This window comes from Xenorhabdus szentirmaii DSM 16338, assembly GCF_002632585.1.
In the GTDB taxonomy this organism is placed as follows: domain Bacteria; phylum Pseudomonadota; class Gammaproteobacteria; order Enterobacterales; family Enterobacteriaceae; genus Xenorhabdus; species Xenorhabdus szentirmaii.
Genome location: NZ_NIBV01000005.1, coordinates 30,872 through 82,876, shown reverse-complemented (window position 1 = coordinate 82,876; position 52,005 = coordinate 30,872). Strand labels below are relative to the sequence as shown.

Annotated in this window: 52 protein-coding genes and 9 pseudogenes; 42 read left to right on the top strand and 19 right to left on the bottom strand. The window is 42.8% G+C overall.

The genetic code is table 11. The annotated features are described in order from the left end of the window. Positions 1-35: 35 nt before the first annotated feature. Positions 36-917 carry an SAM-dependent methyltransferase gene (locus tag Xsze_RS21150; protein ID WP_169924462.1) on the bottom strand — a complete coding sequence of 294 codons (882 nt, stop codon included), beginning with the start codon at positions 915-917 and terminating at the stop codon, positions 36-38. Between the two features lie 697 nt (positions 918-1,614). Between Xsze_RS21150 and Xsze_RS21145 the strand changes: the two genes are divergently transcribed. The 6 genes from Xsze_RS21145 (at position 1,615) to Xsze_RS23025 (ending at position 6,995) form a co-directional block, all read left to right on the top strand. After that, on the top strand, positions 1,615-2,817 hold the full coding sequence (locus Xsze_RS21145; RefSeq protein WP_038239143.1) for an AAA family ATPase: 1,203 nt from the start codon (positions 1,615-1,617) through the stop codon (positions 2,815-2,817). Then, entirely contained in the window at positions 2,814-3,818 is a 1,005-nt protein-coding gene (locus tag Xsze_RS21140) for a ParB family protein (protein ID WP_244431809.1), read from the top strand. The genes Xsze_RS21145 and Xsze_RS21140 overlap by 4 nt, the downstream gene beginning before the upstream one ends. Positions 3,819-4,517: 699 nt before the next feature. Continuing rightward, a complete protein-coding gene (locus Xsze_RS21135) occupies positions 4,518-4,856 on the top strand; it encodes a hypothetical protein (protein WP_143707612.1) in 339 nt (112 codons plus the stop codon). After that, positions 4,856-5,527 carry a hypothetical protein gene (locus Xsze_RS21130; protein WP_038239137.1) on the top strand — a complete coding sequence of 224 codons (672 nt, stop codon included), beginning with the start codon at positions 4,856-4,858 and terminating at the stop codon, positions 5,525-5,527. The genes Xsze_RS21135 and Xsze_RS21130 overlap by 1 nt, the downstream gene beginning before the upstream one ends. A 56-nt stretch (positions 5,528-5,583) precedes the next feature. Next, entirely contained in the window at positions 5,584-6,483 is a 900-nt protein-coding gene (locus tag Xsze_RS23030; RefSeq protein ID WP_244590093.1) for a hypothetical protein, read from the top strand. Continuing rightward, complete coding sequence (locus tag Xsze_RS23025; protein ID WP_244590092.1) at positions 6,405-6,995, top strand: hypothetical protein; 591 nt, start codon at positions 6,405-6,407, stop codon at positions 6,993-6,995. The genes Xsze_RS23030 and Xsze_RS23025 overlap by 79 nt, the downstream gene beginning before the upstream one ends. Before the next feature lie 67 nt (positions 6,996-7,062). Here Xsze_RS23025 and Xsze_RS21120 read toward each other — a convergent pair whose 3' ends face one another. Further along, positions 7,063-7,980 (bottom strand): hypothetical protein, encoded by a 918-nt coding sequence (locus Xsze_RS21120; protein WP_038239134.1) that lies wholly within the window; start codon positions 7,978-7,980, stop codon positions 7,063-7,065. Positions 7,981-8,628: 648 nt separating this feature from the next. On the opposite strand from Xsze_RS21120, the gene Xsze_RS21110 reads away from it, so the two are divergent. From Xsze_RS21110 to Xsze_RS21085, 7 genes and pseudogenes are all read left to right on the top strand, one after another. Then, positions 8,629-9,687 carry a tyrosine-type recombinase/integrase gene (locus tag Xsze_RS21110; protein WP_051462434.1) on the top strand — a complete coding sequence of 353 codons (1,059 nt, stop codon included), beginning with the start codon at positions 8,629-8,631 and terminating at the stop codon, positions 9,685-9,687. A gap of 164 nt (positions 9,688-9,851) precedes the next feature. After that, a pseudogene (locus Xsze_RS23445) lies at positions 9,852-10,028 on the top strand (transposase); the annotation flags it as partial. A gap of 368 nt (positions 10,029-10,396) precedes the next feature. Further along, positions 10,397-12,509: pseudogene (locus Xsze_RS21105) on the top strand (type I secretion system permease/ATPase). A 17-nt stretch (positions 12,510-12,526) separates the two neighbouring features. Then, a complete protein-coding gene (locus Xsze_RS21100; protein ID WP_038239130.1) occupies positions 12,527-13,198 on the top strand; it encodes a putative HlyD family type I secretion protein in 672 nt (223 codons plus the stop codon). Then, positions 13,101-13,997, top strand: a complete 897-nt coding sequence (locus tag Xsze_RS21095) for an HlyD family type I secretion periplasmic adaptor subunit (RefSeq protein WP_071991793.1) — start codon at positions 13,101-13,103, stop codon at positions 13,995-13,997. The genes Xsze_RS21100 and Xsze_RS21095 overlap by 98 nt, the downstream gene beginning before the upstream one ends. Positions 13,998-14,022: 25 nt before the next feature. After that, positions 14,023-14,490: a tetratricopeptide repeat protein gene (locus Xsze_RS21090; RefSeq protein WP_051462433.1), complete on the top strand. Its 468-nt coding sequence runs from the start codon at positions 14,023-14,025 to the stop codon at positions 14,488-14,490. Positions 14,491-14,500: 10 nt separating this feature from the next. Further along, positions 14,501-15,733 carry a hypothetical protein gene (locus Xsze_RS21085; RefSeq protein ID WP_143707610.1) on the top strand — a complete coding sequence of 411 codons (1,233 nt, stop codon included), beginning with the start codon at positions 14,501-14,503 and terminating at the stop codon, positions 15,731-15,733. A 277-nt stretch (positions 15,734-16,010) separates the two neighbouring features. On the opposite strand, the gene Xsze_RS21080 is transcribed toward Xsze_RS21085, so the two are convergent. Next, complete coding sequence (locus Xsze_RS21080; protein ID WP_038239126.1) at positions 16,011-16,235, bottom strand: hypothetical protein; 225 nt, start codon at positions 16,233-16,235, stop codon at positions 16,011-16,013. Between the two features lie 31 nt (positions 16,236-16,266). After that, positions 16,267-19,232 (bottom strand): annotated as a pseudogene (locus Xsze_RS21075) (Tn3 family transposase). 167 nt (positions 19,233-19,399) lie between these two features. Here Xsze_RS21075 and Xsze_RS21070 point away from each other — a divergent pair. Further along, a complete protein-coding gene (locus Xsze_RS21070) occupies positions 19,400-19,993 on the top strand; it encodes a recombinase family protein (RefSeq protein WP_038239124.1) in 594 nt (197 codons plus the stop codon). 35 nt (positions 19,994-20,028) lie between these two features. Beyond that, positions 20,029-20,187, top strand: a pseudogene (locus Xsze_RS21065) (IS256 family transposase); the annotation flags it as partial. Positions 20,188-20,561: 374 nt separating this feature from the next. Here Xsze_RS21065 and Xsze_RS21060 read toward each other — a convergent pair. Continuing rightward, positions 20,562-21,719, bottom strand: coding sequence for an MFS transporter (locus Xsze_RS21060; protein WP_038239121.1), 1,158 nt, complete (start codon positions 21,717-21,719; stop codon positions 20,562-20,564). A 465-nt stretch (positions 21,720-22,184) separates the two neighbouring features. On the opposite strand from Xsze_RS21060, the gene Xsze_RS21055 reads away from it, so the two are divergent. The 8 genes and pseudogenes from Xsze_RS21055 (at position 22,185) to Xsze_RS21020 (ending at position 28,344) form a co-directional block, all read left to right on the top strand. Next, a complete protein-coding gene (locus Xsze_RS21055; RefSeq protein ID WP_051462431.1) occupies positions 22,185-22,577 on the top strand; it encodes a chorismate mutase in 393 nt (130 codons plus the stop codon). Beyond that, positions 22,574-24,100 carry an FAD-binding oxidoreductase gene (locus Xsze_RS21050; protein ID WP_071991792.1) on the top strand — a complete coding sequence of 509 codons (1,527 nt, stop codon included), beginning with the start codon at positions 22,574-22,576 and terminating at the stop codon, positions 24,098-24,100. Before Xsze_RS21055 ends, Xsze_RS21050 begins: the two co-directional genes overlap by 4 nt. A 22-nt stretch (positions 24,101-24,122) precedes the next feature. Continuing rightward, on the top strand, positions 24,123-25,322 hold the full coding sequence (locus Xsze_RS21045) for an acyl-CoA dehydrogenase family protein (protein WP_051462430.1): 1,200 nt from the start codon (positions 24,123-24,125) through the stop codon (positions 25,320-25,322). A 21-nt stretch (positions 25,323-25,343) separates the two neighbouring features. Beyond that, complete coding sequence (locus tag Xsze_RS21040; RefSeq protein ID WP_051462429.1) at positions 25,344-26,315, top strand: methionyl-tRNA formyltransferase; 972 nt, start codon at positions 25,344-25,346, stop codon at positions 26,313-26,315. Positions 26,316-26,377: 62 nt separating this feature from the next. Continuing rightward, a pseudogene (locus tag Xsze_RS21035) lies at positions 26,378-26,518 on the top strand (IS1595 family transposase); the annotation flags it as partial. A 54-nt stretch (positions 26,519-26,572) separates the two neighbouring features. Beyond that, positions 26,573-27,106: a 4-hydroxyphenylacetate 3-monooxygenase, reductase component gene (gene hpaC / locus Xsze_RS21030; protein WP_038239118.1), complete on the top strand. Its 534-nt coding sequence runs from the start codon at positions 26,573-26,575 to the stop codon at positions 27,104-27,106. A 326-nt stretch (positions 27,107-27,432) separates the two neighbouring features. After that, positions 27,433-27,771: pseudogene (locus tag Xsze_RS21025) on the top strand (RepB family plasmid replication initiator protein); the annotation flags it as partial. A gap of 93 nt (positions 27,772-27,864) precedes the next feature. Beyond that, on the top strand, positions 27,865-28,344 hold the full coding sequence (locus Xsze_RS21020) for an Hcp family type VI secretion system effector (protein WP_038239115.1): 480 nt from the start codon (positions 27,865-27,867) through the stop codon (positions 28,342-28,344). Positions 28,345-28,372: 28 nt separating this feature from the next. Here Xsze_RS21020 and Xsze_RS21015 read toward each other — a convergent pair whose 3' ends face one another. From Xsze_RS21015 to Xsze_RS20975, 9 genes are all read right to left on the bottom strand, one after another. Continuing rightward, the gene (locus Xsze_RS21015) at positions 28,373-28,681 is read right to left on the bottom strand and encodes a YjeO family protein (RefSeq protein ID WP_038239113.1); all 309 of its coding nucleotides are present in this window, start codon (positions 28,679-28,681) and stop codon (positions 28,373-28,375) included. Next, entirely contained in the window at positions 28,671-29,399 is a 729-nt protein-coding gene (locus Xsze_RS21010; protein WP_167331011.1) for a hypothetical protein, read from the bottom strand. Before Xsze_RS21010 ends, Xsze_RS21015 begins: the two co-directional genes overlap by 11 nt. A 168-nt stretch (positions 29,400-29,567) precedes the next feature. Then, positions 29,568-30,041 carry a hypothetical protein gene (locus Xsze_RS21005; protein ID WP_143707609.1) on the bottom strand — a complete coding sequence of 158 codons (474 nt, stop codon included), beginning with the start codon at positions 30,039-30,041 and terminating at the stop codon, positions 29,568-29,570. A gap of 88 nt (positions 30,042-30,129) precedes the next feature. After that, entirely contained in the window at positions 30,130-30,855 is a 726-nt protein-coding gene (gene qatD, locus Xsze_RS21000) for a Qat anti-phage system TatD family nuclease QatD (RefSeq protein WP_099139187.1), read from the bottom strand. Beyond that, entirely contained in the window at positions 30,852-32,165 is a 1,314-nt protein-coding gene (gene qatC / locus Xsze_RS20995) for a Qat anti-phage system QueC-like protein QatC (RefSeq protein ID WP_209435288.1), read from the bottom strand. Before qatC ends, qatD begins: the two co-directional genes overlap by 4 nt. Then, a complete protein-coding gene (locus Xsze_RS20990; RefSeq protein ID WP_242672432.1) occupies positions 32,147-32,638 on the bottom strand; it encodes a hypothetical protein in 492 nt (163 codons plus the stop codon). Before Xsze_RS20990 ends, qatC begins: the two co-directional genes overlap by 19 nt. Before the next feature lie 260 nt (positions 32,639-32,898). Then, positions 32,899-34,683 carry a KAP family P-loop NTPase fold protein gene (locus tag Xsze_RS20985; RefSeq protein ID WP_038239102.1) on the bottom strand — a complete coding sequence of 595 codons (1,785 nt, stop codon included), beginning with the start codon at positions 34,681-34,683 and terminating at the stop codon, positions 32,899-32,901. A 147-nt stretch (positions 34,684-34,830) separates the two neighbouring features. Further along, on the bottom strand, positions 34,831-35,103 hold the full coding sequence (locus tag Xsze_RS20980; protein WP_013141629.1) for a hypothetical protein: 273 nt from the start codon (positions 35,101-35,103) through the stop codon (positions 34,831-34,833). Further along, on the bottom strand, positions 35,100-35,675 hold the full coding sequence (locus Xsze_RS20975; protein WP_013141628.1) for a recombinase family protein: 576 nt from the start codon (positions 35,673-35,675) through the stop codon (positions 35,100-35,102). The genes Xsze_RS20980 and Xsze_RS20975 overlap by 4 nt, the downstream gene beginning before the upstream one ends. A gap of 148 nt (positions 35,676-35,823) precedes the next feature. On the opposite strand from Xsze_RS20975, the gene Xsze_RS20970 reads away from it, so the two are divergent. The 12 genes from Xsze_RS20970 to Xsze_RS20925 all read left to right on the top strand — a co-directional run bounded on the left by Xsze_RS20970 (position 35,824) and on the right by Xsze_RS20925 (position 44,348). Next, complete coding sequence (locus Xsze_RS20970) at positions 35,824-38,865, top strand: Tn3 family transposase (RefSeq protein ID WP_038239100.1); 3,042 nt, start codon at positions 35,824-35,826, stop codon at positions 38,863-38,865. Positions 38,866-38,881: 16 nt separating this feature from the next. Further along, positions 38,882-39,769 carry a hypothetical protein gene (locus Xsze_RS20965; protein ID WP_051462428.1) on the top strand — a complete coding sequence of 296 codons (888 nt, stop codon included), beginning with the start codon at positions 38,882-38,884 and terminating at the stop codon, positions 39,767-39,769. Further along, positions 39,766-40,098, top strand: coding sequence for a hypothetical protein (locus Xsze_RS20960; protein WP_038239098.1), 333 nt, complete (start codon positions 39,766-39,768; stop codon positions 40,096-40,098). Before Xsze_RS20965 ends, Xsze_RS20960 begins: the two co-directional genes overlap by 4 nt. Next, the gene (locus Xsze_RS20955; RefSeq protein ID WP_244431805.1) at positions 40,091-40,894 is read left to right on the top strand and encodes a phage tail protein; all 804 of its coding nucleotides are present in this window, start codon (positions 40,091-40,093) and stop codon (positions 40,892-40,894) included. Before Xsze_RS20960 ends, Xsze_RS20955 begins: the two co-directional genes overlap by 8 nt. A 166-nt stretch (positions 40,895-41,060) precedes the next feature. Continuing rightward, positions 41,061-41,306, top strand: coding sequence for a hypothetical protein (locus Xsze_RS23020; protein WP_244431804.1), 246 nt, complete (start codon positions 41,061-41,063; stop codon positions 41,304-41,306). Further along, positions 41,303-41,695, top strand: a complete 393-nt coding sequence (locus Xsze_RS20950) for a hypothetical protein (RefSeq protein ID WP_051462427.1) — start codon at positions 41,303-41,305, stop codon at positions 41,693-41,695. The genes Xsze_RS23020 and Xsze_RS20950 overlap by 4 nt, the downstream gene beginning before the upstream one ends. Positions 41,696-41,742: 47 nt before the next feature. Further along, on the top strand, positions 41,743-42,030 hold the full coding sequence (locus tag Xsze_RS20945; RefSeq protein WP_051462426.1) for a hypothetical protein: 288 nt from the start codon (positions 41,743-41,745) through the stop codon (positions 42,028-42,030). Further along, positions 42,017-42,787 carry a hypothetical protein gene (locus Xsze_RS20940; RefSeq protein ID WP_038239096.1) on the top strand — a complete coding sequence of 257 codons (771 nt, stop codon included), beginning with the start codon at positions 42,017-42,019 and terminating at the stop codon, positions 42,785-42,787. The genes Xsze_RS20945 and Xsze_RS20940 overlap by 14 nt, the downstream gene beginning before the upstream one ends. A gap of 41 nt (positions 42,788-42,828) precedes the next feature. Further along, positions 42,829-43,209 carry a hypothetical protein gene (locus Xsze_RS20935; protein WP_143707608.1) on the top strand — a complete coding sequence of 127 codons (381 nt, stop codon included), beginning with the start codon at positions 42,829-42,831 and terminating at the stop codon, positions 43,207-43,209. A 2-nt stretch (positions 43,210-43,211) separates the two neighbouring features. Beyond that, positions 43,212-43,670 (top strand): hypothetical protein, encoded by a 459-nt coding sequence (locus Xsze_RS20930; protein ID WP_038239091.1) that lies wholly within the window; start codon positions 43,212-43,214, stop codon positions 43,668-43,670. 70 nt (positions 43,671-43,740) lie between these two features. Beyond that, positions 43,741-43,914, top strand: coding sequence for a hypothetical protein (locus Xsze_RS23015; protein WP_244431803.1), 174 nt, complete (start codon positions 43,741-43,743; stop codon positions 43,912-43,914). A gap of 17 nt (positions 43,915-43,931) precedes the next feature. Beyond that, positions 43,932-44,348, top strand: a complete 417-nt coding sequence (locus Xsze_RS20925) for a hypothetical protein (RefSeq protein ID WP_244590091.1) — start codon at positions 43,932-43,934, stop codon at positions 44,346-44,348. Between the two features lie 400 nt (positions 44,349-44,748). On the opposite strand, the gene Xsze_RS23010 is transcribed toward Xsze_RS20925, so the two are convergent. Genes Xsze_RS23010 through Xsze_RS20915 form a run of 3 tightly spaced genes read right to left on the bottom strand, consistent with a single transcriptional unit; the run spans position 44,749 to position 45,685 of the window. After that, positions 44,749-44,937: a hypothetical protein gene (locus tag Xsze_RS23010; RefSeq protein WP_038239088.1), complete on the bottom strand. Its 189-nt coding sequence runs from the start codon at positions 44,935-44,937 to the stop codon at positions 44,749-44,751. Positions 44,938-44,961: 24 nt separating this feature from the next. Then, complete coding sequence (locus Xsze_RS23005) at positions 44,962-45,084, bottom strand: IS1096 element passenger TnpR family protein (protein WP_244431810.1); 123 nt, start codon at positions 45,082-45,084, stop codon at positions 44,962-44,964. A 37-nt stretch (positions 45,085-45,121) separates the two neighbouring features. Then, positions 45,122-45,685 carry an AidA/PixA family protein gene (locus Xsze_RS20915; protein ID WP_038239086.1) on the bottom strand — a complete coding sequence of 188 codons (564 nt, stop codon included), beginning with the start codon at positions 45,683-45,685 and terminating at the stop codon, positions 45,122-45,124. Positions 45,686-46,428: 743 nt separating this feature from the next. Here Xsze_RS20915 and Xsze_RS20910 point away from each other — a divergent pair. Both Xsze_RS20910 and tnpA read left to right on the top strand, forming a co-directional pair. Further along, positions 46,429-46,577, top strand: a pseudogene (locus Xsze_RS20910) (transposase); the annotation flags it as partial. A gap of 109 nt (positions 46,578-46,686) precedes the next feature. After that, positions 46,687-47,115, top strand: coding sequence for an IS200/IS605 family transposase (gene tnpA, locus Xsze_RS20905; RefSeq protein WP_099139186.1), 429 nt, complete (start codon positions 46,687-46,689; stop codon positions 47,113-47,115). 568 nt (positions 47,116-47,683) lie between these two features. Here tnpA and Xsze_RS23440 read toward each other — a convergent pair. After that, positions 47,684-47,755, bottom strand: a pseudogene (locus tag Xsze_RS23440) (IS1 family transposase); the annotation flags it as partial. Positions 47,756-47,823: 68 nt separating this feature from the next. Here Xsze_RS23440 and Xsze_RS20895 point away from each other — a divergent pair. The 5 genes and pseudogenes from Xsze_RS20895 (at position 47,824) to Xsze_RS20865 (ending at position 51,048) form a co-directional block, all read left to right on the top strand. After that, a complete protein-coding gene (locus Xsze_RS20895) occupies positions 47,824-48,459 on the top strand; it encodes a hypothetical protein (RefSeq protein WP_038242162.1) in 636 nt (211 codons plus the stop codon). 611 nt (positions 48,460-49,070) lie between these two features. Continuing rightward, positions 49,071-49,994, top strand: a pseudogene (gene rdgC / locus Xsze_RS23000) (recombination-associated protein RdgC). Positions 49,995-50,015: 21 nt separating this feature from the next. Further along, positions 50,016-50,300, top strand: a complete 285-nt coding sequence (locus Xsze_RS20875) for a PAAR domain-containing protein (RefSeq protein WP_038242156.1) — start codon at positions 50,016-50,018, stop codon at positions 50,298-50,300. After that, positions 50,301-50,657, top strand: coding sequence for a hypothetical protein (locus Xsze_RS20870; RefSeq protein ID WP_038242154.1), 357 nt, complete (start codon positions 50,301-50,303; stop codon positions 50,655-50,657). Continuing rightward, entirely contained in the window at positions 50,626-51,048 is a 423-nt protein-coding gene (locus tag Xsze_RS20865; protein ID WP_143707607.1) for a hypothetical protein, read from the top strand. The genes Xsze_RS20870 and Xsze_RS20865 overlap by 32 nt, the downstream gene beginning before the upstream one ends. 388 nt (positions 51,049-51,436) lie before the next feature. Here the strand turns inward: Xsze_RS20865 and Xsze_RS22995 are convergent. After that, positions 51,437-52,005: transposase (locus tag Xsze_RS22995; RefSeq protein WP_244590059.1), on the bottom strand; the 569-nt coding region annotated here is incomplete at its 5' end.

Sequence of the window (52,005 nt, the reverse complement as noted above, 5' to 3'; positions counted from 1 at the left end):
AAGGCCGAATATAGAGCTGCAATCTACCTTCAATGTCACAATAACTTTTGTCTTGCAAACGGGATGCGTTCATATAGATGACCATAGAAAACGCCTACCACATATTTCCCCTGGCGCAAGGCGCGCAACATGACCTCTGCCATCTGGATATACGTCTGATCGCGCGGTTTGCCATCATCGTAAAGGATATACATATCATAGGCTTTTTTGGCGTTCTTCTCGATAAAAACTTCAGTCAAGGGATCCGCCACAGCATAGAACACTTCATCAGCTGCTTTAATATGGCCCACGGCCTCCATCGTCAGTTGCGCCAAGCTTTTGATCCCTGAACCAACAATCACAAGCTGACCGCCATGAGAAACTCGGCTTGGTTTGGTGCTGGTAACCCCTGCAATATCGGTCGACAAAGGGCTAAGTCTGGCCCCACTAAGCGGCTGGGGACGGAAGGGCAGTAATCGTTTTGTGGTGTTGCTCTCGACTGAACCCACCACTAAGACCCCCAATTCTATGGTTGCGCTTACCACTAACCACTGAGAATTGTCGCTCAGTTCCTGTTCTGAGGCTACCGCCAATTCGGAGGGATTTTCGCTTTCAACTGGGAAATCTGTGTTAAACGCATCGTTGCTCAGTTCCCGCAGGTGATTACCAATGATATTAGCAGCGGGGTTTTCATGTTGGTTCACACTGACATTTTCCACGCCGTTGAGCCAGACACTGCCGAATACTCCAGTATGATGGAGAGTTCCACACAGGCGATACAGTTGCCCATCGAAATACATTCCACCATTAAATGTAAAAAGGAAGGTATCGCGGGTTCGTGTCGGTTCATATTGTAACTTCCCCTTAACAACATTACGAACTTCATCAGGATTATTAAGGAGCCAGTCAATTAAGTCTTGTTTCGTTGGTAATGACATATATGTATCCTCACTAAGGATCCTACTGTTCATTTCCGATCACCAGCCTCGATAGCAACTATGCCATTTTTCCCACATCGGCCTTATCATTGCGTTTGACCGTGATCATATACATACTCCCCTTCTCACCGATCACCGACGACTTTAAACAGGTATTTTCCAGCGCGAAGGTTTACAACTTCACAAAATCACTAATTTACTAATAACGATATTGTTTCGCATAACTTCGCTGGCGTTCGCCAGTTTACTTCGCGGCTTGTTTACCGCTGGATTGGCGACTTTATACACCGACCGTAACTCATCAACTGCAGACAAAAACAGGGTATTAAATGACAATTGAGATCCACGACCGGGCTACTGATATACATGTTTATGATTACTTCATGAAATTGTATAAAATTAAATAATGCTACTGCATTTACATTGCCTTTAGGATAACCATGAATAAACACGGTTTTATCGCATTAAGAACAGATTGCCTAATCTACGCTTTTTGCAGAATGAGTGACCCGTGTCTTTAATCCGAAAAACTTTCAAACGTCTACTCGATTGATATTATCGCGGAATTTGTCACAAGTGATATCAATAAAAAATTATATGGGTGATATTTCTTCTATGTGTACATTGTTTTTTTGAAAAAACACTAAAAGAATGTACAATCATAATTATCTTACACCTTTCTATGAGAGTTGTGCATATGCAAAAAAATTACGGCGGGATTCCAGATATAGCGAGAAGAGCTGAGTTAATGCTGCAAGGGCTAAGTGATCAAATTGAACAACAACGAATAGAACTTGATCAGACCGAGTATTATCAGACATTTACAAAAAATTCTGTTGCCAAAATGCCTATGCTAAATCGGCGAGCGGTAGATCAAGCTATAATCGAGATGGAAGAACATGGTTATGAATTTAGTAGACGTCAAACAGGTTCTACTTCCCAGTATGCACTGACACTTCAGAATGTTATCGATATTTATAAACACCGTAATATTCCTACCTATCGAGACAAGTGGGGAGATGCTTTCACTATTTTCGTGGTTAACCTTAAAGGTGGAGTATCAAAAACTGTGTCAACAGTGACACTTGCTCATGGTTTGCGTTCTCATCCATCTTTAATTCATAACGATTTACGTATATTAGTTATTGATATGGATCCCCAGGCATCCAGTACAATGTTCCTGAGTCATCACAATAGCATTGGTTCTGTTTTGGAGACAGCAGCTCAGGCTATGCTTAATAACGTAAGCCGTGAACAACTTATTGAGCAATTTGTCCATCCTACCGTTATGCCAGGCGTGGATGTGATGCCAGCTTCTATTGATGATGCCTTTGTAGCAAGTGAGTGGAATCAGTTGGTACAACAATACTTACCTGGTATCTCTCCTTCTGACGTGTTACGAAAAACGGTTATTGATCGCCTTTCCAAAGATTATGATTTTATCTTCATTGATACAGGGCCACATCTGGATGCATTTATGCTTAATGCTATTGCAGCCAGTAATCTCTTGCTGACTCCAACTCCTCCTGCTCAAGTTGATTTCCATTCAACAATGAAATATCTCACTCGGTTGCCTGAAATGATCGAACGCATTGAAGCGGAAGGAATAGAACTGCATTTGCAAGGTAATATTGGCTTCATGTCGAAAATGGGCACAAAGTATGATCATCAAACTTCACAAAGTTATGCTCGTGAAGTTTTCACTGCTTCAATGCTTGATGCGTCACTTCCCCGATTGGATGGGTTTGAACGCTGTGGTGAAACTTTTGATACGGTGATTAGTGCTAATCCGGCATCATATCCGGGAAGTCCTGAAGCATTAAGGAATGCTAAAAACCAGGCGGATATTTTTGTCCGTGCTGTATTTGACAGAATTGAGTATATAAGGAGCCAACAGTGAGTAAAAACAAAACTATTCGGAGGCTCGGGCGAACAATGGGGAACTCTCCACTAAATCATATGGTGAATTCTCAAGAAGCTGAAAAACGAACCTTCACTCTTTCCTCTGGGAAAAAGGTGGTTTTTACGCGCCAACATATTTCAGCAAATGAGCTGGAAGAGAAAACATTTGTTGATCCTACTATTAATGGTCGTGACCAAAGTACGCTAACTAGAGAATCCTTACAGGACATTATTAGGACGATATTCCTACAACAATTTTTCCCAGCTATTGGTCGTGTCATTGATGGAAAGATTGAAATACTGGATGGTTCACGTCGTCGGGCCGCCTGTATTTTTTTGAATATCGGATTGGATGTTTTACTCACTGATGAAGATATTGATGTACATGATGCCCGTCAATTGGCTGCGGATTTGCAAACAGCCAAAGAACATAATTTACGGGAATTGGGATTGCGTTTTCAGTTCATGTTGGATAGTGGAATGAAACAGCGTGATATTGCTGAAGTTGAGGGTATTTCAACTGCAAAAGTTACGCGCGCACTTCAAGCTGCATCAGTTCCAGCAGAAATGATTGCTTTTTTCCCGGTTGTTTCCGAATTATCTCTATCAGACTATAAGTTTTTGCTGAGTATGATGGAAGAGATTAAGAAGTTAAATCTTTCATTAGAAGAAATACTGGACGAAATTCGTGACAAAATGGATAAGGCTGAAATAAAAGAAGAAACACCAGATTCCATTAAAAATGCGATTATAAGCCATTTTCGTAGTGTAAAACTAGCACGTAAATCCCGTCATTCAGATCCTGTTACTGTAAGTCAGCTGAGAATATTTGAAGATAAACGTACTTATGCTCGACGCAAAGAGCATCAGAAAAACAGAACCGTTGTTTATGAATTTTCACGTCTCGACAAAAAACTTCAGTCTCGTATTGATTTAGCTTTAAATGAAATTTTTGCATCGTTAGAAAATGAAGAAGCATCCTCGGTTGAGAGTCGTTGATGTTCTCTCCTCCATGAAGGTATAGGTATCTACACATCTCCAAACTGACCTAATGTATGCGTAGCAAGTTGGGTCAGTTCTTCTACTGACCATAATCGAAGTGTAGGGAGTTATCAGCCTGCTAAATATAGGTACCATTTATGACGAAAAATGCGTAAGCAACTTGGACTGTTGAGGCATATTCCATAATCGAGCAAACATTTTTTTATTCATCATATAGAATAAAAAAGCGGTGAAATTTAGGTAAACTATTGGGAATTTCACCTTGAAATTTTTCAAAAAAATACTATTAAATCATAATGATAATAATGAAAAAAGTTGCGGGGAAATTTAACTTTTTTCCTTCGTCACCCGTAGCTTTTATATTTAAGTAATCGCACCCATTTTACCGGATTGCACATATATATTGTGCCAAATATAATTATGTTCATATCGCAATCAATTTTCAAAATACAAGGGCTCGTGGTTTTTTGCTGAAGAAGATAGGAAGTAATAAATCGATCATTGAAGGAAGGTTACGCTAATGAAACATATTAATGCTTATGTATCATCACAGGCATTGAGGGGTGACTTGGATCGATAGGGATGAATTGGCAGAAACACGTATCTAATTTCAATAGGCTATGCGCTGAAAAGGGGATCAGCATCCGTGAATATGCCGAATATTACCACCTCAACCCCAACACGGCGCGCCGCTATTTGAGGTCGGCCCATTCTGCCCCCTCCGATGATCATGGTGCAAAGCGTGATCAAACCCATCCCCCCAAAAAGCACAGGCCAGAAGCCGGACAATCCGCGGAAAGCCATGCCCGCCCTAGCCCCAGGCCGAGCACCAAAAGGAGGCAAACAGACACCGATGCGCCGTCTTCACCGGTAAAAAGTGCCGACAGCCGGAACGCGAAACTGATCATGCCGCCTGAAGTGATCATGACCCATCAAAAATTACCCCGGGGGGAAGGCCGTCGTTTGCCGGTGGGCAATGAAACCGCCATGAAACACGGCCGGTACGCCACGCCAAGGCAGGCCGATGTCGATTAATGGCCGCGGGTTATCTGGATGGCCTGGAAATGGATTTGATGCGGCGGGCATTGGCCCACGTCGCATTGGTGGAGCGGGTGCGTGACCGATCCATCGCCGAGCTGGAAAAGCAGGAAGCGGAATTTGCACTGAATCCTGAAGCAGGCGCGCTGCATCCGGCCTTTAAGCAGCTCAAAATGCTGAATGACTGTGCGTATGCCATGACCGATGTGATGCGTACCCTGACGGCCCTGAAACAGGGGCTACTGAAAACCCACCGTGATGAGGAAAAACACGCGGTTAAAATGGGTGAAACCACGCTCATCGCCAATGCCTATCAATACCAGCAAGAGCAAGCATGGGGGGCGCTGCAAACGGCCGATTACATTGAATCCCAGGGCGGTAAGGTGCCTCCGGCTTTGTTGGAAAGGGTGCGCCATGCCCTGAAGCAGGGATCGGAAGAGGACGTCGAGAATACCGTGATTGACCCGGAGGAACTGGACCGGCAGGTCTGCGCCTACCGGGCGACAAAACGTCAGCAGGTGCATGAGCTGGTCGATCAGGGCGGTTATGGCGACCGGGATCACTGGGGTGAGACACGGGAAGGCGAGTTACTGGCGTCGTTAGACGACGTACCGGATTATGACTATGCGGCTACGGAGGATATTTATGACGCGGAGGACAACCGGTAGTGGCTGCCCGACCCAAGAAACCCCGCAGTGTGGTCAGTGATCCCCGCTGGCGGGAGATGGTTATCCGCTACCGGTACGACTGGAGACTGGCCGCCGTTCAGTTGTTTGGCAAAACCCCCACCTGGCAGCAGGATTTGATCCTGGCGGCCGTGCAGGAATGTGGCAGTAAAACCAGCGTCACCTCGGGGCATGGCACGGGCAAATCGGACATGACCAGCATCATGATCCTGTACTTTATGCTGTTTCACCCCGATGCCCGGGTGATCATCGTGGCCAACAAAATTCAACAGGTCATGACCGGAATTTTCAAATACCTGAAGGTGAACTGGCAGGAATGTATCCGGCGTTTTCCGTGGCTGCAACGTTACTTTGTTCTGACAGAGACGACATTTTACGCGGTGGGTGGAAAAGGCGTCTGGACCGTCATGCCTAAGGGGTTCCGGCTGGGGAATGAAGAGGCGCTGGCCGGGGAACATGCCGAATACCTGTTTTACATTGTGGACGAGGCCTCCGGGGTGTCGGATAAAGCCTTCGGGATTATCACGGGGGCCCTGACCCAGCGAGATAACCACATTCTGCTGCTTTCCCAGCCCACCCGCCCCGGCGGGTATTTTTACGATACCCACCATAGCCTCGCCCGCCACCCTGACAACCCCCATGGGCTGTATACGGCGATCACGCTCAATGCGGAAGAATCGCCGCTGGTGGTGCCGGCATTCATTAAAATGAAACTGGCGGAATACGGCGGGCGTGACAGCGTGGAATACCAGATTAAGGTGTTGGGCCAGTTTCCTAAATCGGTGACTGGGTATCTATTAGGGCGGCACGGCGTCAGGTCTATCTGGAAAAAGGCTGGGGCTGGGTGGCCCTGTGTGACGTGGGGAACGGGCGGGATAAGTCTATCATTAACCTGTGCAAAATCTCCGGGGCGCGCGGTGATACCCGCCGGCTGGTGAACTACAACATCATCGAAATGGACGGGGCTTGTGATCCGGTTGAATTTGGGGAATTTATTCATCTGACGTGCGATCCCGTCCTTTACCCCAATATCAGCCTGGTCGTTGACAGTGACGAGGTTGGCTCAGATACAACCAGCATCCTGGAGCGGAGCGGCCGTGAGGTGCAGCGTATCCGGTGGGGGAAACCGATGTTCAGCCACTATGACCGTAGCCGCTATCTCAACCAGCGCGCTTACGCCAATGTAGCGGCCCAGCGGGCCATTCGCAGCGGACGAATGCGGCCGGACAACAGCAGCAAGAGCGCCGAACAGGCCGCCAAGATACCGGTCAGGATTGATGAGAACGGGCGCTGGGTAATAATGAAAAAAGCGCTGATGAGAGCGAAACTCAATATTCGCTCTCCGGATCGCTGGGATACCTACTGTTTTGGGATGCTCTGTGATTTCGTCCCGGCGGCGGAACCAGCGAAAGTCCGGGCCGAATTGACGCTGAACGCGATGTCAGGTTAGGCCCTGACGGGTCCGCCATTCATGGCGGCTGAGGCCGGGGATTCCGTGCCGCCCCTGCCGGGCGGGATCAGTAGAACTGTTGTTGCTGTGCATAGGACTGGGCTTTTTGTTTTTCTGCGGCAATTTTGTGGCGGCGTTTTTCTTCCCGCTGGGTGTGCTGCTGGGCCAGCCAGTTTTGATCCTTGCGGCGGGTGGCCTCCTGCTTGCGGCTTTCACTGGCCCGTTTCTGGGACACCACCGTCCGCGCGGCTTTGGCCCTTTCGATGTCGTCAATGAGATACAGGCTTGAACCGGCAAACAGCGAGCACCGGACCGGGGATATCAGGTCATAGCAGCTGTTGTAGTCGGTGTATTTATCCCCGGTGTTGATATCGTAAGCGTCAGGTTGGCTTAAACGGCGGCCGTCAATGATCACCCCATGGGTGCCGACACGGTAACGGGTTTCATTGGTGTCATGTTCGCAGGTATCGACTATCACATCCTTATAACCGGTTGTGCGGCGGCGAAAACGGGTGCCGGCCGGGTAATGGCCAATCAGAATTTTGTCCTGTTCCAGATTGGTGATCGCAAACAGGTCGGTGTGTTTGGATTTGTACAATTGGTTGAGTTTCTTATCGATTTTTCTGAGGATTTCCTCCCGGACAAAATTGAGGGTGGTGGTGGATTCAAATGCTCCAATCGTAAAGCTGTTCATCTGGCTCAGGATGGCGGGCATCGGTAGATAGAGTTGTGACGAGGCCGGGGACAGGCCGGCGGCCCGCTTGTGTTCAGCCAACTCGGCAAACTGGTGCCAGGCCAGCAGCAGGGCATCGGCCTGCGCCAGTTCGGTGCTGTCTGTCAATAACGCGACAGGGCGGCACGCGGCGCCCTGCGTATTGATATCGGTATACACCGCGTGTTTGAAGACCAGCTTTAACCATTCCCGGCGGACTGTCAGAAAGTCTTTGTACTTCTCTTCAAAAATGCTGTCATTGAACGCATCCATTAACGACCCCTCCTAACGGGTGATATCTTGAATAGGTTTATTTATAACTTTATCAGGTTTGATAAAAGTAATAAAAAAATAGTTAGACTTTACCGGTTAAAAGTAGCCGAAGGGCACATTACGCCAACTTTTCCAGCACATGATGCAGAATGGTCGGATAGTCACAGGGGGGATCCCGTCAAGGGTCATACAGCGCAGGGTGTAAAAATGGCCGGCGAGCGTGTACGGCAGGGCACAGCCATGCGGATCCAATTTCAGCTCGTGAGCAATGGTGAGGAGATGGGTGGTTGTGTAGTGTGTGATATTTCCCAAAGTAAAAGAAATCACTGGCATAGTTACCAATGTAAATAAAGTTATATTTAATTATATATTTTGTAAATTAAATTTCTGCATTACCCGTAACATTTTGCCTTTCTTTCTGGTCTTTTTCTGCTAGGCTGGTTTCATTGCCTCTAACATAGGATAATGGGAATTATCCCATGTTAGAAACCGAAAAGCCGGGAAGAGGGCATCGGTGGCTTGATGTCAGTCACTGATTGCGGGTGATTTTCATTACTAAGAAATGGTGCGCCTACGTGAAATCTGAACCTCTTTGTGGGGTGTAATGCGCCACTTTTTACGTAGCGCAACCAAAACGGAGAGATTTTCATGGCGGGGGAATTATCGTTGATTGACCAAGAAGTGGTATTTATTCCGGATAACCCGGCGCTGAATGAGGACGTCCTGCGCAACCTCCATGCCTTTATGAAAGACAAGGAAGCCTTTGCGGACAACACCTGGCAGCAATTGATGAAAGCCAGCCGGTTGTGGTGTCAGTGGTGTCTGGCCAAAGGCCGTCCCTATCTGCCGGTGGACGCGAATTATTTGCGGGATTACCTGTGGGAACTGCATGAAAGCGGGCTGGCGCCGGCCACGATCAGTAACTATGCCGCCATGCTGAACCTGTTACACCGGCAGGCGGGGTTAATCCCCGCGGGGGACAGCCAGAAAGTGAAGCGGATCCTGAAGAAAATTCATCGGGTGGCGATTGTTCACGGCGAAAAAGCCGGCCAGGCGATCCCGTTCCGGATTGCCGATCTAAACCGGATTGATACGGTGTGGAACACGTCGGCCAGCCTGAAAGACCGCCGTAACCTGGCGTTTTTGTTTGTGGCCTACAATACCTTATTGCGCATCTCCAACCTGGCCCGCCTGAAAGTCGGGGATGTGACCTTTAACCCGGATGGCACTGTGCTGCTGTATATCGGTTACACCAAAACCCAGGCAGACGGGCAGGGCAGTATGAAGGCACTCAGCCCCCGGGCCGCCGCCTGCCTGCGACATTGGCTTCAGGTCTCCGGCCTGATTGAACACAGCGACGCGTATATTTTTTGTCGGGTGCATCGTTCTAACCAAGCGGTCGTGACCACCGAAGAACCGATGGACGAATTTAACCTGGCCCGGATTTTTTCGGCGGCGTGGGCGGTCGTCCATGGCGACAAAAAAGAAGCGGTAAACAAAGGCCGTTATGCCACCTGGACCGGCCACAGTGCGCGGGTGGGCGCGGCGCAGGACCTGACTGAATCGGGCTACAGTCTCGCCCAGATCATGCACGAAGGGAACTGGAAAAAACCGGAAACCGTACTGGGCTATATCCGCAATATTGAGGCGCAAAAGAGTGTGATGATTGAGTTGGTCGAGGGGCGTTCTGCCGCAGAAACACGTTAAATGGCGTAACGCCTTGGCCCGAAGTATAAGAAGGCTGTTTGTCTTTATCATTTTGGATGGTCAACAACGGCCATCCGACAACAAAAGAAAAATAACAGGGTAGAGAAAATAAGATGAAACGGTTAAAGACAGGAAATAGGCACAGTTGGCAGTAAAGTGGGAGTGACCTTTCCATGTTCTTTGTCTATCCTGCAAAAATCAGATAAGTGATTTATACTACGAATGTTATTGAATCGCCGAATAGTACTATTTGGTATAGTATTAAGAAACACAACATATTTCCGTCGGATGGCTCAGTGAAAAAAATTCACTGGCTGGTAATTCAAAAATCAGTTTACAAAAATAAACGAGATTAAGGAAGCTCAGAGTAAGAATATAATTCTTTACCATTGTTTCATCAGAGTACACAGAATGAGCCCATTACATTTATGTGTCAATACAAAACAATCCCCAACCATACACATTTTTAATACGCTCTCTCCAAGAACCTGCTTGGAAACAACTTTCTTGACTAAAAAAGAATATTTTCGCCAGAATATTCTTAAAAAATAACGAAAAAATCATTCATTCATTAAATGTTATATATATCTAATTATTGTAAATTATATATTTATGTGAAAAAACAAAAAAATTACATTTCACATTGATAATTAATTTTTTTAGTATAAAAATAAATCCATACAACGATTATTAATTTAAATAAATTATAATAGTAGGTGTCATCTTGTCTCAATCATTAGTAACTGGGTTGGTTTTGATTGCCGGATATCATGGAATTAATTTAGATAAGTCTGTAATAAAGTATAAGTTTTCCGACAAAAAAGGAAGCTTTGGCGTTACTCAGTGGATATTAGCAGCTAAAGAATACTCACTTCATGCTAGGTTAGTGAGTAAATCTATTGATAGGCTTAAATTCATTTCGTTTCCTGCTTTAGTTTTGGGAGAAGAAGGAACAATATTTATTTTATTACAGGCAAAAGATAATAAATATCTTATCTATGATATAAATGAAAAAAATAACAAAAATCTTGATGAAAATGAATTTAATGCCATTTATTCCGGTCGGATTATTCTTGTTTATTCAAAAAAATCAATATCTGATAAATTGCAAATATTTGATTTTACATGATTTATTCCTTATGTTGTTAAATACCGCCACATTTTCATTGAAATTTTAGTATTATCTATTTTTATCCAGATTTTTTCTTTAGTAACACCCCTGTTTTTCCAGGTGGTGATGGACAAGGTTCTTATTCATCAAAGTTATAATACTCTAGATGTCATTGCTTTTTCTTTTATCGTCGTTGTTATTTTCGATGTTATTCTCACTGGACTAAGAACTTATCTTTTCTCTCATACTACAAATAGAATAGATATTGAATTAGGTTCAAATTTATTGAATCATATAATAAATCTTTCAATACGATATTTTGAAGTTAGGAGAGTAGGAGATACAATTGCCCGAGTTAAAGAGCAAGAAAACATCCGTCAGTTTTTAACAGGGCAGGCATTCACATCGATTTTAGATGTTATGTTTTCTTTTCTCTTTATCATAGTTATGTGGTGCTATTGTGCTCCTTTAACCTTGGTTGTTTTAGTATCTATTCCACTTTACATCGTCTTATCTTTAGTTGTTAGCCCTATATTAAGAAAGCGTTTAGACAATCAATTTGCCAGAAATGCTGATAATCAAGCTTTCTTGGTTGAAACAATAAGCACAATTTCGACATTAAAATCATTAGCTGCTGAACGACAAATCATAAATCGCTGGAATGAATTACTACCAGCATATATTAGTTCAGCGATGAAAGTGACCTGCATAGCAATACTAGGGCAACAAAGTGTTCAATTAATACAAAAAATTGTCTCTGTTTTTATCCTGTGGTTTGGTGCTCATTTAGTGATTAGTAATAAAATAACTGTTGGGCAACTCATTGCATTTAATATGCTAGCCTCTCAGGTTACCTCACCTATTATTCGTTTGGCTCAATTATGGCAAGATTTTCAGCAAGCAGGGATTTCTGTTGCACGTTTAGGCGATATTTTAAACTCGCCTATAGAGCAGTCCGAAAATAATTTAAATTTACCTTCATTACGTGGTCAAAATAACATTTGAAAATGTTTTTTTTCGTTATAAATCAGATGATAAATGGAGTATAAATGATTTATCTTTGAATATTAAAGCTGGAGAAGTTATCGGTATAGTTGGTCGTTCGGGATCAGGAAAAAATACATTAACTAAGCTTATTCAGCGTTTCTATGCTCCTGAAAAAGGAAGAATCATTCTTGACGATCTGTATATTGCATTAGCCGAACCCATTTGGCTACGGCGTCATATTGGCATTGTTCAACAAGAAAATGTATTACTGAATCGAACAATAAAATAAAATATTGCGTTAACCCAACCCTCTGCATCTTTAGAACTGATTATTCAAGCGTGTAAACAGGCGGGAGCTCATGATTTTATTACTAAGTTGCCTAAAGGATATGATACTCAAATTGGAGAGCAAGGAATTGGATTATCTGGTGGACAAAGGCAGCGTATTGCATTAGCCCGCGTTTTATTAAACAACCCAAAGATACTCATTCTTGATGAAGCAACGAGTGCGCTTGATTATGAATCAGAAAGAGCCATCATGATGAACATGCCATTAATTTGTAAAAATAGAACAGTGATTGTTATTGCTCATAGGTTATCCACTGTAAGAAATGCAAACCGCATCATTGTTATGGATGAAGGGGAAGTTGTAGAACAAGGGGAACATATTCAGTTAATGAATATAGAAGGTGGTATTTATCGAAAAATGTCAGAATTAATGTAATTTTTAATGAGGCTCTTGTGTGTATATTTGTTTGGCTTAAAGGTTTTAGTGAGTTTTTTCAACGTTATAAATCAATTTTATTTATTGCATGGAAAGATCGTCATGAATTGACTCCAATAAAACGTTTGAAGGATGAATATGCTTTTTTACCTGATAATTTGATCTTAACTGAAACACCCGTATCTCCTGTAGCAAGGTGGACTGCCCGTTGTATCATCATATTATCGGTATTGGTGATCTCTTGGTCTTACTTTGGTCAGATTGATATAGATGTGATTAGTCAAGGTAAAATAATAAGTCATGGACGAAATAAAATTATTCAGCCATTAGAAACAGGGCAGATAAAAAACATCTGGGTTAAAGAAGGGCAATACGTTCACCAAGGAGATGCTTTGGTAGAAATAGATGTTTTAGGGGCAGAAGAACAATATCAGCAAAACGTTTTAGCTTTTAATGCTGCATTGTTGAATTATCAGATAGGTAATTCAGTATTATCATCAGTTTATGAGAAAAGAATAGAATTAGAATGGGATATTTCATTGCCTATTAGTAATAAAGAAGATGTGCGTAATATTATTGATTCAGTGAAGAATGAAAAAAAACAGCAGGCTTGGGATATGGCATATTCTCTACACCAAACGTGGAGAAATAAAAATAAACAACTCATGGAGAAAAAAAAGTCAATATAAATTAGAGTCCAAATCTAGACAAGAAGAAACCGCATCTTTGGGATCTTCTATTAAAGTTGAATTACAACGGATGGAATCTTATGAAAATTTATACAAAAATAATTATTTGTCACACCATGAATTGTTGAATCAGAAAGATAAAATCTCCAGGTTAAAACATCAGCGTGAAATTAGCCAAAATAAATATATGGAACTGAGGCATAAAATAAATGAAGTAGATCGAGAGAGAGAAATAAATACTCAAATGATATTAAAAGAATCTATGGAAATGAAAAGAAATGCGAATAATGATATTGAACGGTTACTTATTGAAATTAATAAAACAAAAAAAAGAACCCAAACAACTATATTATATAGCCCCGTAGATGGAAGAGTACAGCAGTTAGCTTTTCATACTATAAGTGGTATAGTTTCAACTGCTCAAACTATGATGGTTATTGTTCCCGATGAATTACCACAGGAAATTGAAGTAAAAATCAATAATAAAAATATGGGGTTTATTCATGAAGGGCAAGCCGTTATTATTAAAATAGATTCATTTCCTTATACTAGATACGGTTATTTAACAGGTAAAGTTAAAAGTGTTAGTTATGACTCAATAGAAGATAAAGATAAAGGATTTGTTTTTCCTGCTATCATTAAGCTTGATAACAATAAAATTAAAATTGGTGGGGATTTAGTTGCATTAAAAGCAGGAATGACTGTTAATGTTGAAATAAAAACAGGAAGACGTAGAGTGATCGACTATATCATCAGTCCCTTGAAAACAAAAGTAGACGAGAGTTTTTGGGAAAGATGAGTTACCCATAATCCGAGAGAATAATATGAAAAAAATACTGAATATAATGGCCGCCTCTATAGTTATATTATTAAGTGGCTGTATTTCCGATGAAAATGACACCATCATGAGTGAAGAGGATTTAATTAAGCTGGCCGTTAAGTTAGATCGAGAAGAAAAAAATTATAAAGAAGCTGCTAAGTATTATTTTCTAGCGGCTGAAAAAGGAAATACTACTGCCTTAAATAATCTTGGAATTCTATATGAATTTGGTCAGGGCGTTGAGCAAGATTATGCAAAATCTTTCATGTATTATAATAAAGCAGTTGAATTAGATAATAACCACACATCCTTACACAATTTGGCTGGATTATACTTATATGGGTGGGGAGTAAAGAAAAACAAAGAAAAAGCATTGGAGTTACTAAAAAAATCTGCGGATTTAGGAAATAAATATGCAATGAGTGATTTGTATTGGTTAACACATTCTGAATCAAAACATGAATATGAATAAGGACAAAAATATGGACAAAATAATCCCGGCTTCTTTTAACAGCTCTGATGGTGGTTGGGTCACTATCAATGTGGCCAAGTCAGGAAAAAAGTTAAATAATCCAGATGGCAGTGTAGATATTTCACGTACTGGTCATGTTTGGATGACGATAGATAATGGCGAACAGAAAATTGATGTTGGGTGGTCAACAGGAAATTCTTTAAAAACTGGAGGGTATGATAATATCAGTCTGAACGATAGTGAAGTATACGATAAAAGCACCGTAAAAAGTTTTACTGCATCGGTATCCGAAGTAAAATTCCCGTACTTAGTCGAATGTATTAATGATGCACCACTCGGAAAATTACCTGGGTTTTCTTCAAACTATAATCTCCTTACGAATAATTGTATTGATTTTTTCAGAACTTGCTTAGATACCCTTGATTTAGGTGGGAAAAGCATGTTACCTCATTTTACACCAAATGGAAATTTTAATAGTCTGGCCAAGCTGATAGATAAAAACTTTGATACGGCAGATAATTGGGGTAATGATTGGTCTACTGAAACCAGTTATAGTGAAGGATTACTTTCTCCATTAGTCATTGATTTAAATGGTGATGGTGTTAAAACCATTCCAGACGGAAGTATTTATTTTGATATGAGTAATGATGGAGTAAATGAATCTGTTGGTTGGGTTGACAAAAGTGATGGTTTTTTAGTTTATGATAAAAATAACGATGGAAATATCAATTCAGGAGGCAAGCTTTTTGGAAATTATAGCGATATTAATGGAATAAGTCATTTTAAAAATGGCTTTGAAGCATTATCAGAACTTGATGCCAACAATGATTCCATTATATCAAGAGATGATGATGAATGGAGTAAGGTAAAAATATGGAAAGATGGAAACAGCAATGGTATTGTTGATAAAAATGAATTAATGAGTTTATCTGACGCGGGAATTAAGGAAATTAATTTAAAATACACAGAAGAACCTTATATTGATAAATATGGAAATCGACATAAAGAAATTTCCACAGTCACTTGGAGCAATGATGAAACAACAAGTATTGTTGATGTGTGGTTCAAATATAACTCCAAACTAACAAAAGGAAATATTAATGCATCTACTCAACAAGAGATTCATAAAATGATTAACTCCATATCTGAATTTGGCGCTGAAAATATTATTTCTTCTCACAATCAAATGATTCCACGACAAGATAACCCGGTTGCTATATTAGCAACATCTCTTGACGTCTAGGAATCTCAAAGTTTTTGAAGTGTACTAGTCTGATAAGATGGACGTCCCACATGGCGTCAATTGTACCAAAATGAAATGGCATACTCATTTTACGGGAGCGTCCATCATGCGTAATAAAATTATTGGTATTGATTTAGCTTCAGCTCTGCCTGCTTAAATTTTCAAAGAAGTCCATGTGTTGTTTACCTTTTTGGTTAGTCGGGTCAATAAATGTAATTTTGACTGGAGGGAATGGGCCACCTTAAGTGACCCGAATAATGAATAATCAGAAAGGTGTTTACTGTTCTTTTGGCACGTAAACACTGCCACCATCATCCCGCTCTAATAATGTCCAGCGTACCTGATGTACTTTGCCATTTTTGTCTGTCCATTCAGGCATAATTTGTTCTTGTTGCAACTGGGCATATTGCAGGCTGCCATCAATAAAGGCAGACCACCGTCCCGTGTGGGGGCAAGTTTCACCACTGATGCCTGTTATGCGCACAGGCTCGGGGCTGTTCATAATACGTGCAAAATGTTGGCATAGTCTGTTTTCATACGCCAATTGGAATAGGCTTGGGATTTAATTCTGGGGGAAAAATTGTCATATCCACATCATATCGACCAAATCGGCGTATATGATCACGTATATAAGGACTGAGTGCCGCTACCTGTTCTGGCGTTATTTTATGACCATCATCGGATACTTTTGTCAGTATCTCTGTTAAATCTGAAACATTACGAAGCATAATGGCATTGGCTATAATATCCGAGTATTTCACCTGCTTTGCCTGCTCTACAGGATCACCGCTTTTGATTATCTGTCCACCAAAGGTAATCCAATCCAGAAAATCATTATAGGATTCAATTTTTGTTGTTTCTGCCCGTATTGTTTGTCGAAAATCAGATTCAGACAGATATCGTAATAAAAATAAAGTGCGAACAACCCGGCCCAGTTCCCGAAAGGCGCGATAAAGTTTGTTCTGTCGATTGTTACTGTTCAGTTTTCTCAGTAACATTGAGGGTAATACCCTACCCGCCTGAATGGATAAGACGACTTGTATCAAATCCTGCCAGTGCGTCTGAATCAATCCCCAATCAACCGTTTTCGTAAACAGCTTATCGATATGTTTATATTTTGCATCATTTGATGGACGATAAAACACCACATCGTTCCAGTTTCTCATTCGGGGGAAAAGTTTGATTCCCAGTAAATAGGCCAGCGCAAAAACGGGTTCACTCTGTCCCTGAGTATCTGCATGTAATGTATCGGGTTGATAGACAGACTTGTTAAGCAGTAAAGCATCAAGGATATACACCGCTTCCCAGACGCCACAGGCGATAAAATGACTGAATAATGCGATATATTCACTGGATATATGGTGATAAGCAATCCCCCCATAACCCCGTAACGGATATGTTGTTCACCAAGGAGATTATTTTTTCGTAACTCCATGTGTGTTCCGTCTGCAATGGCAACATTACGCTTACCCCAAAACGAAGGTAAATCAAATCGGGCATAATTCTCAATGATCTCTTCCAGAGCAGACTGAAGTTTGGCTGCATTAGTATGCTGGGTATTAATTCTTCTGAGCGTTTGTCGATTGATATTGCCGGGAGCATGGCTGGCTGTCTGTGACGTACCGAGGTTGCAACCAAAACCGAATACGGTAAATAAATAACCCCGGGCGGGATCTGAGAGCTTCGGACTTGCTCCTGAGGCAGGACCGAAGTGTTTATGATATCGTGTCCAATGTTGTACATCTCTCAGAATATCCAGTAAATGACGCTCTGGCATTCGGTCATATATGGCTTTTTTAAATTGTTCCAGCTCTTCTGGCGTTGATGATGTTCCAGCGCGTTTCAGATGAGGAATACCTTCATCATCAATACTGAATTCGCTGTTATCAGGAAAATCGTTGTCGGTTTTTTCTGCTGCCAGTACCAGTTGTTTCTGCAAAGCAGTAATAAAAGCAGGACCGGAATCAGGTAGTGACAGCGACTGACAATACGCAGATAAACGTTCCTGACAGGCCTCCCACGGCAGTAACTGAGCACGATAATCCGCATACTCATTCGAATATTCAACATAGATGTCCCCACACTGGAGAGCTTCGGCGAGATGAAGGAATACACAAACCTCCAGTGCCCTGCGATTGAAGAATGGATGTCCATTTTCTTTGATACATACAAAGGCGTGCCAGCGTTGAGAAGCAAAATGAATATCAACATCCGCCGGAATCTTGGGTTTTCGTGTTTTTTGGTGCTGGCAGACGTATGCCAGTGCGTTAATCAAGCTGCAATCCTGAGTGGAGGAATGCAGTTGTATTACATTCAGTAATTGAAAGATCACCGAGCGATTAACAGTATGGAATTTCCATAAGAAGGGCAGATAATTATTGTTATGACAGGCGGTCACTTCGTTGACCAGAGAGCTCAGTGCCGCCAAACCACCCTGTGCGGTCATGATTTTTCTGACATGTTTTCCCAATGCTTCATCTGTATCGGTTTCTGGGGAATACTGCAAAACTGCGCCTAACAACATTATCAAGTGTTCTTCCGTTTCACGGTGTTTTTCCTGCATGATGCGTAATTTTTCTTGCGCTGAATGAACCACGCGTTTCATTCGCCGTAAAAACGTCGTAATAACTTCATCGCGTGTGGTTGACTGGGTAAGAAAAAGTAAACTTAGCAACAAGGTATAAAGTTTAGGTTTGTTGCGTATCCCTCGCATATCACCAATAGCATAAGCAGTCGCTTCGGCTGCAAACTGACGAATTTTTGTATAAGCAACACCGTGAAAAAATGAACGGGGATCAATGATGTTATCCAATAAAGCCAACCGATCAGCCCATAGACGAAAATGCTGAAGTGTTGCAGGCCCCGGCGTCTGTTTTACCCAGGTAAAGCGTGTTGTCAGTTCACCTTCCTTGATCAAAAGCAGGGCATCAAGCGTATTTTGCTGTGGTATCGTGAGTGACTGGGTAATTTGCAAATACAGTTCGTTATGAACCAGTTGACGTTCATGGCTGGCCAGGCGTTTCAGCGTACTGAACGCGGGTAATTCAATATTCTTTTTGCTGAGATATTCAAGTGCAACATTAATTAAATCAGCAGGATCACTCATAGTGTAAGCTGATTGATGGATCAAACTAACGATATTCTGACGTGCTTGCTGGGTAAAAAGGTGACTGTCCAGATACTGACGGGAAAGGATCTTGTAACGGTATGTAGCTTTTCTGTCACGTCGTTCCGGTATCAAACGAAAGTTCTCTGGCAAATTCAACTGAGTAGCAATAAATTGAACAACTGAAAATGGGATCTGAGAGAAAGTAATAAAATAACCGAGATGTTGGCGGGTTTTGAGTCTGATGGCCAAGTTTAATTGGCTGTGTTGGCTGCGGGTATTTTGCCGGATGAAAGTCAGTTCATTGTCGCTGAGAGCATAACAGGACGCCAGCTCTTTTTGCGATAGGGATTTATTGAAGTGCGGATAAGCCGTGCGGTCAACCGAGGTCATAGTGGTATACTCGTCACGCTGAACGGTTCATTAATACGAAGGTTTTTGTAAACCAGATGATGACAAAATGCAACCGCCTTCTTAAAGGAGAATTCAGGTATCAAAAACAGGTTTACAAAATCAAAGTTTACCTTATTAAAAACTAATGAGTTTATGAAACTTATCGCATGAAATTTGGTTACGCGCGCATCTCCACACATGAGCAACACGCTAACATGCAGCTCGATCAACTACGGCAGGCGGGTTGTGATGAAATTTTTTGTGAAACAGCGAGTGGGATAAAAGTAGCCCGTCCGGTTCTTGAACAGCTCCTGAGTAAAATCCGTCCGGGTGATGTCATTGTTATCTGTAAACTTGACCGATTAGGCCGTTCTCTCCGGCATCTGATTGAGTTAGTGAATCAGTTACTGGAAAAAGGCGTTGGTCTTAAAAGCCTTCAAGACCCTATAGATACCACCAATGCGCAAGGTCGGCTGGTATTTAATTTATTTGCCTCATTAGCTGAGTTTGAACGCGATCTGATTGTTGAGCGAACACAGGCAGGTTTGGCTTCAGCCAGAGCACGGGGACGTTCAGGCGGTCGACCACAAGGTCTAAATGAAGTGGCAAAAAAGAAAGCGATTGCTGCTGAGGCGCTGTATACACAAAGTGAGTTGAGTGTAAAAGAAATAGCGGAAAATTTGGGGATAAGCAAAGTAACCCTTTACCGCTATCTCCGATACCGAGGTGTGCAGATAGGGTGTAAAAATGTTCGGCCATAAGGCGCTTTCATAACTACTCACACCTATGCCAATATCTTACATGTGTTATTCGTCATGCGGTTAAGAAACGTAAAGTGATTTATCTAGCGCTCGAATCGGCCTCTAAAAAATGGAGTATGCCTATTCAAAACTGGAAACAGGCAATGAGTCGTTTTATTACTGAGTTTGGTGACCGTTTAAACGATCACCTTTAATAAATGGGCAAATACACAGAATTATTTACAGGATCCATTTAAACCCTATTTTACCACATCGTTGTTTCCTTAACCGAATGCTATTTTCCGGCTTAGAACCCCAATATTATTTTTTAATTTCTTGGTTAACGATAAAAACCTAATTAGTTGTTTGTATGGTTAAGTTTAATTCGACACAAACACTATTAAATTCTTTTTAAGAAGTAATTATCATTTAAAGTGAGGCTGAAATAATGTGCTTATTTCCTGATTTTACTCGAATATTTTCTGTAATATTTTTAATGGAGTTATCATTTATCTTAATAAAGTAGGATGAGGTGCTACCCTACTCTATTAGTTGAACATTATCCGCATGCCTTACCATCATTCGGAGTCTAACCAATATTACTGTCTATTTTATTCTTAAGATAGATACTTAAAAATGCTGTAACTGTAAATATGATACTAATAAGAACAACGGAATGAACACCTAAATAAGTTACACCCCACCCTCCGACCATAGCACCTATGGTGATTCCTAAATTTGAAAACGATATATACAGGCTATTGGCAAACTCAGGTGCTTCATTGGCCTCCCTCATAAGCCATGTTTGGCTGATAACGAGTCCTGCCGAATGTAACACTCCCCAAAAAAAAATTAATATCAATATAGCTATTGGAGAAAAACCTAGAATCCAAATAAAAATATACAACAAAGTCAGTAAAACTGGATATAATTTTGTTGTTTTTATAGTGTTTTTTTGTAGAAAGATGCTGAAGATATAATTACCAAGTACTCCGCTAATACCAAAAAAGACTAGAAATATACTAATAGTATCATTATCAAGACGTGTGATTTTAGCAAGATAGTCTGCTATATAACTAAAATTTGCAAACATCGCAGAAAATACGGCTGTTACTGTAACAATTGTTAACCATAATTTTCCATTGCGTAATACAATTAATTGGCTGGAAAAGTTAACTTTTTCTACAGGAATAGAAGAAGGAACGAAAAATAAAATACCTATAAGAGCGAGCAAACAGGATATTGAACCAAAATAAAATGCAGCACTTAATGATAAATGTTCTGCAATAAAAGAGCTTACCGGCATGCCTAATACTAATCCTACAGCAACTCCAGCGAAAACTTGTGCTACGGCTCTTGGGCTTTTCTCTTTAACTACTGAATTGGCTGCAATGACGAGTGCCACAGCAAAGAAAGTAGCATGAAACAGTGCTGGCAATATCCTGAAGAAGAGGATTAAATTAAAACTGCTTGTGGTGGCATAGATAAGATTAGATATAACAAATATAAAAAGAATTGTAAGAAGGATGTGTTTTTTATTATATCGCGATAGTAGTAATGTAATAAATGGCCCTGTTATGGCAACAATGACAGCATAAATACTAACAAGAAAACCGACTTGTGTAGGTGTCACGTTAAGTTGTGACCCTAATTGTGGTAACAAGCCGATTACTGCTACTTCAGTGGTAATAACCCCAAAGACAGCAATGGCTAAGACAAGTAGTAACATAACATTATTATGTTTCATAAATATTCCTAAATAGATTCATATAAAATATGAAACGTTAAACTACTTTGACTACTCTTTCAATACTATGAATGACAATAGGAACCATTTTGGAAATGTTATCATTTCTTTTAGTTACCATTTTATTCTCATTTAAATTAATTTGCTCATGAAAATAATTTTTCGTGTAAATAAAAACAATTTAATATGAAAATGGTTTGTTTTCTATTAATTATAGATGTCATATATATTTATAACTCACAAAATATAAAATCTAACAATAGATTGACTTGAAGTTAGGACATAGTATACATTTGTATCAAAATGTAAAATACATAAATTAAATAATGTTTAATCCGGTGGCGATTGCGATTTTCTTTAAATTAAGTGATTTTGCCGCCTTAGGAGCTTGTGAGCAGAAATAAATAGCTACCGAATTAATAATTATAATGTCATTTGATAAATTCTAAGTTGGTAGAGTGAAATATGTCTTATACACAAATAAAAGCCACACATTCAGCAATCAAATTAGTTGCTATTCGTGGTGCGGTTCAGGTTGACTTTGATACAACTGAAAGCATTGCTTCAAGTACATTACTAATGATTGATGAAATTATATCTAATAATCATTTATCAATTACTGATTTTGTAAGTTTATTTTTTACTGTTACACCTGATCTTACTACTGAATTACCGCCTTTAGTTCTCTATGAATCTGGAATAAAAATTCCATCTTTGTGTGCTGTAGAAAATAATACTAGTATGATGATACCTCGTGTTATTAGGGTAATGGCTCATGTACAATGGCCTTATGGTGAACAACCTCATAAACATATTTATCTTCCTGGTACAATTTCTTCAAGGCCATTTTCTGAATGAAAAAAATGGTTTCCAATTTCACATTAATGGATCTAAAAATTATGGATATAACAGAAGAAAAAAGTGATGTTTGCTCTTTGAATAATATTATTTTTGAACTAAAAAAAATAGTCGGTGAGAAATATATTCAAATTAAATCTGGTGAAATATCAACTCTTACCTTGGGGAGAAATGTAAGTTTATTTACTCCAAAAAAGGTTAGTACCATTGTTAGACCTGGTTCTATCAATGAAATAATCCAGATTGTAGATATAATGAATAAAAATAATTCGAAATTAGGATTACATATCGTTAGTTCTGGATATAATTGGGGATTAGGTTCTAAAGAGCCTGTCAATGAAGATGCTATTATCGTAATTCTAGATAGATTAACAAATATTCGAGACATAAATATTGAAGATGGGTGGGCCATAATAGAACCTGGTGTAACACAGCTAAATTTAGCTAATTTATTAAAAGATAGTTCACGCATGCTGAACGTGACCGCTTCTTCTGGACACACAAGTGTAATAGGTAATATTCTGGAGCGCGGTGTTGGATTACGTCACCAAAGAACTAATGATTTGCTAGGATTGGAGGTGATAACACCTGATGGTGAAAAAATCACAGTAGGATGGTGGCCACATACAGAAAGAAAGACTGCATTTAATACATTTGGACATGGTCCTTCATTATTGCACCTTTATACCCAATCTAACCTTGGAATAGTAACTGGAGCCGTAGTTCGATTATTACCCAGACCGCAAACACAAACTGTCTTACATTTACATTTTCCCAGGAAAAAATTATTAGACGCTGTTAATTTATTCAGAGATTGGTATGCACAGGAGATGGTTTCTGGCGTATTAAAAATCTATGACACAGTTTCTACTGAATCTTACGGTGGCTCAGGAGACGAGCATCTCACTTTGATATGTGTGTCTGGTAACCCTAAAAAAGTAGAAGCAATTGTATCTATATTGTTTGAAGAAGCCAAAAATAGTGGAATATTTACAAAATTAATTCACTCAAATGAGATTAGTTCAGACAGAAATGACTTTGTTTTACAAGTTGTAGAACATGCTTATGCTGGTGATCCTTCATGGAATGAGCATATGCTTCGTGCGGCTACTGGGCAAAATGCTAAGGAGGTAGATAGTAAAGGTGGTGGCTGGATTTTCTTTTTGGCCTTCATACCATTTAAAGGAGAAACTATTACCGAAGCTTTATCTATTATTGATGATATCTCTAAAAAAATGGGTGTCAAAATTGGTACAACTGTAAATGCGTTATCTTCTGATGTTATAGATTTAGTTATTTCAATAAAATTTCCACCCGTCAAAGATCAGATCAGCAAGTCACATGAAACTCTGGATTTAATCTATGAGCACTTTACTTATAAAGGATTTTATCCTTACCGTTTAGACATTAATCACACTAATTTTATTGAGCACTATTACTCACAAACTGAACGTGCAGTTAATAAGAAGCTGAAAAACATGCTAGATCCTAATGGAATTATTTCCACTGGGCGTTATTTTTAATTAATAAAATAAGGGAAAGAAAATGGAAAGCACAGATTTTAGCTCTAATAATAATGAAATCATTCCAAATAATGCAGAGGATATTATTAATAAGGCTAAAAATATTATTCCAATATTAAAGGAGAATTCAGAAAAAATTGAAAACAATAGAAGGCTCACTTCAAATGTCATTGACCTTTTAAGAAATACAGGTGTTTTTCGTGCTGCAATGCCTAAAGAATGGGGTGGGCCTGAGTTAACATCTATTCAACAGACACAGCTCATAGAGATTCTGGCTACAGGTGACATTTCCGCTGCTTGGTGTAGTATGATTGGTATGGATTCGGGAATATATTCTGGTTTCTTACCTCCCGATATTTCACGTTCCTTATATCCTAATCTTGATATTGCTAATTCAGGATGGATTCATCCGCAGGGACGTGCTGACCGTGTTGATGGGGGATATATTGTCAGTGGCAATTGGAGATTTGGTAGTGGCATAACTCACTGTGATGTACTGATATGTGGTGTATTAGTCTACTGTAATGGGGTACTAGAAAAAGATCCGATTACTGGAGAAGAAAAACACTGGCGTATTATGGTAGCAAAGCCAGAGCAATTTAATATTATAGACACCTGGAATACAACTGGACTAGCTGGTAGCGGTAGTTTAGATTATTCGGTTGAAGGGCTTTTTGTGCCTGAGAAACACAGTTTTTCGTTTTCACAGCCATATCGCCCGGGTCCTCTCTATAATTCACCTGATACCATCCTCCGAAAGATGGCAGGAGTTCCTTTAGGAATGGCTCGTTCTTGCTTGGATTATGTTCGGGAGCAAGTAAAAAATCGTATTGATCGTGCAACTAACACCCCTTGGATTGCAGATTTTCGTGTTCAATCTGCAATAGCTCGTGCCGAAATGGAGCTTGCCGCTGCTAGAGCATCAGTATATACCAGCCTTGAAAAACAATGGCAAAATATTTTGGAAGGTAGCACTGAATCTGCTTCAGATGATCGTATTACAACGGCTTTGGCTCGTTATAATGCCTTTCAGACAGCTCGTAATATCGTACAATCGATGTATAACTTGCTCGGCGGTAGTTCAGTCTATCGGAAATCTCCTCTTGATCGTTGGCTTCGTGACGCACAGACAATGTGCCAACATGCAGTAGCGCAAGACTCTATTTTACAGTTAGCGGGAAATGTTTTAGTCGGCGGCAAATCAAAAAATATTTTCTTTTGATTTTTAAATATGAGTATTTTTATGTTAAAAAAAACTAAAATAGTGCTATTCACTGAAATTAATTCAAAATTGGGTTCTCCGTTTTTAAGAATATTGTCAGCTCATCCTATGATTGAGCTGCTAATGGTTGTAACTTCTCCACCAAATAATAAATGTGATTATTTTATTAATGATAAATATCCTGTAAATATAGAAGAGGAAGCTATATCTTTGGGTATTAAAATTAAACGACCAGAAAAAGTAAGTTCGTTAGAAACGATAACATCAATAAAAGAAGCTAATCCAGATTATTTTATTGTGGCTAATTTTCAACAATTATTAACCAGAGAGTTATTAGATATTCCCAATGTTATTCCCATTAACTTCCATCCAAGTCCTTTGCCTCGTTATGCAGGATTAGCACCATTTTATTGGATGATAAAAAATGGTGAAACCAAAACATCTATTAGTGCTATTAAAATGGATGAAGGGATTGATACGGGTGATATAATTATGCAACGTCCTGTTCATTTTTCAGAAAAAGAAACTTGCATTGGTTTGAGAACTGCTCAGGAAGAACAAAATATTTTAATGTTGCTAGACTTAATACCTCTTATGGTAAATAAAAATTTCTCTTATAAACCTCAAAATACGCAAAACCGTAGTTACTTTGGTCGCCCAGAGTCTTCTGATTATCATCTGAATTTCCAGCTTGAGGCTCAGGTATTGGAGAGGCATATAAGGGCAGCATATCGTTATCCAGGAGCGTATTTTTTAACACAAAAAAATCTGAAGATTGTTGTGCTTTCAGCTAATGTTACTAATATCCCATCAAACACCGAAAATCCTGGAAATATTAGCTATTTTAAAGGAAAAATCTTTGTGGCAACAAAAGATTTTTGGCTCCAGCTACTAACTATTGATATGGATGGTATAGAGGTGTCCGCATCATTATTAATTAATGAAGAAAAAACAAATAACCATATTAACATGATTGACAATGTGGCTATCTAATGGAATTAGATATATTAAATTTGGAGCTGCCCTAGATAACCACTATAACCTAGGATAGTTTTATAAGAAAAAGTCGACTCAGTCAGTATAAGCAAGGGCGGTTATTAGAACTGTTTATTGTCGCAGCGGCTGAACTTGTGGGTGTCCATCGGAACACGGCTGCATACTCTTTTCATCGCCTTAGAATACTTATTGCAGAATACGTAGAGCAGCATTCTATTGAACTACCGATATAAATCGGTGACGAGAACTATATTATGGATGAAGAAAACGAACATCGTTTACGCTTTCGGGATGCGATGGCAAATCTTTCTGCTGCTGTGAATATCATTACTACTAATGGTATTGCAGGGCGCTATGGTATTACAGCAACGGCTGTATGCTCTGTAACTGATACTCCCCCAACGCTGCTAGTGTGTATTAATCGTAACAGTGCTATGAATTCAGTACTTCAGAATAATGGCCAGCTGTGTGTGAATATTTTAAATCATCAACAGGAGTCGCTTGCTTGTCATTTTGCTGGAAAAACAGATAATAATATGGAAGAACGTTTTAATTGGGGTATTTGGGAAACTGGAAAATTTGGGCAACCTAAATTACAATATGCATTAGCTAATTTGGAGGGTAATATAGTGCAAATACAAGAGGTAAGTACACATTATGTTTATTTAGTGGAAATAAAAAAGATGACTATTCAGAGCACAGGGCATGGGCTTATTTATTTTAAACGTGTTTTTCACCCACTAATACAACTAATGGGTAAAGAATTATCAATTGAAGCTAATTGTTAAGTTACATAAAGTATATGGGGTTCCGCGGTCATTTCTGCAATAACACTCGCTAAGCAATTTTCCACATGACAGAAATCACCTGTTTTCTGTCAGACTCTGCCCTCGGTAGAAATTCAGAGCGTACTTATGAGATTTTTTACGTGCCAAACTGTAGTGATGTGATGGACGTTCCCCGGTTGTGCAAGCATTGAATTGATACAATGTGCGACCATATATCCGTTTTCCAAGCGGACCCTAGATAGGATGTAAACATGTTCTCCCATAAGGCGCTTTCATAACTATTCACACCTGTGCCAACATTTTACATGTATTATGAACAGACCCGTTATTTAACGCAACTTAAAGGACAATTTACCAGTATTGCTGTTAAAAATGTTTCTGCGCTAAAGCGCACTTATAGCATTCGGATTTATGAGTTGCTAATGCAGTTCAAAAAAACAGGAGATAGGCTAGTTGACATCAATGACTTTCGTACCATTTTAAATTTAGAAGATAAATACAAAGAGTTTAGAACTCTGAATGATGCAATCATAAAACCATGTATAAAAGAATTAAACGAAAAAAGTGATCTAGTGGTCACCGTAGATACAGTAAAGAAAGGCCGTACTGTCGTATCTCTACATTTTCAATTCAAAGAAGACAAACAAATTAAATTAGCCATTTAGCCTTTATTCTTATTTCAATTTAACTTCTTTTATAGTAGGGTTTTTATCCATTTACTTAATTCATAATGGACCCCCTACAGAGAAGGAGTTTTTATGGCTAATTTAATTTACGCAACTATAAAAGGTAAAAAGCAAGGAGTTATTTCCACAGGTTGCTCTACTTTTGATTCGATAGGAAACAAATATCAATCTGGTCATGAAGATGAAATATTCATCATTTCCCTTGAACATGAAATGACAAGAATGGGTAACGTTAATCACCGACCTGTTTCATTCATCAAACCAATAGATAAATCATCACCATTACTTGGTGTTTCAATATCTGACAATGAAGAACTAGAAATAGAATTTTTCTTTTATAGAACTGCTATTAATGGCGGAGTCGAATTATATTATTCAGTGAAATTAAAAAAAGCTTTTATAGAAAGGATCAATGTTAGTTACCCTCACGCTATAAATCATGCCAATCAGCAACCAGAGGAAATGGTTTCTGTTAGATATGCTAGTATAACATGGCAGCATTTCGCTGCCGGAACATCTGGATATAGCTTCTGGGAAGATAGGGTCTATTAATATGAAAGCTCCTCTAATTTTAGAGGAGCTAACAATACATTAATCTTATAAAAAAACGCCATACCCAATATGCTATCAGTGAGAGCAATGTTATGTTTAATTTTAATGATTTAAATCTAAGCTTCGCTGCTTTGAATAGCAGAGGGAGTACAAACAGAGCAGCCAGAGGAGCCGTAACATCTCTTGTGTCATCAACTACGAACGCTCGATGAGCCACGCACGCGTTTTCTATTTCCCCCCCATCAATATATATTTCTTCCTCGAAGAAAGAAAAAGAATATATAATTAATAGACAGAAAACATAATAAATTATGTACTTTATTCTACTATTCACCATTAATCCCCAATATCATATATATGGATTTTTTCTTTTCTAATATTCTTCTTCCATATGAACTATATTCCCTGCCTTTAGATCCGGGCGGTAATGATATTGAATTTATAATATCATTTTTATCTCTAGCTATTCCCCTATTATATCTAGAACCTGCCAATATTAATTGCTCATCTGTTAAAATACTCGTGTTTTTTATGTTTGGATAATCATAAATAATAAGATCTCTTAAATGCATTGCAACAACTTTTATATTGAAATCATCTGTTAGAAGGCAATTTGAAAGTTGTAATTGCTGCTTTGTTGTTAGTGTTGATGGGTCTATACCTAATGTTTCTGCCGCAGCTCTTAATTGAATAGCTAATACACCAACAGATGTTGCATTTGATTTTTTATTGTCACCATTGAACGTATCATTGAAAATCTGCCTAATTTGTAGAACTCCATATGCTTTAAATCTATCTGGCGTTCCTCCGGCCTCAGCAACAGCAACGCCAGCTAATAGGAGTACTGGTATATTCGCTTCATGTGCATATTTTATTATCAAATTTTTATTGTATTGCAGGTAAGCTGCTTTATATGCCCATAAATAGCTTTCTCCTGTTACAAGAGTATCACTATTAAACAAGAACTTATATCTAATAAAATCAACACCATCAAATCTTGGGAACCCCAATTCATCAACTGTACAGTAAGGATTTTTCACTTTAATATCATCCATGCAATTATTAGTTATAACAATTCTGTAGTAACTAACAAAGGAAATCCACATTTATTTAGTACCATTATGTACTAATTAGCTATAGGGTTCACTTTATAATATATTTTATAAAAAACAAAAATAAAGAAATAACCTATTACACCATCCATTTATATAATATATTTATAACTACTTTTTCTTTAATTTTTCGGATGACTGATTAAGTTTACGTTCCAATGTTCCAATCTGTTTTCTTAACTCTTCGATTTGATTGTAAGTACTTAGCGTTGCCTTGAAGTTCCGATCAACCGCTTGGCCAAAAAAGAATTTGGTACTGAAAGCCGTTACAAGCACGATAGCCAGCAAACCGCCCCCAACAAGCCACCAAAAGTAATCTTGCAGTTGCTCATAACGTTGCTTCAGCTTATTTTGAGCCGTCTGAATATCTTCTGAAAACTGGTGGCCACGGGCTGTTAATACCTTAACTTGTGTCGCTATCGCGTCCATCTGCACATCCGTCCGCTGCCGGACTGCTCCAGCAATATCGATATGTTGCAAGGTGTCCATAACATTCTGGTTAATCTGGTTCGGCACAGTGTGTGCTAATGTTGTAAACTGCCTTGCACTTTCATCCAATGAACGTAACGTCGATTGTTTAATCACATCCAGTTCGGGGTTGTAAGCCGGAAGCCGCCAAAATTTTGTCAGCGTGGTGTTCCAGCATGATATGGCAACGGATATCCACGATATTTTACAATTTACATAACTCTCTAAAATTTTCAAAAAGCTGAGCTTTAACCTCCATCTGGCTCATGTCCCATAATGTGGTTAGCTGCTTCTCTGCAATCTCACTGTCCCATGGCATTAGTGGGTCATTACGAAACTTACCAAATGGCCCATCTGTTTCTGTAAGAATGCGTGATTTGGGAATTTTCAAAGCTAAGGACTTTCCCTTTATTGTATCGAGCATTGCTGGCCCCACTGAAAACCAACACCCTAAATCGATTGCCCTTTCAAGCTGCTTAGGTGTCCCTGTGAACCAATGCAATACTGCTACCCCATCAATATTTTCGATCTCATCGAGGACAACTGACGCACTTCCTCGGCTATGGATAGTCATAATCTTGCCTCCAGCACGATTTACGTTATTGAGTATGTGTCGGAATACCTTCAACTGGATGTCCCAATGCTCTTTAAATCCCTTACCACCATCAAGCCCTATTTCGCCAATGTACCTAGTTTCTGAAAGCAGTGAATCAAATAGCTCTAACTCATGCGATCTTTGATGTGCTATTTGGGGATGAAGCCCAAGAGCTGTTCGGATTCGTTGGCTTCCTTTGGCTAGTGAAGAGGTCCCATGCCATGCTCTAGGTGTCGTTGTAACCGACAGTATATAAGTCCCTCGACGCTTGCATTCCTCAGCCACTTGTTCTGGCTGAGGATATAAGTCGAGATGACAGTGCATATCGATGCTCACACTATGCTCTCACTTAGTAAGTAGCTTTCGACCTCATCCAAGCCGTCTATAAATACCTGCTTAAAATTATTGAATGTTGCCGTAGGCAAAGGACCGCTTTTGGCGATCCATGTTCCTATTTTCAAAGTCGATTTCTGTGCGATCGCAATCCTAAGAGCCATGAGATCATCCCTGCGATCAATTTCATTTATTACTTTAGCCAAGGACTGGAAAGTGTAATCTGCATCTCTACTAATCCTTCCAGCATGAAGCGATGCCCGTCGAATGATGCACGGTACGCATACCCCGCACTGCTGATCCGTTCGTTTCCAATGACTGCAAGATACCGTACTTTCTACGACGTCAGATAAGAGTTGCTTGTTCAAGCATTGAGAGACCATTTGCCCCTTTGTTTTGAACTGATATGGATTGATTATTTGGCAAGGAATTCCGACCGCATCAAAGAGTTGTTGTATGCTGGAAATAAAATATGGATGTGTTGTTCGTGTACTCAACGTACCGATCCGGCGTGGGGTTAGTGGTGCATTTAACGAGATAAACCCATTTTCGGGCACAAAAAGATCGACCTTTTTTTGTTGAGATACTTCTTGAACAGCACAAGCGCCCACTGCCGCAAAAGCAAGAAAATTGAGGCTCCGCGTTCGCATCGTAATGTCAGTCACCCCTTGATATAGATGCGGATCAGCATTAATTTCAAACCGTGAGTATCGACCATTCAATCTTTCAGCAATTTGATCTTGTCGTGACTTATCTCCTTTATAAGCATGACTAACCAAAAGCGGAGCACGCCCCACTGTCAGAAGATCTATTGCGCCAATAGCCGAATCCAATCCTCCCGAAAATAAGCTGACGCAATCAAGTTCTTTGAGCTTAATCAGGTGAAATCTTGAATGTTGACTATATGGTTCAGGCGGTGCATAACCACCATCACAAAACTCGAAATCCCAGATGTCTCCACTAAGGAAATGCAAAGCGCTTTCAAGCTCCTTCTTTAGAGCAATCCATCGAGATGGCTCATGAAGGGGAAGACGTAGCGAGAGTTGACGAGTCCAACCATCCTCAGAGCTTTCACGCTGAACGAAAGTATCGGCGGCTGTAACCGCTAGTGCAATGCTCAAAAAATCCATGACCTGTGCTGGGATTTTGACTCCCAAGCGCTTAATTCGATCAATCGCAGGATTCCCAATAATAGATATATCCCCCCGCCCGCTTAATCCATAGAGCTGTACGGGCAACAAGTTCTCACTTGCTCGCGGTAATAGGCGATGTTCATGATGGAAAACTAATTGTGTCATTGGTAGGCCTCCCATTCTTGCCAAGCCTCAATGATTACCTGACGCTCAATTTTAACCATTTGATTTTTCGAAAAAGTTCTGATGTTGCCGACAAGTTTTGGAGCCATATGCTTATCAACAACAACTTTGATCAACTCTCGAAGTTCAGTTTCTGCATGGATGGCTTTTGAAGGAGTATCCGCTTTATTCCATGCCTTGTTAGAATCCATAACCATTTGCAAAAAAATGCTTTCAGCAAGATAACAAATCATTGTGTCAACGATCACACCATCTGTTATTTGTTGGGGATCGAAAATTGCTACACCATCGAGAGCTTCCACTAAGGCATGGTTCATGGCTGCACAAATCTTCTCTGAATCACCATCCTGCGATGTTAAAGCTTGAGCAATAGCTGATATTGCCATTTCGCATGGAAGACCAGCTAAACTGCCCAAATCAATGCTTGGTTCTCCCGGAGCCGGAGGTACTCCCGCCAAAGCCCCAAACAATCCCCCCCCTGCCTGTGTGACACTCCCTAATCGTCGGGCTGCACTACTGCTACCTCCAGAGGCCTTTCGCGCGTAATGCCCTATGGCTTTTCTGAAGTCTGCTCTATTACCGTTTGAAACCGCATTCCCCAAAGATTCCCGGAACGGCGCGAACCTTCTTTCTTGTGGCGGGGGTAAGGGTTGCTGTGGCTGATCATCAGCCCAAGGTGGAACCAGTGGCGAACCACCACCTGGCCCTGTACTTGATTGTGAAGTTCCCATTAAGCGTCCTTATTCCATTGCTCATCTTTGAGTGCTGCAGCCATCCATACAGGTGGCTTCGTTCCCTGCTGCAATTCCTGCAAGTAACGAATTAATATACTGGCCGCATCTGCCGAGTGGCGAGCCAAGAGGCATGCACCAGAAAAACCCTTAGGTCTACGAGTCCAATCCGATGCTTGCCTTAACTGGCTAATTAGACCTTCCATTACAGGCACTTGTTCCTCACGAGGAAGCGTTTCCAAAAGAGCTTCTGCTGCGGGAGAACTGGTATTTTTCATTTCAATGAGTGCATTCAGTGCTTCCCGTCCATACGGCGATAAACCAACCACATATGCACCTATTGGCATAGTTTCTCTGGACAGATATATGGCGGCTCTCAAATCGATTCCACCAAGGCGCGGTTCAAGCTGAGCCCATTGAGCAATGAAAGCTTTAGTTGTTGGATTATCAGTCCATGTCTTTGGCGCTTCAGTAGGTATTTGACCGTCAGCTTCCTCAAGCTGTTTAAGCAACTGTGGTATACCTTGTTCAATATCCACTAGATGATATAAGTCAGCGGTACCATCTACTCCAACACATCGCTCAAAGATTACTAACTTAGTGATGATTGCTTCATCCAAAGGCATTGCTCGCCGCTTGGCAATTTGAGATCGCATTTTGACAACATTCAACAAGCGCTTAACGATTCTAGGATTGCCATGGATAATTGGCGAATTGGCTAATACAGGAGCAATACGGTCCGCACGAGCAAATGCCAAAGCGAGGTTGCTATCCTCAGATTCACCAGTCATTTTTAGAGCGTCCTGGCGTGTGATAGGTTCATCTTTCCAAGATTGCTGTAATGCCTTTTCTAGGCCGTCACGGAGCGTAGTAAGTTTTTCGCCTTTTAAGCCATGCTCAATGGCATAAAGCATGAACAGATATGAACGAATCTCACGCACCCCAGCTTTTGGCACCCGAATAGGAACTTGGATGAGCTTATCAAGATAGTCTATTTGATGCCGCTGTGATGCCCCCTTGAAGTAATCAGCTACTGAAGAACGAATCATGTCCTCATCTGCTGCAATGATAAAGGCTGTATTAGTTAAGAAAAGGAATAACCTGATTGCTTCAAGTGTATGGATAGCATTAGCCGGTAGGCAGCGATCGAGGTTATCAATTACCACGATGAGTGGCTTACCAAGCTCTTCTAAAATTTCCCCATATTCCTTACGAAATGCATCAATCTGCTGAGGAGGGCTTTTTTTAGCCTCAGGTTTAATCAAATCACCAGCCTTCTCTTTGCCTTCTTTAGCCAGATTGCCCAAAGCCTCATATTCTTCCTGGCTTTGGATACCGTCGGTAGCATTCCTAAACGCGCCAATTCCCCTAGAAAGTAAACCGCCAGTAGGGACTCCAGCAAATAAAGCAGCTCCTTCCGCCAGAAACCCCATTGCTCTAAACCCATCAACCCGGCTCAGAAGTCTCTTCGCTTTTGAGATGAGGGGCGTATTTCCATCAGCAGCTTTTGTCAATGCTGTAGCGATGACTTCAAGTAGAGCTGCTCGCGCATCGTCATAGCCCTGATAGAGCCAAGAGTCAAAATTAATTACAATCCAATCTTTTTCATCTTGCTCAAGTTTTTGCTCTATCAGTTTCAAGAGTGAGGATTTGCCAGCACCCCAATTACCAAAAATGCCTATCGATACTGGTAACATACCTTCGGTAGTGAGCACATCGACGGCTAATTGGGATACTTCTCCAAAATTTAGGTAATCTTCTGATGATTCCTTGTCTGACCACATCTGTTTACCCCTTATTTTTTTCGACTATTGAAAGCATCAAATCACTCCTGATAAGGTCTATCTAGGATGCACACAGTTCTAGATTCAGCTATCTCGCGAACCCGAGGCAGTAAGCTGAAATTCATCAAAATTTCCGGATCGTAATTTTTAGTGATCTTTAGGAACTTCAATAACGCCATCAGCAATCCCCTGAGCCATTCGTTCCATCCATACTGCAAAGCGAAAATACCCAGGATATTGCAGGCAGATGTAATCCATCTGGACCTTTGATTCACTGTCCATCACCCGTTTAAAGGCATTCATATAGTCATAACAGCCCTGCAATAGCTGGGTATCGTCATTCTCTGTCAGAGGAAACCGACAGGCATAATCATGGACAATCTTTGCCAGCTGCCGCTGTTCTGCGGTTAAGTCGATCATTTTTTCCCTCTTGAAAGTGTCCGGTAGACTGTTGGTCTTGAGACTGAAAACAACTCAGCCAGATCGCTAATCGAGTACTGCCCGGTTTCATGCATCCGGCACAACTCTTTTTGTTGTTTTTCAGACAGTTTTGGTTGTTTTCCCCTCAGTTTCCCCTTCGCCCGCGCAATAGCCATGCCTTCCCGGGTTCGCAGGCGTATCAGGTCGCCTTCAAATTCAGCAAAGGTGGCCAGTACGTTGAAGAACATTTTCCCCATCGGGTCTGCCGGATCATAAATATTGGTTCCAAGCGCCAGTTTCACTTCTCTGGACTGCAATGTATCAGCTATTTCACGAGCGTCAGGTACTGAACGCGCCAGGCGGTCAAGCTTGGGAACAACCAGCGTGTCTCCACTACGCACGGCAGCTAGTGCCTGATCCAGACCAGGCCTTTGCCGGTTTGAACCCGTCAGCCCTTTGTCGATGTAAATTCTGTCCGGGGAGACACCGAGTTTTACCAACGCTTCCTGTTGGGCAGTCAAATCCTGTTTATCCGTGGAGCAGCGGGCATAGCCAATCCGTATTTCAGTCATAACGTGTACGTTTAAGGAGCCGTGAAAGAGATTGATACCGTACCAGTTATATGAGACAACGTCAGCAGTGATTTTCTCTGAAGCGCAAATTTAATTTTTACCGTCCGCAGAGCGATCCTCTTACGGACATATTCAGTGCGAGGTCAGGATGACATCCCGTCGAAAAGATAAAGGTAAAAGACTCACCGTTTTAACGGATGCAGAAAAATTCGCACTGTATGGCCTGCCTGACTTTGATGAAGGCCAGCAGTTGGAGTATTTGTCGCTTACGGCAGATGAGCTGGCGCTGGCAAACAGTCGCCCCGAAATACTGTCGCAGATTTATTGTATCCTTCAAACGGGTTATTTTAAGGCCAAACACGCCTTCTTTCATTTTTCACCGAAGGATGTGGAAAGTGATTTCGATTTTGTGGTTCAGCGTTACTTTCGTGAGGTATCCCTTACCGACAGAACTATTACCACCCATGAATATTACGCCCAGCGTAAGCTTATTACCGACTTCTTTGGGTACCGTCAGTGGTCAGGCTCCGTTGGCCCGCAGTTGAATGCCCGCGCAGCGCAGATTGTGCGTCGTGATATTACCCCTGGATTTGTTGCTACCGAACTTATCTGCTGGCTGAATGAACAGAAAATCGTTCGGCCAGGATATTCCACACTCCAGAAAATAATTAGTAAAGCACTGTCAACTGAGCGGCAGCGATTGGCGGGAATACTGTTGTCCTCCCTCGATACAGAAACACAGAGCGCACTGAATTCACTTCTGAAGAAAGATGATGCGCTGTCGGGACTGGCTGTGTTGAAGCCGGAAGCGAAAGATTTTCGGTGGCGGCAAATGTCTAGGGAAAGGGAGAAACGAAACCAGCTGGCACCGATATATCAGAAGGCTCGACAATTACTTCCCGGACTCGGGATTTCGCAACAAAATTTGCTGTACTTCGCCAGTCTGGTCAACTTTTATACCATCCATGATTTGCGTAACCTCAAAACCGAACAAACCTGGTTATATCTGACGTGCTATATCTGGCTTCGCTACCGTCAGCTGTCAGATAACCTCACCAGCGCCATGATATGGCACATGAAGCAGACCGAAGAACGCTGCAAGGAAGAGGCCAGAAAAAACTTTGAAGCAGACGTTCTGCAACGGCAGCAGGAGAATAATAAAGTCGGTCGGCTGTTATCCCTGTTTGTCGATGATGATGTGACGGATAGCATCCCCTTTGGTGAGGTACGCCAGCGAGCCTGGAAAATCATGCCCAGGGAAACTCTTCAAAGCACCGCACAGCGAATGCGGGTTAAACCAGCCAGTCGGATGGCACGACAATGGGAGGCGGTTGACACTCAGGTGGCTCATATACGACGCCATTTACGGCCGCTGTTTTGTACTCTGAATTTTTCCAGTGTGACGCCTGAATGTCCCTGGCTTGCTGCACTGACATGGGTCAGGGAGACGTTCTCTAAGCAGTTGCGGTTGACGCAGCGACTGCTAGCAGAATGTCCTCCGGCCACACTCCCGCCACGACTGCGAATCTGGTTATTGAGCATTGATGAAAAAGATACGCCGACAGGGCTTCATGCCGATCGCTATGAATTCTGGCTTTACCGGCAAATCAGAAAACGACTGGAGGCAGGAGAACTTTATCTTGATGACAGCCTGCAGCACCGCCACCTTTCAGATGAGCTGGTTTCCGTAGAAGAAAAATCCGACATTCTGGCCCAGATGGATATCCCGTTTTTACGTACTCCGGTCGAACATCAACTGGATGAACTGGCCCGCGAACTGCATGACCAGTGGATAGCGTTCAACAGAGAACTTAAGCAGGGTAAGTTGTCACATCTGGAGTTTGATCATAATACACAGAAACTAAGCTGGCGTAAGTCGGATTTAACAGGGCCATCGGACAGTGTGACGGATTTTTATTCACAACTGCCCCTGTGTGAGTTGGCGGATATTTTTCGCTTCGTTAATCAACAGTGCCAGTTTTTGTCGGCACTGACACCGCTACAACCTCTGTATGTGAAAACGGGAGCTGATGCAGACAGCCTGATGGCGGTAATAATGGCACAGGCCATGAATCACGGTAATCTGATGATGTCCCAGACCAGCGACATTCCTTACCATGCGCTCAATGATTCCTACGAGCAATATCTGCGTCTCTCCACGCTGAAGGCAGCATGTGACTGCATTGGCGACGGAATTAAGACACTTCCTGTCTTCCCATATTACTCCCTGGAGTTAGGGGAGCTGTATGGCGCTGTCGATGGGCAAAAATTCAGCGTTGAGCGTCCGACTATCAAAGCCCGTGCATCAAAAAAATATTTTGGGCTTGGGAAGGGCGTGGTGGCTTACACCCTGCTATGCAACCATATTCCACTCAATGGTTATCTCATTGGGGCTCATGAGTATGAAGCACATCACGTTTTCGATATCTGGTACAGAAATACCAGCGGGATTGTACCAACGACGATAACCGGTGACATGCACAGTATTAACAAGGCTAATTTCGCCATTCTTCACTGGTTCGGCCTGCGTTTCGAACCCCGCTTTACCTCGACAGAGGACATGCTGAAAGAACTATACTGCGCGGATGATCTGGAACATTATAAAAAATGTTTTATCCGGCCTGTAGGGAAGATAAATCAGAAAATTATCATTGATGAAAAACCACATCTGGACCAGATTGTCGCCACGCTGGGGATGAAAGAAATTACTCAGGGTGCACTTATCCGCAAACTGTGTACCTATTCAGCGGAAAACCCGACAAGGAAGGCCTTGTTTGAGTTTGATAAACTGATCCGTAGTCTTTACATTCTCCGGTATCTTCGTAACCCGCAGGTGGCCAGAAATAGCCATCGATCGCAAAATCGCATTGAATCCTGGCATCAGCTTCGTTCAGCGATCGCGCAGGTTGGTGGTAAAAAAGAGCTGACAGGTCAGAATGATATTGAGCTGGAAATCAGCAATCAGTGTGGGCGGCTGCTCAGCATCATTATTATTTATTATAACTCCGTCCTGTTGTCGCGGTTGCTGCAGAAGTATGAAAATGTCGGTAACTCCCGGGGACTTGCTCTTCTCAGACGAATGTCGCCCATAGCCTGGCAGCATATCTTTCTGAACGGCCATTACACCTTTATCAGTGAAGGGAAAGAACTCGATCTGGACGCCATGATTGAAGGACTGACGTTGTCATAGTCAAGCCCGCAAAATTTTGGCGGCTTCCCGCTTACAACCCCAAGATGCGGTGACGGGGGTTCCCGAAGAACAAGAAAGACAGGCGGTTGAAAACGCGAAGTTAATGCTGGTGGCCCAGTTGGCGCAATATAAACGTGAAAGTGTGTCAGAGCTGGATGATAGCAAAGGGCCTAACTTTGATATTAGCGCGAAACCAGACACCGAGACGCAAACAGGCCGCCCCATGCGGCCTTTTAACGTTGGGGGAACGATGATTCAGAGAATTGTGGTGATCAGCACCATGAAAAAGCCGGTGATGGTCCGGGCTGTGTTTAAAGACGGCGATTTGCTTTTGGAAGACCGGAAACGGCTGCCGCCAACACGCAAGGCAATGCTGAGCGCACTGTCAAAAGACATCCCGAAAATGGTCAGGGCGGGGTTTAAGGTGCTGGTGGAGGAAATCAGCGGCGACATTGCGCAGCATATTGGCGCGGTCCGTATCCGGCTCAGCGATAAGCATCATGATGGCCGGCCGGTGATTGTCGTTACCGTGGAACGCTATCATGAACTGAAGAGTCAAGGCAGCCTCATTTACCCCCCGAAGGGAAAAAGCCTGTATGACATTTCCCCTTCCCTGCTGGATGTTGAATTCAATCCGGCGGGTGAACCAGTCTACCGTATTGACTGGACATCACTGACCCCTGAACACGTTCTGATGCTGCTGGTGGTTTACAGCACGGTATTCAACAACGTGGGGTCAGAGGCGTACATTAACGCCATGCACTCTACGGGGGTGGATAACGCCTTTTCCCCGTTAACCGCCCTGTTTAACCTGGTTGGCGCCTATGATAGGCAGGTCGAAAAGGACACGGTTTCTTCGACTTTAACCGGCACACGCATCGATAAACAGACGGTGATCCTATGAATGACTATTCACGACTGGATGACCGCTGCATTGCCGATCCTATCATTCGGGCTTATCTGCACCGCGAGATTATTGCCCAGTCTCAGCTATTCGACCACGCCAGCAATATCGCCTACACCCTCAAACCGGATGAGGCGTTCAGAGCCGATCTGGTCGCCTACCGGGTGTATAAAAACGCCGTGTTGCGTTGGGTGGTCAGGCTGGTGGCCGGGCATGAAAGTGAGTTAGAACCCTTACCCGTGGGTGATAATTTGTCCTTACCTTCCGCGGCCTGGATACGCGATAGGGTCAGGCACTACGCGGACACCCCGGAAATCCTGAATGACTGATTTTCCCCGCACAGAAACCGGTCGGTATGAGACTGACGGGCTACTGCCCAGAGAATTTAACCGGCTGTTCAAACAAATTACCCGGGATCAACAGGCCAAACGTCGCCGGCGTCAGGCAGGCCGGCTACTGACGCCCTCCCTGTTAAAAAATAAAAAGGCGGAGGAGGTGATGGCCTTGGGTAAAAAACGGGACGGGACGTTATTTACTCAAGACGACCTGAAGACGTTTGAAAAAAACCGGCAAAAAATTCGGGCGGGGTTTCATGCCCAGATGGCAGGGATCACCTATCCCCAGCTGATCGCGAGTTGCACCCCCATTGATATCAAACGGGCAAACAACACGGTCGATGATGGCTCAGGCATCAAAACCGCCGCCTTTATCGGCATGGAACAGAATACGGCCATTATCCGTGTCACGGCGTCCGACCAGTCCAAAGACAAGCACCATCGCGTTAAGATCCGCTTTGAAGAGTGGGATACCGCCCTGGAAAGCCTGTCAGAGACAGAAAAGAATTCCGCCCGTGTGATACGCCGGATGTGTGCCGGCCGGGTGTCATTTGACTGTGATTGTGGCCGCCACACGTATTGGTATCGCTATATTGCAACCGCGGGGAATTTCGCGGTGAGCCCCCCGAAAGAGTATATCTACCCGAAAATCAGAAACCCGAACTTAACTGGCGTGGCGTGTAAACACGTGATTCATGCGATGACCCGAATGCAGGCCGGCACCTGGCAAATGCAGGTGGGGCCGGTTGTTGCAGAAAAACGCCCGGGCCACCAGCTTTGGGGACAATAAACAAAAGACCACCGCGTTTTTTGGGCCAGCGCAGCTAAAGCAGCTTAACCGGAACCGGAAAAGTTAAACCAACCACACCGCAATAAAAGACGAGTACCGGCGCTATCAGCAACGCCTCGCGGCACTGGCGCAGAAATTCACTCAAGATCCAAAGAAACTGGATGCGTTGCGCTCGCAGCTGCAGAAAGCAAAAAAGCTCACGGATTCGCAGCGTATAAAACTGCAAAAGCAGCAGGAAGACATCAACCGGATGAAAGCACAGGAACAATTGTTAAAACAACAATTGAAAGATGTCTTCACGATGAAAAAACAATCCTTCATGGATGCGCTCATCCTGTCAGGTAAGCGTCCAGAACAGGCTGAAGCCGCCTTCAGCACGTACATGAAAAAACAGGCCAAAGGGAACGCATGAGCCGCTACAACGCATGGCTGGATGATATTCCGGACAATGAAATCACCGGCATGGGCTCAGCCCAGCCACACCCCAACACAGACCGTTCAGCACAGGCTATGGCACAGTGGGATTTCGATGCGGTTCAAACGCCACCCGAAAAGATGAGCACAGGTGAGGATCAGGCCCCGCCGGGGCAAGCCGTCCTGCCCCCGGACCTATCGGCAAAATCGCCGGATATCACCCTGAAACCCCGGTATCAAGGCCACGCTCCCCTCAATGATCTCGTGCGTCAGGACTGGATAAAAATGATAGAGGACGATCCGGACAGCTATGATGCGTTGTTATATCGCCCCCCCCCTCCAAAACGAATGACAATGGCGTTGAGGGCCCGGTTTTTACAGAATTAAATAACCATCAAAAAGAGCTTTCCTACACCGACCTGCAAAAAGTGAGGATGCTGGACTGCCCCGATGAGCGTGAAGCTTTTACTGCCGTGGATGCGGATGGCGATCAGGATGGGGGCACGGATGACTTTTTAGTGATCCGGGCCGCCGCAATCGGCGTATCCGTCGGTGCCATCTTTGAATGGAATGAAGCCTTATCCCATGGCTGCTTAGCCCGCCGATTCTGGTACGTGCTGCGCATTTTTACATATGGCACGGCCTCCGTGGGGTCGCTTTATTACTGCATACCTGCCCGAAATTTCAGTCAGTCATTATGGGCAGATCATGAGCCAAGATGAAAACAACGACGTGTTAATGCGCATAAAGTCGCTGAAGTTAACGCCCCTCGGCGAAAGGGAAGTCAGCGGATTCCGGGGGATTGATATTGCGGTGGGAAATCACATTGCCGCCAGCCTGAAAGGGCTCAGGGTGAATCACCCCGATCCACACAATCAGGGATTTATTGAGTTTATCAGCCGCCCGGCGAGTGATCAGATGCTGCTTGGCCGTTTCGACGATATCAAAGATTTCATCCGGACCCTGCGCCAGGCAAAAGCGGGCAGAAAAAGTCAGTCAGAGGATCATGATGTGAATCATGACGCCCTGCCCGTGATTAACCTCTCCCGCACCATGGATTTCAATATGATGCCGAACGACCGACAGATAAGACGGGACCGATACGGCGAAGTGTTTGACGGTGAGACGATTGTGGCTGTTCTGGAGGTCCATCCTGTCAACCTGGTTTACGATATTGTTGTTCTGTCAGCAGAGAAAGAGCCGTTATCCCTCCTGTGTAATGCCATTGCCGTTCACTTTGCCGGGATGAGGTCCATCAGCTTTCACGCACTCATCAATATTGCCCATGCGGAAGTCAACATTGAGTGTGCGTTCAATGAGGCCAGAGAAATTGCGTTTTCGGATGTGTCATTACCGGTCACGGAAGATCGCCTTTTTGGTGCCCGGGCCAGCCTAAAAGTCCAGGCGGATATCATTATGGCACATGCCGTTATGCCACAGGTTGAAAAAACCGTCGTCACTGCACAGAAGCCATCATGAATCAGTATTTTTTACAGACCCTCGAGATTAACGGTGAGGCCTTGCCGCGGGAATCCGTCACCTCCGTCGCGTACATCGAAAACGCCCAATTAGCAGCCCCATTGTTACTGCTGAATGTCCGTGACGTCACCGGCTACGTGCTGGATAACCTGGGTGTTAGAGAAGGGGCAGTGATAACGGCCACTCTGGGCGATCCTGACGGCGAACAGGCCTTGTTTAAAGAAACGTTCTCGGTCATTTCTGCCCCGCTGAATAGGGACACCGTGACCATCACCAGTCTTTCTACCGCCATGCGAACACTGTTGATCCCCACTGGCACCCCCCGTTTTTTTACCGATGCTGAACCGGAGAAAATTATTCGCACATTGGCAAAAGGACTCCAGACAGTGGCAGATCCCTTTAACCGCCTGGATACCTATTAAACATGGGGCAAAAACCCGCGACGCTCATTCGGCAAATCGCCAAAGACCACGGGGCGCTGGCCTGGACAGCCAGAGGCAAGCTCCATTTGAAATCGATGAGGGGCCTTATCAACACAAAACCCGCGTTCACCTATGAATACAATAACCCCCGGGCAAAATACCGCATCACAAAACTGAGCAACCTTAACGCCGATTTTGCCGTCACCGCCGCCAAACACCATCGCTATGTCGGGTATTCCATGACAGAGGGCTATCGCTCATTCGGGGAGGCGTCATTGCCGGTGAAAGTGGTTTCCGATTCAGACTTAGGGACACTGCAAAATCGGGGACGGGTTTTGATCCCCAAGCTCGACATTGAATGTACGGGAAACCCGGCCATTCAGGCCGGCACTGTGATACAAGTGATTATCCATCGTTATGATCCGGATAACCGGATTGATGAATCCCTCCCAAAAAAATGATTGTCGAGCGCGTCACCCAGTTTGAAGAGCGTATTGCCTACAGCACCCGGATGATCTTGGGGGTACCCCAGTGAGTCACGCACTCTATGGCAGCCATCGGGCTATTGTCGTGGCAACAGAACACCCAGCCGGGCTGATGAAAGCCCAGGTGAAACTGTTAACCTTATGGGACAGTGTACCCGATGCCGTTTTACCGTGGGCGGAATACCGGCTTCCTATCGGGGGGCATTTACCCCCGCAGTGAAAGGGGATCTGGTCTGGGTGGAGTTTCCCTATGGGGGAGACAGCCGCTATCCCATGATCACCGGCGCGGCACAGGATGCCCCTCACGGCATTCCGAACGTGGCGCCGGAATCCTCCGGCCAAAGGGGAGCCTATGTGCCGCCCGCCGTGGCAGGTTCTCCCCCTTTGCCTGTCTTATCACCAACAAAAGATTTGGTGTATAAGCGCAATCACTTACTGGTCATTCATACTGCGGGTGGCGGTGTCACGATAACCAACACGGCAAGCGGGGCCTGTATCGGGATGAATGAAGCCGGGGATGTATTTCACCATGCGACCGGGGATTATTTTCTGCATGTCGGCGGCAAAACCACCATCAAATCGCAGGGAGAAATTACCTTTGAGAGCACGGCGGGGTTTAATGCGAAGGCGCCAGAGTTCAGCTTTTCGCAATAACGGTGAAGAGAATAACGTTTATCCACAGCAAAAGCCGGTGCTGGTAAGGAAAAGATGAATATTATTACAAGGGATAAGTTCATCACGGCTAAGATCGGGACTTTCCATAAACCATTAAATGCTTGCACCATTTTTCAAGAGGGTTATGACAAATTCTGTGTTAACTTAGTGCCTCTTTCTGGCGATCAATATACTGGTCAACCGAACTGACCCGAATGTAGGCATAATGCATATAAACCTAAAAAGTCTTTAAACCTGATAAAAATTTGTAGGATACTCTATAAAATTGACTTTCCCGAGGTTTATAGAGGATTATTTCCTAGTTTTTAGCATGGATGAAAAGGTATACCTTTTGGATAACAATCATACCTATCCGCTATAGCCACACCACGACAGGCTCCTATTCAGACGAATCAATATCGAGTTGACGCAATTGACGGTTAACCTTTTTGCGATTAAACCTGACGGCATCCAGCTCATCAATCGAGGGACGAATATCCCTGACGGTGGTCGTTTCATCGACATTAATGATAGCTTTCAGTAACGCCAGTGTTTTATCGCTTTCATCAACTAAGGTTGCTCCGGGCATTCTATTTCCGGCCAGACAAAAAGGCTATTTTAGGCGAGAACTATCGAGAATGGTTGCAATACGGATGTTGTGAAGCCAGTGCTCGAAAAAATTGTACTCATAAGTGAAACGATCACCGGCATCAAATTCAAAGTCATCAAGCGAGATTATTTACTATCATGAAAAATATTAATGGTTATCAATGCTATTTAGAGCCAATCATAATTTTATGAGTCCATTTGAAATATCCAAGAATTTGTTTTGATTTTGTGTTGCATACGGCAAACGTAGCTACTAATTCTTGAATTTGCTTGGTGTCAACGTCAATATGGCTAGTCCAAGTATTTTCTTGTGTAGTTATATAACTTAAAGTTGGTGGTGTCGAAGTTTTTGCTTTGTCATTAATAATTGGCGAGTTAAATTTACTAATATCTAAATCAATAGGAGAATGAATCGCTTTAATAGTGTCGTTGGTAACTTTAAGATCTGACAAGATGATAACATCATGTGAATTTACACTAGTATTTTTTGATGACAATGAAAATACTCGCCATTGAATATCATCATTTTTATTAGCTTTTGGTATTTCTAAATAAGTTTTTTTAGCAATATCGGCTCCATTAATGAAAGACATTGCATTATTATTACCTAGAACAACCACATTAATATATTTTCCGTCTATCTCTTTAATATGACCGTAGTCTTCAACTAGTTGCTGATGAATAATTTCATCTGTGTCAAGAGTGATTAGTATGTTAATGTTAGACATTATAGCCTCCTAATTAATTACTTTTAGTTATTACAGAAAATATAATGGCAAATTAATATATGAATAATTGCCAGCTGTATGATGTCATTGTCAAATAATTTGGAAAATATCAAAATAAATATTACAAATAAAATTTATAAAAATAAACTTATTATGAGTCTGTCCTAGATAACCAATATAACCTAAGGTAGTTGAGCGCCAATACGGTATAGACCACCTTGCTCACATAGCACCCATCCTCACAGATCTTGTAGTGGATGGCATCCAGCTTGCTACCTGACGGAGTTGTACGGGGTTACCACGTTCCTATGACTCAAGGGAACAGGTCTTCCGTTTACACCGGCTGGCAACACTCACTATACCTCATCTGTGATAAGGTATGCCTGCCAATGTGCCTTTTTGGCTGAAGCCTGACAGCCGCTTTGGCTCCATAAGTATTAGGATGCTTCTCGAAATTAGCTTTTGCTGACCATAACCTCATCCCTGGCGCCTTCACCGCCTGCGGCTGGCAGTTTGGGATTGACTCTCGCGAATCGTTCGGCTACGTTGTCCCTGACGCTTTGCACGCCGAAATTACTCTCAACGCACAGTCAGGTAGGGAACTATTAGTGAGACAGCAGGTTATACTTTCAACTTATTGGGTGAAACAATCACAGGAACAGCCTCGTGTCGCACCACAGAATTTCTAACACTCCCACTCGTTCATTATGTCACCAATTTCACGGAGTGCCCCACGGTTTTTTACGCTCTCAAAACGTTACTGGGATCAGCATTTTTGGGCAAAAGCTATTTTTGTGCGACGGTAGGTCAATTAACGGAATAGATGATAAAGGCCTATCTGGAGCATCATTTTGAATCAAACCTGAATGATAACTTCAGGCTGGATAATTGATGCATCGTTCAGTCGATGCGTATCAGGAATGTCAGTCCGTTAATCACTAACCCACCGACTTTAGTCGGTCAGCTTTAGCTGCGATACTGTGTTGCACGGGAGGTGCAACATGGATTACAGATATGGCAGCCACACGGTATTTAATATCGAATATCATTTTGTGTGGGTAACAAAATACAGGTACAAGGTGCTGACGGGTGAAGTCGGTATTCGGGTGCGAGAGTTAGTCCGTCAGACGTGTGAAGCATTTGAAATCAGAATATTAAGTGGTGTCGTGAGCCAAGATCATGTTCACATATTGGTGAATAGTCCGCCGACATTAGCACCCTCAGAAATCATGAGGAGGCTGAAAGGGAGGACAGCGAATAAGTTGTTTGAGGAGTTTACTCATCTGAAAAAACGCTATTGGGGTCAGCATTTTTGGGGCAGAGGCTATTTTTGTTCTACGGTGGGTCAGTTAACAGAAGAAATGATTGAGGCTTATCTTGCCCACCATTTTGAACCGAACCCAAATGATAACTTCAGGCTGGATAATTGATGCATCGTTCAGTCGATGCGTATCCGGAATGTCAGTCCGTTAATCACTAACCCACCGACTTTAGTCGGTGGTTGTTGGGTCTTATGAATTTTATTTGCAATGCTTTTTTTGATATTTTTTAATTAACTGAAAATGATACTATTCATTTTGGAAAAATAATACAAGCTACTTATTTAACCTTCATTAAATCTACCGTAATAACAAAATCCATTAAGAAGTTGGATCTAAATAATATATAAAACTAGATGTATTTTCATAAAAATGAACAATTAAAATTTAATCAATTGATGTTAGTTAAAACTTTATAAGAAAAAATATTAAAAATTGGAATAATTTTTATTGGAAATATTCCCACCTAAAATAGGTATGATAATTATTAAAACATATGAGTCCTCACCTGATCTACGAGATACTAATATAATGAGAAGTATTAATATCGGGACTGGTAATGAAAAGTCTACATATCAGTTAGGAATATATAGACCATGTTTTTGGAATAATGTCGATGTAATAGAGATAAATAACTGTTATCACGATGGCAGGAACGGCAACGAAAGTGGTCATGCTAAGAAGAACTACGACCGTGTCGGTAAATATTATCTGAATCACAGTGAGGGCAATGAACAGTAATGGTAGCCACAGGAAGATCTTAAATAGCAACAGAATACCATAACCAATTTTCGCATGCAGAAAATACAGGAGAAGCGAATGTCCAACAATTGGAATATCGAAGCGGATTATGCCGAGTATATCGAACCAGATTATTCATCTTTCGGAAATGAGAAGTTTCCGAGCCACTGCCGATTGCGAGTACGAGGAGGGATCAAGATAGACAAGAAAAGCCTTAAGGCGACAATCTACTTCAATGCGATATCGCAGGCGTCGGAAGGCACGCTTTTACCATGGATGCAGGACACATATGAGTCATCCGACCCAAAGACCGGCAGCACCACAATCTTCCTGCCAAAACTGAATAGCCTCAGCGTGTCGGTGTACCATCAGGTGTATATGGGCGCAAGCACGCCACCCAAGCTGGAGCCGCTGGAGCTGGCGTTCGGCAGAAATCTGCCGATGGGAATGACTCCCAAGTCGTTCAACAAGGAGGGAAAGATATTTCTGTTCGAGTGTGCTGGTACTAGCGTTCCGATCCCATTTGGTTCGAAGAATGCCACCTTGCATTGCATATTTTCAGGATACAAGTATAGCGGGTACTGGGCAGGTTCACACAATGGCATGTATGCCGATTCCATGAAGCCATTGAAGCGCACGGACGATGTTCGGTTCAAGCACACCTTCACGACTGCTCCGATTCCCAGCATTAGTGACATGAAGACGGGGGGGTAGCCCGTTGCACTGCCGAGCGGCTAATCGTGCGCGACGCGGTAAGCGGGTGCGTATCACAGTGACCAATGCCAAAGCAGCCTGATGAGCTATATTAGGAGAATGTAATGAACGCACCCCAACCACTTAGCTCCCGGCATTGTGATGGAATTGAGATATGAGGCGTGGATCCTCTCAGATTTCCGGCCTTATAGTGCCTAAAAGTGGAAGCCTGTAGCTTCCCGATGACTGGAGGATCCACTCATGAAATATACTCCTGTTGGCGTCAATATTGCAAAACATCTGATGCAGATTCATTTTATTGAGGAATCTACCGGACAATCAGTTGCAATAGAAATCATAATTACCAGCATAATTTTGCAGAAGATAATCACACATAAATCCTGATGATTGACCGCCTGATAACGATACAACCATCGGTTCCTTTTTAATTTCAGGCACAATAGTTCCTTTTCACTGCAATAAGACAACGTGCTAATAGGATTAGAAAAGAAAATAGTCATTACATAACATGTTACATGTTGTGACATGAAGGCGTTGTCACGATAGACATTCTAACTAACTATTTATTTTGATACAATCAATGCCCGTATTGCTAATCAGGTGTCATTTTGATGTTCAAGGTTTTTAAAAACACCCTCATCTACCCGTTATCACAAGCGGTGCCGAATCTCACCGAAGCTGAATTACTTACCCTTATGCCGCATTTTGCGTTTACGCCCTGTGACCCGCATGAAGCTTCCCGGATTGGCTGGCTAATGAATGATAATCGTCCAGCGATGTTTGTTCACGGTAATAACCTGCTGCTTGTGGCCGTGAAAGAGAGTAAAGATATCCCAACCGCCATCATCCAAGAACACCTGAATGCCAAGCGTGATGAATTAGCGTCAGTACAAGATCGCAAATTGCGCCGTTCTGAAGTGGCTCAAATTAAAGATGACGTTATTCAGGCGCTGTTACCCCGCGCATTTCCGAAACGGAACACCCTTCAAATGTGGATCGACGTTGATAACGGTTTGATTTCCATTGACACCTCCTCCCCCCGCACAGCAGAATAGGTATTGTCACTTCTGCGCCGTACACTGGGATCCCTGCCCGTTGTCCCTGTTGCCACAGAAATCCCCGTTGAAGTAGCGATGACGGAGCGGCTAAAAGAGGCGAATACCCTGCCGGCCAAGCTGAGCATCAGTGAGAAGATTAAAAAAGCCGATCTGATTTATGACGATGGGGAAGTCCGATTCAACAAAGAAGACCGATTGAACAACGATGAAATGGTTTCCATGCTGTTAGATCAAGGCCGTCAGGTTTGCGCACTCGGCGTTCATGTTGATACCCAATGCGGATTGGATTTAGAACTAACCCGTTCATGCAAATTTAAAAAATTTCAGTTTGGTGAGGCGTTTTCAACGCAAAATAAAGCTGAAGAAGACGCATTATCCCGCGAATACGCCGATTTTATCTTAATGGTGGATGAGCTACGGACGGCTTACACCCTTATTTTTGACGCACTGGGCAAATTACAGGCCCCCAGAGAATAACTCTTTTATCAAGGTGAGCAAATGTCTGCTGTGGGGACGAAGAATTCAATCTGTTCTGGGCATGGGGGATTTCCTCCCCGCCCTTCATCCGAAGGTGAAGCCCTGGTAAAAATCAATGGCGTTTCTGTACTGGTGGACGGGAATGTGTTTCCTGATCACACTGACAGTAATAGCACGCATAACGGAACCGCCATCAGCACAAGACCGTGGTTTACGGTGAACGGGAAAGCCCTTTGTTGTGTTGATGATCCGGTGTCGTGTGGTTCTGTTGTGGTGTCTGGGGACACTTCTTTTAAGGTAAGTTAAATGCTAGACAACGAAAAACAAATCGCCGCATTCAGGGCGTTGGGCGCGGAAGGATTACACCCACCAGCCGCACTGTGCATCGCTAAATCGACTGCAGATAATTCCCTCAAAAAAGCCGCCTTACTTCGCCAGCTCATGAAGCCAGAAATGAGCTATCCCGCTTCAGTCATTCACGCCGTGAACAAGGTGACTGATGCTATTAGCAAATTAACAGTTTCGGCCAACGCGGCACATGCGTTCCATGACGCTATCAATGGTTATCAAAGCCCATCCCAATTGATCCAGATACGTATTTGGCTGGACGTGTTATTTGAAAGGCCACCTATTGCCCGACAGTACCCCGTTTCATTTGATTGAAGCGATTGCGGATACAGACATAACCACCGCACAAAATCGGCTCATTGTGGGTATTAACACGGATGATATTCAGGCAGCAATGAATAGTATCAATTCACTCCTGGATAACCGGCTGGGGGCTGGTGGTCTTATTCCAACGTTGACCGACGAACAGATAGCCCGGCTAAACGACGCAGCTGAAACATTAACGCGTTCGCTTGATGACCTTGATAAAGCCACGGAGGCCGTTAATCGATTAGCCACACAGGCTAATGATTCTGCCAACCGGGCGCAAAAATCCTTTCGTAATGCCGTCAGTGTTTCGATGCTCGCCGGCTTGCTTGAAAGCCCGGCCATGACCCGCGCATTAAAAGCCATCACCCCGGTGTCTGTCATTGCCGCCTTGTCGTAGGAGCCATTATGTTACTGGGTGGGATAACGTCATTCCCTATTGGAAAGTCACTGAAATTAGCCGGTGTTGGCTTTGTGTTGGCCGTTATCAGTATGGGAGGATATCTTGCATATAACCAATATAAAAACCTTACAAAACACATTGTAGAGCTGAGTCAGGATAAAGCCGAATTGTCCGGTGAAAATCACACCTTAAAGACGATTATCAGCACTCAAGATAACAATATACGATTCTTAAAGGATCGCATAACCGCCCGAAACAATCGGTTAACTCAACAACCACCGACTAAAGTCGGTGGTTTCAGAATGCTGACAAACCGCGTTGAAACCATACAATTACCGTCTCCATTATCAACCCTCCTCTTCGTTTTTTTTCTGATTCATGCCCGTTATTCCCCTTTTCCAGAACGTGATGGGATGGTTGATCGACTACATTCACGGCTGAACCCCAGATAAAACCAACAAAGCGTGGCCACCAGTAACGCTATCTTCTTGATATTTTGCGCGGTGGCCGCCAATAGGCACTGTATCTGCACTTTCAGCAACCCGCGAAAATGGGCGTAACGATGCCCGTGATGCTGTTTGGCATCCGCAAAACTGCGCTCTATCGTTTCTTTTCGTCGCTTATGCATTTTTTTGCCCCACGGCGTTAACCGAATGTATTGAGCCTTTTCTTTGCTCGTTTCCCAGAGGTGCCGCGTGATGGTTTTTCCCTTTTTAGCCCGTGTACAAGCCGACCGCTGTGGACAGTTCTGGCAAATGCCGGCGGCTGTTTGGTAATGGCGGTATCCCTGGCGGTCGGTGGTGGTATAAATCAGCTTTTCGCCCTGCGGGCAGGTATAGCAATCGTGTTGCGAGTCATAAATAAACTGTTTCTTTTGGAACGTATTAGGGCCTTTGTTTGGGCGACGATAGCTGATGACCGGGGTGAGCCCCAGTTGCAGGGTCAGGTGGCAAA

Coding starts and splice junctions, on each gene's coding strand:
- qatC (WP_209435288.1), bottom strand. CDS start 32,165: ATGGGAGGCCTACCAATGACACAATTAGTTTTCCATCATGAACATCGC.
- Xsze_RS21015 (WP_038239113.1), bottom strand. CDS start 28,681: ATGGTGAATAGTAGAATAAAGTACATAATTTATTATGTTTTCTGTCTA.
- Xsze_RS21020 (WP_038239115.1), top strand. CDS start 27,865: ATGGCTAATTTAATTTACGCAACTATAAAAGGTAAAAAGCAAGGAGTT.
- Xsze_RS20895 (WP_038242162.1), top strand. CDS start 47,824: ATGTCCAACAATTGGAATATCGAAGCGGATTATGCCGAGTATATCGAA.
- Xsze_RS20960 (WP_038239098.1), top strand. CDS start 39,766: ATGAATGACTATTCACGACTGGATGACCGCTGCATTGCCGATCCTATC.
- Xsze_RS20975 (WP_013141628.1), bottom strand. CDS start 35,675: ATGACTGAAATACGGATTGGCTATGCCCGCTGCTCCACGGATAAACAG.
- Xsze_RS23010 (WP_038239088.1), bottom strand. CDS start 44,937: ATGCCCGGAGCAACCTTAGTTGATGAAAGCGATAAAACACTGGCGTTA.
- Xsze_RS21070 (WP_038239124.1), top strand. CDS start 19,400: ATGAAATTTGGTTACGCGCGCATCTCCACACATGAGCAACACGCTAAC.
- Xsze_RS20970 (WP_038239100.1), top strand. CDS start 35,824: ATGACATCCCGTCGAAAAGATAAAGGTAAAAGACTCACCGTTTTAACG.
- Xsze_RS20870 (WP_038242154.1), top strand. CDS start 50,301: ATGCTAGACAACGAAAAACAAATCGCCGCATTCAGGGCGTTGGGCGCG.
- Xsze_RS20985 (WP_038239102.1), bottom strand. CDS start 34,683: ATGTGGTCAGACAAGGAATCATCAGAAGATTACCTAAATTTTGGAGAA.
- Xsze_RS21010 (WP_167331011.1), bottom strand. CDS start 29,399: ATGGATGATATTAAAGTGAAAAATCCTTACTGTACAGTTGATGAATTG.
- Xsze_RS21055 (WP_051462431.1), top strand. CDS start 22,185: ATGTCTTATACACAAATAAAAGCCACACATTCAGCAATCAAATTAGTT.
- Xsze_RS21145 (WP_038239143.1), top strand. CDS start 1,615: ATGCAAAAAAATTACGGCGGGATTCCAGATATAGCGAGAAGAGCTGAG.
- Xsze_RS20875 (WP_038242156.1), top strand. CDS start 50,016: ATGTCTGCTGTGGGGACGAAGAATTCAATCTGTTCTGGGCATGGGGGA.
- Xsze_RS20955 (WP_244431805.1), top strand. CDS start 40,091: ATGACTGATTTTCCCCGCACAGAAACCGGTCGGTATGAGACTGACGGG.
- tnpA (WP_099139186.1), top strand. CDS start 46,687: ATGGATTACAGATATGGCAGCCACACGGTATTTAATATCGAATATCAT.
- Xsze_RS21090 (WP_051462433.1), top strand. CDS start 14,023: ATGAAAAAAATACTGAATATAATGGCCGCCTCTATAGTTATATTATTA.
- Xsze_RS20950 (WP_051462427.1), top strand. CDS start 41,303: ATGAGCCGCTACAACGCATGGCTGGATGATATTCCGGACAATGAAATC.
- Xsze_RS20945 (WP_051462426.1), top strand. CDS start 41,743: ATGCTGGACTGCCCCGATGAGCGTGAAGCTTTTACTGCCGTGGATGCG.
- Xsze_RS21040 (WP_051462429.1), top strand. CDS start 25,344: ATGTTAAAAAAAACTAAAATAGTGCTATTCACTGAAATTAATTCAAAA.
- Xsze_RS20940 (WP_038239096.1), top strand. CDS start 42,017: ATGAGCCAAGATGAAAACAACGACGTGTTAATGCGCATAAAGTCGCTG.
- Xsze_RS21150 (WP_169924462.1), bottom strand. CDS start 917: ATGTCATTACCAACGAAACAAGACTTAATTGACTGGCTCCTTAATAAT.
- Xsze_RS21060 (WP_038239121.1), bottom strand. CDS start 21,719: ATGAAACATAATAATGTTATGTTACTACTTGTCTTAGCCATTGCTGTC.
- Xsze_RS23030 (WP_244590093.1), top strand. CDS start 5,584: ATGGTTATCCGCTACCGGTACGACTGGAGACTGGCCGCCGTTCAGTTG.
- Xsze_RS21080 (WP_038239126.1), bottom strand. CDS start 16,235: ATGAACAGCCCCGAGCCTGTGCGCATAACAGGCATCAGTGGTGAAACT.
- Xsze_RS21085 (WP_143707610.1), top strand. CDS start 14,501: ATGGACAAAATAATCCCGGCTTCTTTTAACAGCTCTGATGGTGGTTGG.
- Xsze_RS20930 (WP_038239091.1), top strand. CDS start 43,212: ATGGGGCAAAAACCCGCGACGCTCATTCGGCAAATCGCCAAAGACCAC.
- Xsze_RS20980 (WP_013141629.1), bottom strand. CDS start 35,103: ATGATCGACTTAACCGCAGAACAGCGGCAGCTGGCAAAGATTGTCCAT.
- Xsze_RS21130 (WP_038239137.1), top strand. CDS start 4,856: ATGGCCGCGGGTTATCTGGATGGCCTGGAAATGGATTTGATGCGGCGG.
- Xsze_RS21045 (WP_051462430.1), top strand. CDS start 24,123: ATGGAAAGCACAGATTTTAGCTCTAATAATAATGAAATCATTCCAAAT.
- Xsze_RS21120 (WP_038239134.1), bottom strand. CDS start 7,980: ATGGATGCGTTCAATGACAGCATTTTTGAAGAGAAGTACAAAGACTTT.
- Xsze_RS21110 (WP_051462434.1), top strand. CDS start 8,629: ATGGCGGGGGAATTATCGTTGATTGACCAAGAAGTGGTATTTATTCCG.
- Xsze_RS21095 (WP_071991793.1), top strand. CDS start 13,101: ATGAAAAAAAACAGCAGGCTTGGGATATGGCATATTCTCTACACCAAA.
- Xsze_RS20915 (WP_038239086.1), bottom strand. CDS start 45,685: ATGTCTAACATTAACATACTAATCACTCTTGACACAGATGAAATTATT.
- hpaC (WP_038239118.1), top strand. CDS start 26,573: ATGGATGAAGAAAACGAACATCGTTTACGCTTTCGGGATGCGATGGCA.
- Xsze_RS21050 (WP_071991792.1), top strand. CDS start 22,574: ATGAAAAAAATGGTTTCCAATTTCACATTAATGGATCTAAAAATTATG.